We start from the raw sequence: 57,671 nt of genomic DNA on the forward strand, positions 1-57,671 counted from the left end.
TAAACTTCTCGGCCTTCATTCGCTTCGTATCCGAATGACTGGTAATGCCAATTAAATCAGCCAACTCGGAAAGGGGGTCGTATACACTTTTGCCGTAATACTCGAGCACGTGTGGCAAAATAATCGCATTCGCTAATCCGTGTGGCATGCTGTAAAATCCGCCGAGCGTGTGTGCAATAGCATGGACATTTCCAACATACGCTCGAGTAAATGCTTTGCCTGCTAAATAAGAAGTCCATTGCATATTCGTTCGCGCAGTCAAATTATCTCCATTGCGATACGCTTCATATAAATTTGAGAATACGAGTTGCACTACTTCACGGCTATCTTTCCACGTTTCATACGTATTACTGTTGCCAATATACGCTTCCACTGCGTGCGTTAACGCATCCATTCCAGTAGCAGCGGTAATCGCTGGCGGCAATTTCATTGTCAATAATGGATCGAGTACAGCGTAGTGGGGGATCAGTGACGTATCATTGATCGCATACTTCTCAAGTGTCTCACTATTCGTCACGACTGCAGCAAGCGTTGCTTCACTTCCTGTTCCCGCTGTCGTAGGTACCGTGAACAACGTCGGGATTCGCTTGCGCACGTGAAATAAACCTTTCAACTCGGGAATTTGTTTCCCCGGTCTCGCAATTCTCGCACCTACTGCTTTTGCACAATCAATCGGAGATCCACCACCGAACGCAATGAGCGCCTCGCATTCATTCGCTACGTACAAACCGCGCGCTTCTTCAATATTGACTATCGTGGGATTCGCGACAGTTTGGTCATATACCAAATAGTTGATTCCGAGTGAATCGAGCCCGACTAGCATGACGTCTAGTAAGCCAAGCTTGGCAATTTCGCGATCCGTAATAATGAGCACGCTGTGAATTCCAAGACTTTTCACTTTCCCTGCAAGGCCTTCCAAACTTCCAGGGCCGACTAGCAGCTCAGGCTCTCGCCAAGGTAAAAAATTCATTCCCACTTTGAGTCCTTTTTGAAATAACCGCGCATACAATCGATACATAATGAAAACCCCTTTCCAATGCTAGCGATACATTATGAAAACGTTATCATGAAATGGACGAATTTGCTGTATTAAGATACAATAAAGTTGGAATATTCTATCTTATTCAAAATACTATTGTGCTAGATGTGTAGTGAGTACATTTTCACTAATTTGTAACGATTCCGCTTCCTATGTGGAGTCGTTAACGAAAATAACGTGACTATAAAGTCCGTAATGACGGGTCTAAGTGAGAGAATAATCATAAAAAATAAATAAATGCTTGACAAAAAGGGCTTTCAACCATAGTAAGAAAATAAAAAATAAACTTTTAAAAACTGTTGACTGAATGATCATTCATTATTACACTAGATATAGAATATTATTGAAAGCGGTTTCTTAAAGGGGATCTCAAGTAGAAGAAATGGAAGGGGAATAAGAGATGAATATACTACTCATCGCAAACTGGATTTTATTTGTAGCAGTTGTCGTATACGGCTTTGGTCTATTCCTATATCTATTAAAAACTCGCTACGAATTCATCCGACTGGGGAGAAAAGAAGAATTCGACAATGACGTCAAAGCGCGACTAAAGAAAATTTGGGTGTATGTATTTGGACAAAAGAAACTATTGAAAGATAAAAAGAGTGGGGCCATCCACGTCATGTTCTTTTATGGCTTCCTACTCGTTCAATTTGGGGCAATTGACCTGATTTGGAAAGGCTTAAAGCCAGGTTCACACTTGCCACTTGGCCCGTTGTATCCGGCATTTACATTCTTCCAAGAGATTGTCGTATTCGTTATCTTAGTAGCGGTCGTATGGGCGTTCTACCGTCGTTACATGGAGAAACTAGTTCGTCTAAAGCGCGGTTGGAAATCCGGTCTAGTTCTTATATTTATTGGACTACTTATGCTGTCCACACTGGTCGCTAACGGGGCGAATATGATTTGGCATAATGAAGGCACTACATGGACAGAGCCTATGGCATCGCTCATCGCAACTGTATTCAGCGCTGTTCCAACAGGCGTAGCCGTTACCATATTCTTTGTTGGCTGGTGGGTACACTTACTGACATTGCTGACGTTCCTAGTGTATGTACCACAATCCAAGCACGCGCACTTGATCGCGGGTCCGGCAAATGTTTATTTCCACCGTTTAGATCACGCGGGACGTTTGAAGCCAATCGATTTTGAAGCACTTGAAGAAATCGAAGACGAAGACGATATGCCGCCACTTGGTGTAGGCAAGATCACGGACTTCACACAAGCGCAAATGATCGACTTCTATGCATGTGTAGAATGTGGACGTTGTACAAATATGTGTCCGGCAACAGGTACAGGTAAAATGCTGTCACCGATGGACTTGATTACGAAGCTACGTGATCACTTAACAAACACAGGTGCTGTCATGACGAAGCAACAGCCATGGGTACCTCAACTAATGTTTAAAAACTCACAAGGAAATCAATTGGCACTCGCTGCTACGGCAGAAGGAATGACAATGGACGAACTATACAATCCTTCATTGATCGGTGACGTCATCACAGAAGAAGAAATCTGGGCATGTACGACGTGCCGTAACTGTGAAGACCAGTGCCCGGTAATGAATGAACACGTAGATAAAATTATTGATCTTCGACGTTATCTTGTTATGACGGAAGGGAAGATGAACCAAGATGCACAGCGCGCGATGACCAACATCGAACGTCAAGGTAATCCATGGGGCCTTAACCGTAAAGAGAAAGAAAACTGGAGAGACGCACGTCCAGACTTGCACATCCCGACAGTGAAGGAAGCGAAAAAAGCTGGAGAAGACTTCGAATACTTACTGTGGGTTGGTTCTATGGGTGCGTTTGATAACCGCTCACAGAAAATTGCTCTATCGTTCGCACATTTATTGAATGAAGCAGGGGTAAGCTTCGCGATTCTTGGTAACAAAGAGAAGAACTCGGGAGACACACCACGTCGTCTCGGGAATGAATTCTTATTCCAAGAGCTCGCAACAGCAAATATCGCAGAATTTGAAAAAACGAACGTCTCTAAAATTGTTACGATCGATCCGCACGCATACAATATCTTCAAAAATGAATACCCAGATTTCGGACTGCAAGTCATCGTTAAACACCATACCGAGTTGCTACACGAACTGGTTACGGCAGGCAAGCTAGTACCGAAATATGAAATTGATGAAGTTATCACATTCCACGACTCTTGTTATCTAGGTCGCTATAACGACGTCTACGATCAGCCGAGAGAAATTCTTAAAGCAATTCCAGGCGTTCAGTTGGTAGAAATGGAACGTAACCGTGAAGACGGCATGTGCTGTGGAGCGGGTGGCGGTATGATGTGGATGGAAGAAGATACGGGTCAGCGCGTCAACGTAGCACGTACTGAACAAGCACTTGAAGTCAGTCCGGGAATCATTTCATCAGGTTGTCCGTATTGCTTGACGATGTTGTCTGACGGAACGAAAGCTGTTGAAGTCGAAGAACAAGTTGGCACATACGATATTGCTGAACTATTGGAACGCTCGATCTTTGGAGAATACCAAACAGTCTCTGAATCTGAAGAAGTAGAGGAAATAGTAGAGTCGGAAGAAGGGATTCTGGAGCCTGAGTTAGCTGTAACGGTTGAAACAGAGGATGAAACACCGGAAACCGACGATAGAAAACAAGATTAAAATTATTGCGAATATCGTGTAAATACCGTACAATTAAGATATCTAAAACGCTAACAATTCAATAAACTATTAATAAGAGGGTCTAAACGCCCTCTTATTTAGTAGTAAGGTATCGAGCGAGCGTTCAGTCAGTAAACTACTAGGGGGAAAAGGGAAATGAGAACAGTGATCTTACAAGGTGCTAGAACACCATTTGGAAAATTAAGCGGTGCATTGCAATCGAAAACAGCAAGTGATCTTGGTGGTATTGCCATCAAGGAAGCGCTTGCACGCGCTGGCATACACGGCGATCAAGTAGACGAAGTCATCATGGGGACTGTTTTACAAGCAGGGCAAGGCCAAATTCCTTCCCGTCAAGCGGCTGTCAAAGGCGGCATTCCATACGGCGTCAAGACTGAAACGATCAACAAAGTATGCGCTTCTGGAATGCGCAGTATCACACTCGCTGATCAGTTGATCCGACTTGGGGATGAGACAACGATCGTCGCTGGTGGTATGGAATCGATGACCAACGCACCGTATTACGCAAATGTCCGTTCAGGCTTGAAAATGGGCGATAGCACATTAGTAGACGGCATGATTTATGATGGACTGACGTGTTCATTCTCCGAAGGCAATGTCCACATGGGCACATACGGAAACAGTACAGCAAACGACTTTTCAGTAAGCCGTGAAACGCAGGACAAATGGTCATTACGCAGTCATGAACGTGCACTTGAAGCGATGGAAAAAGGATTATTCGCAGAAGAAATCGTTGGAGTCAGCATTCCACAACGTAAAGGCGAGCCAGTCGTTGTGACAGAAGATGAAGGCCCGCGTAGAGGCAGTTCACTTGAAGCGTTGGCAAAACTCCGCCCAGCTTTCGGTAAAGACGGAAGTGTCACAGCTGGAAACGCACCCGGCATAAACGACGGTGCATGTGCGGTTGTGTTAATGAATGAAGATGAAGCGAAGAAGCAAGGCAAAGAACCGCTTGCTGTTATTTTAGGTCACGCGGAAGTTGCCATTGAACCGGAACGTTTCCCTGAAACACCAGGTCATGTCATCAAGGCGTTACTTGAGAAAACAGGTAAAACGGCAGACGACATTGATCTTTACGAAATTAATGAAGCATTCGCAGTCGTTGCCCTTGCCAGCTCACAAATCGCTGGACTAGACGAAGAAAAAGTGAATGTCAATGGTGGAGCGGTCGCACTAGGTCACCCAATTGGTGCAAGCGGAGCTCGTGTCGTTCTGACATTGGCGAATGAACTAAAACGTCGCGGTGGTGGAATTGGTATTGCAGCAATTTGTTCAGGTGGCGGCCAAGGTGATGCCATCATGATCGAAGTACCAAAAACTAACTGATCGGGGGCATTCCAGATGACAATTGAAAAAGTATTCGTAATTGGTGCAGGGCAAATGGGCGGAGGAATTGCCCAGGTCTGCGCACAGGCAGGCTATCAAGTAACTCTTCACGATCTCAATGAAGAAGCATACGACCGAGGTTTTAAGGTCATCACGAAAAACTTATCGCGCAACGTGGAAAAAGGTCGTATGACCGAGGAAGAAAAAGAAGCAGTCCTCGGTCGTTTCACGAAATCACTGGATATGCAAAATGCCAAAGATGCCGACATCGTCATCGAAGCGGCAGTTGAAAATATGGCAATCAAAACAAAAATCTTCGCAGAGCTAGATGAAATCACACCAGAACATACGATATTGGCAACGAACACATCTTCGTTGCCAATCACGGAAATCGGTGCAGCTACTAAACGTCCAGGAAAAGTGATTGGCATGCACTTCATGAATCCGGTACCGGTCATGCAGCTTGTCGAAGTTATCCGAGGCCTTGCTACAGATGATGATGTCTACGAAGCAGTCGAAGAGATGACGAAAAAGCTCAATAAAACACCAGTGGAAGTGAACGATGCACCAGGTTTCGTCGCAAACCGTGTGCTCATGCCGATGATCAACGAGGCAATCTTCACATTATACGAAGGTGTCGCAACGAAAGAAGCGATTGACGATGTTATGAAAATGGGAATGAATCATCCGATGGGGCCTCTGCAACTGGCAGATTTCATCGGACTCGACACATGTCTCTACATTATGGAAACATTGTATGAAGGATTCGGCGACTCGAAATACCGTCCATGCCCGTTGCTACGTAAATACGTTAAAGCAGGTTGGCACGGCAAGAAAACTGGACGCGGTTTCTATTCATACGAATAAAGGAATTAAGTTGAAAGCAAGAGGTGAAAAGGATGGATTTTACATTAACAGAAGAACAACAAATGATGCGCCAAATGGTTCGTGATTTCGCAAAGAACGAGATCGAACCTTGGATTCCCCGGATGGAAGATGGAGAATTTCCGCGTGAACTACTAGAGAAAATGGGCGAGCTTGGATTGATGGGAATTACAGCGCCTGAACAGTATGGAGGTTCAGAGATGGACTTCCTGTCATATATCATCGCGATTCACGAACTATCAAAAGTCAGCGCTGTCATGGGGGTCGTGTTGTCTGTCCATACTTCTGTTGGAATGAATCCGATCCTTTACTTCGGCACGGAAGAACAAAAGAAACGCTACTTGCCGAAAATGGCATCCGGCGAATATCTCGGTGCATTCTGTCTGACAGAAGCATCGTCCGGATCAGACGCGGGTTCTTTGAAAACAAAAGCGAAGCGAGTCGATGATCACTACGTAATTAATGGCTCCAAAATGTTCATCACAAACGGTGGGGAAGCGGACGTCTACATCGTCTTTGCTAACACGGCTACTGAAAAAGGAACATACGGCATCACCGCATTCATCGTCGACCGAGACACACCGGGATTATCTATAGGTAAAGACGAAAAGAAAATGGGCCTCCACGGCTCTCGAACCGTCGCGCTCAGCTTCGACAATATGAAAGTACCAGTGGAAAATAGACTAGGTGAAGAAGAAGGCGGCTTTAAAATCGCCATGGCCAACCTCGACGTCGGTCGAATAGGTATCGCCGCTCAAGCGCTAGGCATAGCAGAAGCCTCACTAGAAGCCGCGGTTGCCTACGCAAAAGAACGCGAACAATTCGGCAAACCAATCGCAGCCAACCAAGGCATTGGATTCAAACTAGCCGACATGGCCACCGCAACAGAAGCGGCTAGACTCCTAGTCTACCGCGCAGCTTGGCTACGTTCCGAAGGCAAACCATGCGGCAAAGAAGCCTCCATGGCCAAACTATTCGCATCCCAAGCATCCGTAGACAACTCCATAGAAGCCGTCCAAGTATTCGGCGGCTACGGCTACACAAAAGACTATCCAGTAGAACGCTACTTCCGCGACGCAAAAGTATGCCAAATCTACGAAGGCACAAGCGAAATCCAAAAAGTAGTCATCGCCAAACACCTAACAAACTAAAGTTAGAAGCGCTTAGGGGAGCGCATGGCGCGGTTAGCACAAACTACGGCTGTGATTGATTCACAACAACTTACTAATTTAATGATGTCAGTTTGCTTCAACAAGCTATAAGTAGGGATTGGGGCGGAAGACAGGGCGACTCCGGGAGGATCAGCCCGATCAGGTGAGACAACTAGAGGAGCAAGAGCCGTAGCGAAGTACGGCTTTTGCGAGTAAGAGCGAAGCGTTATGAGCACATCTTTGCACTAGCGACTAGTTGGCTCACCGCGGGCCCTCCGGAAAGCGTCCCTGTCTGGAGCCCCAATCCCCAAACCACAAGCCTAACTTAAGCTTTAGCAATTACATTCATTAATCAACCAAACAAACAAAAGGGTGGGAGAACAATGGACTTTAAATTATCAGAAGAACACGAAATGATCAGAAAAATGGTGCGCGACTTTGCACAAAAAGAAGTAGCACCAACCGCAGCACAACGAGACGAAGACGAAACCTTCGACATGGACATCTTCCACAAGATGGCCGAACTCGGACTCACAGGCATTCCGTGGCCAGAAGAATACGGCGGCATCGGCAGCGATTACCTAGCCTACGTCATCGCAGTAGAAGAACTATCGCGTGTCTGCGCATCTACAGGCGTCGTCCTGTCTGCACACACATCTCTAGCAGGATGGCCACTATTCAAATACGGCAACGAAGAACAAAAACAAAAATACTTACGCCCACTTGCAGAAGGTTCGAAGATGGGAGCATACTGCCTAACAGAAGCAGGCTCAGGATCAGACGCAGGCGGCATGAAAACTACGGCAAAGCTTGACGGTGACGACTACGTGCTTAATGGCTCGAAAATCTTCATCACAAATGGCGGAATTGCTGACACATATATCGTATTCGCTGTAACGGATCCAGAATCCAAACATAAAGGAACAAGCGCATTCATTGTAGAAAGCACATTCGAAGGATTTTCTGTAGGTAAAAAAGAGAAGAAATTGGGAATTCGTTCATCCCCGACAACAGAAGTCGTATTGGATAACTGTCGCGTGCCGAAAGAAAACCTTCTAGGAGAAGAAGGTGATGGGTTCATTATCGCAATGAAAACACTTGATGGCGGACGTAACGGAATTGCTGCTCAAGCAGTAGGAATTGCACAAGGCGCATTGGATGCTGCAGTCGACTACTCAAAAGAACGTGTACAATTCGGCAAGCCCATCGTGGCCAACCAAGGCATCAGCTTCAAATTAGCGGATATGGCGACAGCGACAGAAGCATCTCGTCTGTTAACATACCAAGCAGCATGGCTCGAATCGAACGACCTGCCGTATGGTAAAGCATCTGCTATGGCAAAATTAATGGCTGGTGACACAGCGATGAAAGTAACAACAGAAGCGGTTCAAGTATTCGGCGGCTACGGTTATACAAAAGATTATCCGGTAGAGCGCTATATGCGTGACGCAAAAATCACGCAAATTTATGAAGGTACACAAGAAATTCAACGTCTCGTCATCTCGCGTATGCTGACGAAATAACAGGAGGTCTATGCAATGCCAAAACATGAAGTGAAATCTACCGTCAAAGACGAAGAACTCGTTCAGAAGCGACGTGAACAAATTAGCCGGGGCGCTGTGAAATTGTTTATCGATAAAGGATTCCACAGGACGACTACACGTGAAATCGCCAAAGAAGCGGGCTTCAGTATTGGCACATTGTACGAGTATATTCGGACAAAAGAAGATGTCCTTTATCTCGTCTGTGACAATATTTATAATGAAGTCAAGTTTCGTTTATCTGAACTCGATAACAATGACAATACGGTAGAAGGGCTACGTGTGGCGATTGCACGGTATTACGAAGTCATCGATCAAATGTCAGATGAATTCCTCGTCATGTACCAGGAGTCGAAGTCGTTACCAAACGAAGCGCTTCGTTATGTACTCACTAAAGAACTGGAAATGGTCGAGCAATTTGAGATCATCATTCGTAAATGCATGGAAGCTGGGAATCTACGCATCGGACCGGATGAAGTATCATTGACCGCACACCACATCCTCATTTCTGGCCAAATGTGGTCATTCAGAAGATGGGCGTTGCGCAAACAATATACGTTACAACTCTATACGAAAATACAAACTGATCTAATTATCAAAGGCGTAGAGAAGTAAATAACTTGCGGACTCCGCCATGAAGTTCTTCGTGGCGGTGGTCAGCATGTACGGAAGGTGGAAGGTAAATGGTAACTGACAAAATGTATACACCGAAACACCATATTCGTTTCGTGACGGCATCCAGTTTATTCGACGGGCATGATGCATCGATCAATATCATGCGCAGAATATTACAGTCAACCGGAGCGGAAGTTATTCATCTCGGACATAATCGATCTGTTGAGGAAGTTGTAAACGCTGCCATTCAAGAAGATGTGCAAGGAATCGCTATGTCATCCTACCAAGGCGGTCACGTGGAGTATTTTAAATACATGCATGACTTGCTGAAGGAAAGAGGCGCTTCCCATATTAAAATATTCGGCGGTGGTGGAGGAGTCATCATCCCGAAAGAAATCAAAGAGTTGCATGAATACGGCATCGAATGGATCTTTTCACCGGAAGACGGTCGGAAACTAGGTCTACAAGGCATGATCAATAAAATCATGGAACTATCGGATTTCTCCACGACTCCCGAAAGCGAAGAGGCTAATCTGGAACAGCTGACAGCCGAAACACCAGGGATTTTAGCCAATTTAATCACCTACTTAGAAGAAAACCACTTGAAAAAAGACGAAGCGACGGAGCAATTACTCGACCATGCACGTTCTATGTCCAAGCAAACGCCAGTACTCGGTATCACAGGTACAGGTGGAGCAGGTAAAAGTTCCTTGACGGATGAATTAATTCGCCGTTTCTTGCGTGAATTCCCTGACAAAAGAGTAGCGATTCTTTCTGTAGATCCAACAAAGCAAAAAACAGGCGGTGCGTTACTTGGCGACCGGATTCGCATGAATGCGATTTTTAATAACCGTGTTTACATGCGTAGTCTCGCAACACGTGGATCACGTTCCGAGCTGACAACCGCTATCCATGATGTACTCGATGTCACAAAAGCAGCTGGCTATGACTTGATTATTGTAGAGACGAGTGGGATCGGGCAAGGGGATGCGCGCATTACAGATGTTTCCGATGTTTCGATGTACGTTATGACAAGTGAATTCGGTGCACCGACACAGCTTGAGAAAATCGACATGATCGACTTTGCTGACTTAATTGTTATCAATAAATTCGAGCGCAAAGGTTCCGAAGATGCATTGATTCAAGTACGCAAGCAGTATCAGCGTAGCCATTTACTATTTGATCAGGATTTAGAAACAATGCCTGTATACGGAACGATTGCAAGCCAGTTTAACGATAAGGGCACCAACACACTTTTCGCAGCGCTTGTTGAAAAAATTAACAACGCAACGGATTCGGATTGGATGACAAGCTACACAGACTTCGTGACGAATCAAAAGCAAACCGTAATTATTCCGCCCGACCGAAGCCATTACTTGCGTGAAATCGCTTCCACCGTTCGTAACTACCATGCGAAATCCAAGCAGCAAGCAGAACTGGCACGCCGCGTGTTCCAATTGGAAGGTGCGATTGAAGCGGTGAAAGAAGCCGATTCTAATGAAGCATTACTAGATTCATTGAATAGCTTGAAAGAAGGCGTCGAGGAGCAATTAACAAGCGAATCTAAGCGTGCTTTGAAAAACTGGGAACCTTTGAAAGAGTCTTACGAGCAGGATGAATATGTGGTGAAAATCCGCGACAAAGAAATCCGTACGACGCTTAATACCGTTAGTCTATCTGGCTTGAAGGTTCCGAAAGTGGTCTTGCCGCAATATAAAGATTATGGAGAAATCCTACGCTTTGTATACAGCGAAAATGCTCCAGGATTCTTCCCGTATACTGGAGGTGTCTTCCCATTCAAACGTGAAGGAGAAGATCCGCGCCGTCAGTTCGCTGGAGAAGGAACACCTGAACGTACGAATCGTCGTTTCCACTACGTATCAAAAGATGACGATGCAAAACGTTTATCTACAGCGTTTGACTCTGTCACGTTATACGGAGAAGATCCTGACGAGCGTCCTGATATTTACGGAAAAGTTGGCGAGTCTGGTGTAAGCATCTGTACACTAGAAGACATGAAAAAGCTCTATGACGGCTTCGATCTTTGCGCACCCACGACATCTGTTTCAATGACAATCAATGGACCGGCACCCATTATCCTAGCGATGTTCATGAACGCAGCGGTCGATCAGCAAGTACGTAAAAAAGAAGAAGAGCTAGGACGGACACTTACTGTCGAAGAGTTCACTGAAGTACGTGAAATGACATTCCAAACAGTTCGTGGAACGGTTCAAGCGGATATATTGAAGGAAGACCAAGGCCAAAATACATGTATCTTCTCTACAGAATTTGCATTGCGTTTAATGGGCGATATCCAGCAGTATTTCATTGATAAAAAAGTTCGTAATTATTATTCTGTATCCATTTCGGGCTACCATATCGCAGAAGCAGGATCCAACCCGATTTCGCAGCTAGCGTTCACACTCGCAAACGGCTTCACGTATGTGGAATATTACTTGAGCCGTGGCATGCATATCGACGACTTTGCACCAAATCTATCGTTCTTCTTTTCAAATGGACTTGATCCCGAATATACGGTAATTGGTCGCGTGGCACGTCGCATTTGGGCGGTTACGATGCGTGACAAATACGGAGCCAATGAACGCAGTCAAAAGTTGAAATACCATATCCAAACATCCGGCCGTAGTTTGCATGCGCAAGAAATTGATTTCAACGACATTCGCACAACATTGCAGGCATTGATGGCATTGCAAGATAACTGTAACTCGTTGCACACGAATGCTTATGACGAAGCCATCACGACACCGACAGAAGAGTCTGTTCGTCGTGCGATGGCGATCCAAATGATCATCATGAAAGAACATGGCTTATCGAAGAACGAAAATCCACTTCAAGGGGCTTACATCATCGAAGAAATGACAAGTCTCGTAGAAGAAGCAGTATTACAAGAATTTGATCGACTGAACGACCGTGGCGGCGTACTGGGCTCTATGGAAACGCAGTACCAGCGCGGCAAGATCCAGGAAGAATCGATGTATTATGAAATGAAGAAGCACTCAGGCGAGCTACCGATCATCGGTGTCAATACGTATTTGAACCCGAATCCGCCGTCTGAGGAAGATATCGACAATATGGAATTGGCACGTGCGACACAAGAAGAAAAAGAGTCACAGATTACCAATTTGCGCGCGTTCCAAGCTAAACATGCTGACGAAGCGGGGCAAGCGCTTGCTGATCTTCAGGAAGTGGCGATTACAGGGGGCAATGTCTTCGCTGAGTTGATGAAGACTGTGCGAGTAGCGAGTCTTGGACAAATTACCAATGCGCTTTACGAAGTAGGCGGGCAGTACCGCCGTAATATGTAATGCATCTCAAAGGGGATGTCACAGAAGCCATCACTTCTTGTGGCATCCTCTTTTTTCATGGGGTTAAAGTCAAAGACAAAGACAAAGTCAAAGTCAAAGTCAAAGTCAAAGTCAAAGTGTAGATGCATGGGCTAGTGCGTGGGATTGCAACTCCAGCTGGGGACGCGTTCTGGAGGGCCCGCGGTGAGCCCCCTAGTCGCTATGCTCCTTTAGTGGTCTCACCTGATCGGGCTGATCCTCCCGGAGTCGCCCCAGCTTCCGTTGCAATCCTTACGTAGAGAGTGGTTGGACGTAGAATATTCACTGGCTATGAAGTGTGAATTATTGTTGCCTTTGAACTTAATTAAGTTCAAGTGCTGAATAGATAATGAAACTGGTTATAGTGGGTAACAATATGTTTCACTCACTGCCGCTAGTCTGTAAATTCGTAATGTCTCTGACAATAGTTAAATGTAAGGCCAGAGTGAGTGCAAATGATAAGTGCTAAACCACATACAAGTGCAACTTCAGTGGACAACAATAAGTGGCACCCACTCTCATTGCAAGGGATTGCAGCGAGAGCCGTAGCGAAGGACGGCTTTTGCGAGTAAAAGCGTAGCGTTAGGAGCACATCTTTACACTAGGAGGGGCGACTCCTAGAGGATCAGTTCGACAGGTGAGACAACTATAGGGAGCGTAGCGACCTAGTTGGCTCACCGCGGACCCTCAGGAAAGCGTCCCCTCCGAAGCGCCAATCGCCACCCCGACAGCCATGCCAGCCACTCTATCTCAAGTATCCTATGAAACCTAATCCATTATGCAAAATTCTTTCCCTATCAAAGTGGATAATTTAATAAGTTAGTCAGTATAATGAGAACAACAAAGAAAAGGGACGTGCTGAATGTGAGATGGTACTATCATGCAATCATAATAGCTCTCTTAATTACACTCACACTCATCTTCTACAACAGCGGACTCGGCGTAATCCCCTTCACCATTGGGGCGGTCTACCTGGGGTATTTGACCATTACTGAGTATATAAATATAAAGAGAAGTAAAAGAATGTAGCATATTGGTAGAAATAACGTATATAATGTACACTATGCTTATATGCTACAAGATAAAAACGTCGATCGGCCAAATCATTCACTGACTTGGTCGGTTCCGCGTGTGATTGATAGAAGAAAGGACGTGCCATACATTGAATATCCATGACATGACAAAAGAAGAACTGTTGGAAGAATCATTAATCAACATTACGCACCAGGTACTGACAGAACGACGTGAATCCCTCACGTTGGCGGAATTAATGGAAGAGTTCCGTAAACTTACAGGTATAAGCGAGAAAGAATTGAAGGAAAAACTCCTTCAATTTTATACAGACCTAAACATCGATGGCAGATTCCTAGCGATCCAAGACAACCGTTGGGGCTTACGCGAATGGTATCCAGTTGATCAGATTGAAGAAGAAACAGCACCTGTCGTAAAAGTACGCAAGAAGAAAAAGAAGAAAAAAGATTATGACGAAGATGATATCGAAGAAGATGATGATGACGAAGAAGAAATCTTCGATGAAGAATACGTAGAACTCGGCGAAGAAGATGACGTAGACGACGAGGATGAGGAAGAAGAGGAAGTAGTCGAACTCGAGGAAGACTTAATCGATCCTGATGATGACCTGGAAGTTATTCCCGAAGTAGAACTCGATATCGAAGAAGATGACGAGGACGATGAAGAAGAGTACGAAGAAGACGAAGAGTACGAGGAAGAGAAATAATCGGACTTGACTTTTAGTGCCCAAAAATATAAGATTTGGATGGGCTCCTGAAAAGGACACATAAATTCGTGTATACGCGCTCCTTATTGTAGTTACGCTACAAACGGGGCGCTTTTTTGATTTTATATCGACCCTAATAGCTTGGAAAAAGAATAAATGGAGGCACTACACATGACAAAATATATTTTCATTACAGGCGGCGTCGTCTCTTCTTTAGGTAAAGGTATCAACGCAGCATCACTCGGACGTTTACTTAAGAACCGCGGTTTGAAAGTCACGAACCAAAAATTCGATCCATATATCAATATTGATCCACGCATGATGAGCCCATACCAGCACGGAGAAGTTTTCGTAACGGAAGATGGAGCGGAAACGGATCTTGACATCGGTCACTATGAGCGTTTTATAGACATCGAATGTAATCGATACTCCAACGTAACGATGGGGAAAGTCTATGATCTAGTATTGCGCAAAGAGCGCGCTGGCGAATATAATGGTGCAACAGTTCAGGTAATCCCACATATTACCAATGAAATTAAAGAATTGATCAAACGTGCAGGTCAAACATTGAACGCAGATGTCGTCATTACAGAAATTGGTGGCAGTGTAGGGGATATCGAATCATTGCCGTATCTTGAAGCCATTCGCCAATTAAAAACGGATCTTGCGAAGGATGACGTGATGTACATTCACAACACACTCATTCCGTATTTGCATGCAGCTGGTGAAATGAAAACGAAGCCGACACAGCACAGTGTAAAGGAATTGCGTAGTCTTGGAATTCAGCCGAACATGATCGTCGTACGAAGCGAGTACCCAGTTCCGCAAGAAATGAAAGACAAGATCGCGTTATTCTGTAACATTAAGTCAGAAGAAGTAATCGAAGCACTGGATGCGGAAACTCTATACGAAGTACCACTTCGTTTGCATGAACAAAACATGGATCAGCTAGTTGTGGATTACTTGGGTCTTGAAACACCACAGCCTGAACTTTCGGAAGTGGAAGAACTAGTGAAGTTGGTTAAGTCACTAAAAGAAACAGTAAAAATCGGTTTAGTTGGTAAGTATGTAGAATTACAAGATGCATACATCTCGGCAGTTGAAGCTATGCGTCATGCTGGATACGCGTTCGATGCAGACATCGATATTCAGTGGATCAACTCGGCAGATGTGACGTCTGAAAACGTAGCAGAACTTCTTGGAGACGTAGATGGTATTCTTGTACCGGGTGGCTTCGGAGATCGTGCAATTGATGGTAAAATTGAAGCAATCACGTATGCGCGTGAACAGAAAATCCCGTTCTTCGGTATCAGTTTAGGATTGCAGTTAGCGGCTACAGAAATCGCACGTAATGTCATCGGTCTAAAAACAGCTCATTCACTGGAGTTCGACACAGAGACTGAGCACCAGATTACTACTTTCCACCCAGATTGCCGTACAGCACGTGAAGCAGACAGTACATTACGTCTCGGTGCTTATCCGTGTAAAGTAGCTGAAAATACGAAGGCTTCCGCTGCATATGGCGAGGAGCTAGTGTACGAGCGTCATCGCCACCGTTATGAAATGAACTTGGCATATCGTGCACAGTTGGAAGAGGCAGGATTTATCGTATCTGGAATTAGCCCGGACGGTCGCTTGATTGAAATTATGGAGATGAAAGACCATCCATATTTCGTGGCTTGCCAATTCCACCCAGAATTCGCTTCCCGTCCAAATCGTCCATCACCACTAATCCGCGATTTCATCCGCGCGGCGCTTGAGCATAAAAACTAAAAAACAATGCCCACAGAAGACTTGTCTTCTGTGGGCATTTTTGACTTTATATATGAATGGAGATAAGAAAGTAGAGTTGCTGAGTGCAGGGGGATTGAAGCTCCAGCTGGGGACGCGTTCCGGAGGGCCCGCGGTGAGCCAACTAGTCACTGCGTTCTTTTAGTTGTCTCACCTGATCGGGCTGATCCTCCCGGAGTCGCCCCAGCTTCCGCCTCAATCCTACATACCAAGCGGATGTACTTACATCACTTACTGTAGATCGTGTATAAATTTTTGCTGTTTTTGAACATTTTTTAAGTCCAAGTGCAGCTCTTATCCAGTTTCTAGTTAATCACTGATTATTAACGAAACTTCAATGCGTAATGGAAAGTATCACCCACTCACATCGTAAGGGATTGGCGCGTAGGAGGGGCGACCCCTCCAGAACGCGACCCCTCCGAAGCGCCAATCCCACCCCAACAGCAACTCTAGCCTATGCCAAGTTACAGCTCGTCGTCTTCATCCGCCAACATGTCATCAATCGACAGCTTCACTGCCTCGTACACAAACAACGCAGCGAGCGCGTGGGGCTGTACGATTCTTTCGCCTGTAGGACCCGGAATCAATCCCTTTTTCAAACCTGTCGAAATATACGTATACGCAAGAGAAGCGAGTTCATTGTCGTCTTCTTCCTTATCCGCAGCCAACACAGCAAACGGGATGAATTGATCCGCGAGCTCGCGTGCCAGCTTAAGCGCAGCGGGATGATCTGCCTTTCGCACAAGCAACCACACGCGGTCCGCCGTCGTCAGCTCCAACTCTTTAGTGTAACGAATAGCACCCTCCAACGGTTCGACACCATCCAGTGCGGTCGCAGTAACAGCTTCCATTTCATCAAAAGCTGTCAAGACAATTCGTCCTTCGCCTACTAACGCTTGCGCCAATAAACGAGCCGTTTCTTCCATTGATTCATCTTGTCCTTCTGCAATTCTTTCCAGAAGACCTCTAATCTGTGTAGTTAATATTTTCACGAAAACCCCTCCAAAAGCTCAGTATAGGTGAGAAATGAAAGAAGTGCAAAATAGTTGACGAAAAATAGAGGAGTTATTGGAGTTTTCTTGAACAATATGACATAGACAAATAAAATAGAGAGATAGAATCATACATAATTTTTCTATACACATGCTTTTCTTATACAAGAAAAATAAAAGGTAGATTACACTGTAAATACAAAATCAAACAAGAAAAATTAGGTGATGGGAGAGATGTGGATGAAACATTTATTAATTGTAGATGACCAACCAGGGATTCGATTATTGCTTGAGGAAATCTTCAAACCAACCGGAATAATGACAGCGCTTGCATCAAATGGAAAAGAAGCGCTAGAAATAGTTCAGAAACTTAATCCAGACTGTATTTTACTTGATATGAAGATGCCAGGCATGAATGGCGTCGAGGTATTAAGAGAAATCCGAACCCTATCGCCTGACGCAATTGTCATGATGATGACAGCGTACAGTGAAATAGAATTACTGCAAGATGCCGATAAACTTGGTATTGATCAGCACTTTACCAAACCGTTCGATATTTTCGAAGTGCGCGATAGCATCTTAAAAAGGTTGGAGCGACTAGACGTCTGATAGTAGTAATCATTGCATGAATTTGATATGCTAATGGATGGAAATAACTATAATTAATACACATAAAAATTAGTGAAAAACTCAAGGAGGAATTTAACATGCCACTGGTCTCGATGAAGGAAATGATGATCCAAGGTAAAGAGCGAGGATATGCGATCGGTCAATATAACTTGAATAACCTGGAATATACACAGGCCATCTTACAAGCTGCCGAAGAAGAGAAGTCACCTGTTATTTTAGGCGTTTCAGAAGGCGCTGCACGCTATATGGGCGGATTCAAAACAGTCGTTATGATGGTCAAAGGATTAATGGAGGACTACGGTACTACTGTGCCGGTAGCCATTCATTTGGATCACGGTTCCAGCTTTGAGAAGTGTAAGGAAGCAATTGAAGCAGGCTTCACTTCTGTCATGATCGATGCATCTTCTAAGCCACTTGAAGAAAACATTGAAATCACGAAAAAAGTGGTGGATTTCGCGAAGCAACATAATGTATCAGTAGAAGCTGAACTTGGCGTAGTTGGTGGTCAGGAAGATGACGTCATCGCAGACGGTGTTATTTATGCAGATCCGGCTGAATGCAGAGAGCTTGTAGAAAAGACAGGTATCGACTGCCTGGCACCTGCACTTGGTTCTGTACACGGACCGTATAAAGGCGAACCGAATCTTGGATTTGAAGAAATGGAAGAAATCTCGAAACAAGGGGATATTCCACTCGTGTTGCACGGTGGTACAGGTATTCCGACGAAGGATATTCAACGTGCCATTTCACTTGGTACGTCTAAAATTAACGTCAACACAGAAAATCAGATTCAAGGTACAAAAGCTGTACGCGAAATCCTTAACGAAGATTCTGAAGTCTATGATCCACGTAAATTCCTTGGACCAATGCGCGAAGCGATCAAAGCAACGGTAATCGGCAAAATGCGTGAGTTCGGCAGTTCAAACCAAGCGTAATTACAGAATTCTGATTGAGCAAAGGAGGAGCGGAACCTGTCTCCTTCTTTGCTTTTTAGCTAAATGAATCAACCACAACTAGGAGGATAACATACATGAAATTTTTTATAGATACAGCCAATTTTGAGGAAATTAAAGAAGCGCATAGCTGGGGGATCATCTCTGGTGTCACAACGAACCCATCACTTGTCGCAAAAGAAAATATTTCATTCCATGACCGCTTGAAAGAAATTACGGCTCTCGTACCTGGTTCTGTCAGTGCGGAAGTCATCGCTTTGGATGCAGAAGGTATGATCGAAGAAGGACGTAAACTTGCAGCCCTTGCAGAAAACATCACGGTGAAATTACCGATGACACCTGAAGGCTTGAAAGCTTGTTCTGTATTCGCAGCAGAAGGAATCAAAACGAACGTCACTCTCATTTTTAGTGCCAATCAAGCCTTGCTAGCAGCGCGTGCAGGCGCGACATACGTTTCACCATTCATCGGACGTTTGGATGACATTGGCCAAAATGGTGTCGAGTTAATTGAAACGATTTCAGATATCTTCACGATCCATGACTTGGATACACAAATTATCGCAGCTTCCATCAGACACCCACAACATATTACGGCTGCAGCACTTGCAGGAGCGCATATTGCGACAACTCCATTCAACGTACTTCAGAGTCTATTTGCACACCCGTTGACAACTAAAGGAATCGATCAGTTTTTGAAAGACTGGGAAACCAGAACGAATAAGTGATAGAACAAAAGGAGCTTGAAATGGACGTTTATAAAATCAAAGGCGGAAAACGACTGCAAGGAACGATCAGAGTGAGTGGAGCGAAGAACAGTGCAGTAGCTCTAATTCCTGCCGCTATTCTAGCAGATTCACCTGTTACAATTGCAGGTCTTCCCGAAATTTCAGATGTCTATACATTGCAGGCGCTCGTCGAAGAAATCGGCGGCAAAGTGGAAATGAAAGATGGCACGATGACCATCGATCCAACTGAAATCATTTCTATGCCATTGCCTAACGGTAACGTCAAAAAACTTCGTGCATCCTACTATATGATGGGGGCGATGCTTGGCAAGTTCAAGCACGCCGTTATCGGATTACCTGGAGGTTGTCACTTGGGTCCACGCCCGATTGATCAACATATTAAGGGCTTTGAAGCACTAGGTGCCAAAGTCGAAAATGAACACGGCGCTATTTATTTGCGTGCAGATGAACTGTATGGCGCGAAAATTTATTTAGACGTCGTCAGCGTCGGTGCCACGATCAATATCATGCTTGCCGCTGTTAAAGCAAAAGGCAAAACGATTATTGAAAACGCAGCGAAAGAACCCGAAATTATTGATGTAGCGACTTTGCTTTCCAATATGGGCGCGAATATTAAAGGTGCAGGAACGAACGTTATTCGTATCGAAGGCGTAGAAACATTGCACGGTACGAAACACACTATCATTCCGGACCGTATTGAAACAGGTACCCATATGATCATGGCGGCTGCAATTGGTGATGGCGTCACAATTGATAATGTCATTCCTTTGCATGTTGAAGCGGTCACGGCGAAACTTCGTGAAATGGGCGTGAAAGTAGAAGTCGGTGAAGAACAAATTTTCATTCCGAAAACTGAAAAACTTCACGCGGTCGATGTGAAAACTCTCGTTTATCCAGGATTTCCGACAGACTTGCAGCAGCCGTTTGGTGTTTTATCGACACAGGCGGAAGGCTCATCTATTCTGACAGACACGATCTATCCAGCACGCTTTAAACAAATCGATGAGCTTCGTCGGATGAATGCGGACGGTAGAGTAGAAGGTCGTTCTGCCATCATAACAGGGCCAACAGAATTGCAAGCGGCAACGGTTGAAGCAACAGATTTACGTGCCGGAGCTGCGTTATTGATCGCGGGATTACTAGCTAGCGGAGAAACAGAAATCCATGAAATTGAACATATTGAACGCGGCTATGGCGATATCATTAACAAATTGCAAAATCTTGGTGCCAATATCAATAAAGTAAAAGTGCTCACTCCGTCTTCAATTTCTGAGTGACGCTAATTGCCAAAACGTGTATAATAGACTCAAACGACACATCCATTACGTAGAAAGTAGCCATTGGATGCGGACGTAGGCAAATGAAAGGTAATACGCAATACGCGCCTTACCGCAAACAGGAGGAACAAAACATTATGGAACGTAGTTTATCAATGGAATTAGTGCGTGTAACAGAGGCAGCAGCCGTAGCGGCAGCTCGCTGGATGGGACGCGGTTTGAAGAACGAAGCAGACGACGCGGCAACAGAAGCAATGCGTACAGTATTCGACACAATTCCTATGGAAGGTATAGTCGTGATCGGTGAAGGTGAAATGGACGAAGCGCCTATGCTGTATATCGGTGAAGAACTTGGAACAGGTCACGGACCCGCTGTAGATATCGCTGTCGATCCAGTCGAAGGTACGAATATCGTAGCGGCAGGTGGATGGAATGCACTAGCTGTTTTGGCTGTTGCAGATAAAGGCAACTTGCTAAACGCACCGGATATGTATATGGACAAAATCGCAGTAGGACCTGAAGCGGTTGGGAAAATTGATATCGACGCAAGCGTTACAGATAACTTGAAGGCTGTAGCAAAAGCGAAAAATAAATCAGTATCTGACCTGGTAGCATCTGTTTTAAACCGTGAACGCCACGCAGCCATCATCGAAGAAATTCGTGAAGCGGGTGCTCGTATCAAATTGATCGAAGATGGCGACGTAGCAGCTGCTATCAATACAGCTTTCGATGACACAGGTGTGGATATTTTATTCGGTAGAGGCGGTGCTCCTGAAGGCGTAATCGCAGCAGTCGGATTGAAATGTCTCGGTGGAGAAATCCAAGGACGTCTTGTTCCTTCAAATGACGAAGAAAGAGAACGTTGCATCAAAATGGGCATCGACGTAGATAAAGTTCTAATGATGGACGATTTAGTAAAAGGAGACGACTGTATTTTCGCAGCAACAGGCGTAACAGACGGCGAATTGATGGACGGCGTGCAGTTTAAAGGTACGTATTGCCGAACTCAGTCGATCGTTATGCGCTCGAAATCAGGAACAATTCGTTTCGTAGAAGGTCGCCACAGCATGAAGAAAAAACCTCTTCTCGTAATGCAAGACTAACTCCCTCAATACCCGGTGTCACAACCGGGTCTCTATTTCCTAAAAACTATCTAGATCCATAATGTCCGGCTACTGAAGGAAAGGAAGTACATCATGTACTCTCCTTTCTATTTACTATGCCAAATTTCCCATACAATAAATGAAGAGTGGTGTACGCATAGATGACAATGATTACCCTTGCGGACCTAGAGAATATGACGCTTAAAGAGCTATACTCTCTTGCGAAGCAGTTTAAAATTACCAACTATAGCAAACTGACAAAGAAAGAATTGATCTTCGCTATATTGAAATCCCGCGCCGAACAAGAAGGCTTCTTCTTCATGGAAGGCGTCCTCGAAATTATACAATCTGAAGGATACGGATTCCTACGTCCTATTAATTACTCGTCCAGTTCAGAAGATATCTACATCTCAGCATCTCAAATCCGTCGCTTCGATTTACGTAACGGCGATAAAGTAACGGGGAAGGTTCGACCACCAAAAGAAAACGAACGCTTCTATGGTTTACTACAAGTAGAAGCAGTCAACGGGCAAAATCCAGAAGTCGCACGCGAACGTGTTCATTTCCCGGCGTTGACACCTTTATACCCAGAACGTCAAATTCATTTAGAAACGTCAAAAAACAATGTGTCCACACGTATCATGGACCTCGTCTCTCCAGTCGGATTTGGTCAACGTGGATTAATCGTCGCTCCTCCGAAAGCAGGAAAAACGACATTGCTGAAAGAAATCGCCAATTCCATCACAACAAACCATCCCGAAGCGGAACTCATTGTATTGCTGATCGACGAACGTCCAGAAGAAGTAACGGACATCGAACGTTCTGTTAAAGCGGACGTAGTCAGTTCCACATTCGATGAAGTACCACAAAATCACGTCAAAGTAGCGGAACTTGTACTTGAACGCGCAATGCGTCTAGTCGAAAGTAAACGCGACGTTATCATATTAATGGACTCCATCACACGATTGGCACGTGCATTCAACTTAGTCATCCCACCGAGTGGACGAACACTATCTGGAGGAATTGACCCGGCAGCCTTCCATCGACCAAAAAGATTCTTCGGCGCTGCACGTAACATCGAAGAAGGTGGAAGCTTAACCATCCTTGCCACAGCCCTAGTAGAAACCGGCTCACGCATGGACGAAGTCATCTACGAAGAATTCAAAGGAACCGGCAACATGGAACTACACCTAGACCGCAACCTAGCCGAACGCAGAATCTTCCCAGCGCTGGACATCCGTCGCTCCGGCACACGAAAAGAAGAACTACTCATTCCAAAAGACAACTTGGAAAAACTATGGGCCATCAGAAAAACATTCTCAGACTCCCACGACTTCACCGAACGCTTCATGAAAAAACTGAGCCAATCCGAAAACAACGAAGAATTCTTCAACAAGCTCAATGAAGAAATGAAGGCGAAAAAAGGCAAGGGTCTAATCTGATCTATTAAGTTTAACGATGTGGATTTTGTTTTACTTTTACGCTCTTAAACGAAAGTAAATGAGTGATGTTCGTACTTATGAGGTGAAGATTGTAGCGGAAATCCAACCCATAACTAATGAGCTTATGCCCAGTAAATACCCAAATCAAACAGTTGCACAACGTATCGGATTTTGCTATACTAATCAAGTACAGTTTTGCTGTACACCGCATATACGGCTGACAAACACGGGCCGTGTACGGCATCGATCGTTTTATTGGCAACTGGTCAATAAAACATCCATAATTTCAAACTCTGTTCCAGATGGTTCAGGGCGAAAGGAGAGATATCGATGAAAGCAGGAATTCATCCAAATTACAAACTTGCAACAGTAGCTTGCTCATGTGGCAATACATTTGAAACAGGTTCTGTAAAAGAGGACATTCGCGTAGAAGTATGCTCAGAATGTCACCCATTCTATACTGGCCGTCAGAAATTTGCTTCAGCAGACGGACGAGTTGACCGTTTCAACAAGAAATACGGCATCAAGACAGAAGGACAAGAGTAATAAAAGCCAGATACCCGTCAGGTGCAGTCGTGCCAGACGGGTATTTTTATTAATTTACTGCGGAGTTTAGCGAGTACATAGGGCTAAAGTGTAAAGATTCAGCGGCGTTTGCTCTATTGGGGTCGCTGAGCGCTCAAACTGGGTTGCTAAGCGCTCATAGTTTTGCGTTAAGCGCTCAAACTAGGTTGCCAAGCGCTCATAGTTTTACGTTAAGTGCTCAAACTAGGCTCTTAAGCGCTCATAGTTGTGCGTTAAGTGCTCAATCTGGGCTGCAAAGCGCTCATAGTTGCATGTTAAGCGCTCTATCAGTACCGCTAAGCGCTCATAGTAACACGTGAACCGCTCAATCTAGGCCATCAACCGCTCATAGCTGCACACCAAGCACTCAATCTAAACGGCAAACCGCTCAAAGTAGCATACGAAACCACTCTTATCGCACTACGCACATACATATAGCACGACATCGAAAGGAGATTGACCATGTACGTTTCAATGCAAGGCGGCTGGATGGAAGTCATCTGCGGCAGCATGTTTTCAGGTAAATCGGAGGAGCTCATTCGCCGGATTCGCCGGGCGGAATTTGCCAAACAAAAAATTGCGGTATTTAAACCGGCTATTGACGATCGGTATAGCGAGGAAGCGGTTGTCAGCCACGATGGTACGTCAACTATCGCAAACCCTATTTCCAAAGCGAGTGAAATACCAAACCTCGTATCAGATGATTTCGATGTGGTCGCCATTGATGAAGCTCAATTTTTCGACAAAGATATTATAGATGTCGCGATTGCACTCGCAGATCGCGGATTTCGCGTGATCATTGCAGGACTCGATCAAGACTTCAGAGGCGAACCGTTCGGGCCGATGCCGGAACTAATGGCGGTGGCGGAACTGGTGACAAAACTCCAAGCGGTCTGCACCGTTTGTGGATCGCCTTCAAGCCGAACGCAACGATTGATAGATGGACAACCCGCATGTCAAGATGATCCCATCATTCTGGTTGGCGCATCCGAAGCATATGAACCACGTTGCCGTCAGCACCACGAAGTACCCGTCAGTCGTGCGCAACATGTAAAATAAACATATTTGCGTCTATCCGTAAGCAAGAAAGGATAGACGTTTCTGCTATATATTAGTATGTAACCAATAATTTCAGAAGAGGTGAACCGACTATGTTCGATAGACTACAAGCAGTAGAAGACCGTTATGATCGACTCAATGAACTACTTAGTGACCCGGAAATCGTCAATGATCTGGATAAATTACGAAGCTATTCGAAAGAGCAATCGGATTTACAAGACACGGTCGAAGTATACCGTGAATACAAAGGTGTCTACACTCAATATAAAAATGCGAAAGAAATGCAAGATGAGCCACTCGACGAAGATATGAAAGAATTAGTCAAAATGGAAATCGATGAACTGGAAGATCGTATTGAGGTTTTGGAAGAACAGTTAAAAGTATTGTTGATTCCAAAAGATCCGAATGACAATAAAAGTGTCATTATGGAAATACGAGGCGCAGCGGGCGGAGACGAAGCAGCTTTATTTGCGGGTAGTCTATATCGTATGTATACACGCTACGCGGAAATGAATCATTGGAAAGTAGAAGTCATTGATTCATCACCAACCGAGCTTGGTGGTTTTAAAGAAATTATTTTCATGATCGATGGCAAAGGTGCTTACTCCAAGTTGAAGTACGAAAACGGAGCGCACCGCGTGCAACGTGTACCGGAAACGGAATCAGGGGGACGAACGCATACCTCTACTGCTACAGTTGCGTGCTTGCCTGAAACAGAAGAAGTAGAAATTGAGATTCATGATAAGGATATTCGTACCGATACATTCGCTTCATCGGGACCGGGTGGACAATCCGTCAACACGACCATGTCAGCCGTACGCCTTACGCATTTGCCGACAGGTACGACGGTATCGATTCAAGACGAAAAATCTCAAATCAAAAATAAAGAAAAAGCGATGAAAGTCTTGCGTGCACGTGTCTACGATAAGTTTATGCAAGAGGTGCAAGCTGAATACGATGAAAAACGGAAAACCGCTGTTGGATCAGGAGACCGTTCCGAACGGATTCGCACATACAACTTCCCGCAAAATCGCGTGACAGACCATCGAATTGGTTTGACCATCCAAAAACTGGATCAGATTATAGAAGGGAAATTGGATGAAGTCATCGATGCATTGATTATAGAAGAACAAGCACATCGTCTAGAAAGTTTGGATCGCAATGAATGAGACCATCTATGAGTCCGTGCAACGTGCACAACAATTGCTTCAGGAACGTGGAATGGACACGCATGCCGCTGAACTGGCCATGCGTTCTGTCGTAGGAACGAATCAGGCTAATTATTTAGCTAGTTTTCGTGAACAAATTTCGCATGAAACGTATTCGCGATTCTGGGCAATTATCACAGAATTACTGACCGGTAAACCGATTCAATATATCCTCGGAGAAGAGTCTTTTTACGGCTATTCATTCGAGGTCAATGAACATGTCTTGATTCCACGTCCTGAAACAGAAGAACTCGTCCACTATGCATTGCAGCGAGCGAGTGCATTATTCGGGGACCAAGTCATTCAAATGGCGGATGTTGGAACGGGTAGCGGAGCGATTGCCATCGCATTCAAAAAAGAACGACCGACTGCAAAAGTAACTGCCACTGATTTTAGTGAAACGGCGCTTGAAGTCGCAAAACGCAATGCACAGCGCAATGAAGCGGATATAGTCTTTATGCAAGGGGATATGGAAGAACCGTTGACTCAGCAGAAATGGGACATGATCCTATCCAATCCACCGTACATCGCGGAACATGAAAAATCCGATATGTCGCCAACTGTCTATGATTTCGAACCGCAAACGGCTTTATTCGCAGAAGAAGAAGGACTCTACTTTTATCGCAGACTAGCAGAGAACTTATCGCCTCTAATGAATCGTCCAGCGCTTATCGGTTTCGAAATCGGCTATCAGCAAGGGACAATCGTGCAAGGATACTTACGAAAATCCTTTCCAAAAGCCACTGTTGAAATCGTTCAAGATATCAATAAAAAAGATCGAATGATATTTTGTGAGATTCGATGAATAAAATCTCCTCCTGCGGGTCAAGATAGAGTGCAGGAGGGGATGACATGTTACAAGATTATCCGATTAACCAACAACCAACTCAAACTTCGAAACTAGTGGCGTTTATAGAATTTGTACTTATATTACTTACGATTCAAGCGGTGCTGCTCGTGTTCGGTCAGCAGGCAACGACAGGTGAAGCGACGCAGTTTCGCATTCTCGCAAACTCTAATACGGTAGCGGATCAACAAGTGAAACGAGATGTTCAAGAAAAAATCGCACCATTACTCGAGCAGGCAATCAGCGAATCTACCAACACGCAGCAAATCACTGAAAATCTTCAAGGGTTAGAACCCACGATTCTAGAAATTGCAAAAGCGCAAGTAAACGGTGCGCACGTAACACTTGAGCACGGTGCGGCAGTGATTCCACCAAAACGAGTAGGGTTCTTCATTCAGCCACAAGACGTTTACGATGCGTATGTCGTGAAAATTGGCGCTGGTCGAGGCGATAACTGGTGGTGTTCATTGTTTCCTAACGTTTGTTTTCCTGAAGAAGCTACAGTGACTGAAACAGAAGAAGAAGAACCTGTTACATTCTTCATTTGGGAGTGGATAAAGTCGTTGTTTAAATGAACATATTCACAATTTTTGTGGATAAGGTTGATAAAATGTGTATAAAAAGGGGTTGAGCAAGTGGATACTACGCAAGAAATTGTGGATAACCTAGTGGATAACGACAGAATCTATGAACAAGCTGTAGATATCTTAAATTCTGGAGGGATTGTTGCCTTCCCGACTGAGACAGTTTATGGTTTAGGAGCCATTGCGACAGATGAGCAAGCAGTACAGCGGATCTTCGAAGCAAAAGGAAGACCTTCAGATAATCCGCTGATTGTACATATTGGGAACCAGTCAGACATCGAGAAATACGCAACAGATATTCCTAAAATTGCAGACGTATTAATAAAGGAATTTTGGCCAGGACCGTTGACGTTAATTATGAAGAAAAAGCCTGGAGTGATTGCAGATGTCGTTACGGCGGGACTTAGTACAGTAGCCATTCGTATGCCTGACCACCCGATAGCGTTGGCATTACTACGTAAACTGGATCAGTCGTTAGCGGCACCGAGTGCAAATCGTAGCGGAAAGCCAAGCCCGACGGAAGCGGATCATGTCTATCACGACTTAATCGGTAGAGTACCGCTGATTTTAGATGGCGGAGAGACAGGGGTAGGCGTGGAGTCTACCATTTTGGATATCACGGTTACGCCACCTGTCATTTTGCGTCCGGGCGGCATTACGAAAGAGCAGCTGGAAGAGTTGATTGGCACCGTGGATATGGCGACGCTACCTACAGATCAAACGGCAACACCGCGCGCGCCGGGGATGAAATATGCCCATTACGCACCTGAAGCACCGCTATTCATTATCGAGCCGAATACGGATTCTATTGCGCATGCGCTAAACACTATTCATCAACAAAATAAACGAGTCGCGATGATCGGACCTGATGAGTTATACACAGAAAACGCGGATTGGTACTTTTCCACAGGTTCCATTAACAATCGTGAAGAGATGGCGTCGAGTCTCTATAAAGCGATTCGCCAATGCGACAATACAGAAGCTGATATAATTCTTGCAATTGAGACCGATCATTCGGGTATCGGTGCAGCGGTTATGAATCGCCTCGATAAAGCATCAGACGGCAAGCGTTTCACCGAATAACATTTCGATAATGATGAATAGCCCCCTTTAGCACCCGCATAAGATTAGTAGATGCGAGACTTGCGAGGGGGCTACTTTTTTGATAGAAATCATAGCGGCTATCGTGACAACGGCTGATATACTAATCGTCTATACATTACTTCAACTGCGGCGAGGTCGATTGATGATCATGCTGTGGACGACTATACTAAATGTGTTGCTGCCACTTATCGGTTTCTACGCAGGGGAATGGGTGATGATCTTTTTCGCGGGATGGGGTCATGCGCTCTCGAGTGTACTGCTTTCACTCATAGGTCTTCACATTCTCCTCTCCGACAGTGAAGATCTGTCAGTCGTCAATAAAATCTCCCCATTTTTCTTAGCACTAATCGTCAGTATAGATGCGTTCGGAGTGAGTGTGACATTCGGTATGATGCAGCTGAATAAATGGCTGTTTGTTTTGGCATCCGGCTTCTTTTCTGTTTTATTTTCGGCTATTGCTTTCTTGTACACAGGCCGCTTACGTGTAATTAATAGTACATTTATTCGACGGTTAGCAGGTATTGTATTCATATGTATGGGAGTATTGTCCTTATTTTTCTAAAAAACTGTTTCTTTTTTCTCATAAATCCGTTATATTGTAAAGTAGGTGAAGAAAATGAATATTTATTTTATTTGTACAGGCAACACATGTAGAAGTCCATTGGCAGAAGCATTAGTCAATCATGCTAACGTGCCAGGTATTACGGCGAAATCAGCAGGTATTCATGCGATAGACGGCTTGCCGATTTCAACGAACTCAGCACAATTGCTGACGGAAGAAAAAATACCTTTCACTCCATATTCTAATGAAGTCAAGTCTGCTGAGATGGAGTGGGCTGATGTTGTTTTAACGATGACCGCAAACCATCGAGATATCCTGCACAGTCGTTATCCTGCAATGAAAGAAAAAATATTTACATTAAAAGAATACGCGGGTACAATGGCGGGTCTTGATGTGCATGATCCATATGGTGGAGATTTGGAAACATACCGCACTACATTTCATGAACTGACAGACCTCATTAACTCCGTCATCCGAAAGCAAGCGGAGGGGAACTTATGAAAGAACCGAAAAAAGTAGGGCTCCGGGCGAAACTCGTCTTATTTATCGTGATTCTCGCAGTTATCACGTATACAACGAGTGCTGTATTCATTAACTGGGTACAGCCAACATTCTTTCCAAATGTACGGCCATTTGTTTTTCAACTGCTTACATACGCGATGGGCATCATGTGGTCAGGTATTTTAGCTGCCATGTTCAGCACCATTTTGACTAAGCCGTTGCAACGTTTGGAAACGGCTGCTATGAAAGTGGCGGATGGAAAGATTGGTACAGACATTCAACTGCCCAACTCCTCGGATGAAATTCATTCCGTTTCCAAAGTATTCCAGCAAGTAGTCGTTAATTTACGTAGTATTATTGAACAAATCGAATCCAACTTCCAAGCTACTGCTCAATCTGTCGATGAATTGACGAATGAGACAAGCGCTGCGTCTGGCCAATCCGACGCCATTGCGCGCACTATTGGCGAAATTTCCGATGGCGCAGAAAACACTTCGGAGTCGATACGAGAAACAGTCAACGCGATTGAAGATATTCGTCAACTCGCGGTGGAAGTCAATAATCGCGCGGGTCAGTCTTCTGAACAATCCAAAGTGATGTTACGGGAATTAGACGTAACCACAGAAGTCTTCCAATCGGTTTTAGCGGGTATTCATCAAATGAGCAATCAAAGCGAGCATTCATTGGAAACGATACAAGTACTCGATGAAAACGCACATAAAATTGGTGAAATCGTGGAACTTGTCGGCAACATAGCTGGTCAAACTAACCTACTAGCGCTTAACGCATCTATAGAAGCAGCGCGGGCAGGGGAGCATGGTAAGGGCTTCGCTGTCGTCGCGGAAGAAGTCCGTAATTTAGCGGATGAAAGTGCAAAAGCCGTCCAGATGATTTCGGGACTTGTTCAAACGATTCAATCAGACGTCAAACAAGTCGTAGCTGAAATGAAGCAACAAGTAAAAACGGCATCCACTGAGGCCGAACGCGCGACAAAAACGAATGGAAACGTTGAAACGATGACCGCCACTATCCAGACAATGGCACTTTATGTAGATGAAATTAGCCAAATCGTCAGCAACCAAATGCAGACGATCGAGCGCACGGCTAAGCAGTCGATGGAGGTAGCAACGATTGCAGAGCATACTTCGGCGGGAGCGGAAGAAGTTCGTGCGGCCACAGAAGAACAAGTGGCGTCTATAGATCAAACGAAAAACAAGGCGTTGGAGCTGAAGGAGCAATCGGAAGAGTTGTACACAGTCATCCGGAAGTTCGACCGCACGCCAATGTAATAAGCAATGACGATTCTGAGGTATTATGCACTCTGGATCGTTTTTTTATTTATTGTGGGAAATGGAAAACGATTGGTTAGTAGTAAGTGAGCTACATGGGGTAATGTTTTGACAATTTCATTTCTTTGGCTGATTTGTACAGGGTTACTGGTTTGATTGGCTATGAGAGTGGAATGCTCATTGACCCCACTCTGGCGCCTACCACAGCAGTCGCCTCCGTTGAATTGAGTGTAAGGCAATTCATATACTTCTTTTTTAAAAGCAGAAAATTAGTATCATCAAGTTGCTGATCTTCTTATTAGAACCACAATTTAAATAATTTCCACTTAGTAGCGCAGGCACAACTGCGGGGTAGGCCGTGGCCATGAGACAACTGGCAGCACCACCGCCAGCTGGCTCCTGGCTGGAGGCAATCCCCCACGTGCCTGCGCGGGTCCAGAAAGCAGACACTTATTCACTTCAGTACCCAACAACCAGTCGAGCAACGACCGCAACTGCATAGTTACTCGGTCAACCGCGTTTCTCAGTAAGGTAACTTCACCACACGCCTAAGCAACTACAAAAGATGAAACTTTCCGAATAGAATGCTTAATCTACATCAACCAATGCCCAGAACATGACTTCCTAGACCTCAAACACGTACAATGATTTAATTTTATTCATATAACATTCGTCTTTATGACAAAACTTCAACGTTTCAAAATGGAAATTTCAAAAATAGTACAGTAAAACCGATGATTTTTTTATAGAACAATGATAGAATAAGCGATAAGTAAAAATAGAAATGAGGGTGCGCAGTGAAAGTTGCAATTTCTTCAGACCACGGAGGCAACAACCTCCGAAAAGAGATTACCAATCTATTAACCGAACTCGACATTGAATATATCGACTACGGACCGGATGCCGACACTTCCGTCGACTATCCTGACTATGCAGAACCAGTAGCGAACGACGTCGTGGCGGGGAAAGTAGACCGCGGAATCTTGATTTGCGGCACAGGAATTGGCATGTCCATTTCCGCCAATAAAATCAAAGGCATCCGTTGCGCGCTCGTTCATGATGTATTCAGCGCGAAAGCAACACGCGGCCATAACGATTCCAACATTTTAGCAATGGGGGAACGCGTGATTGGACCAGGGCTAGCACGAGAAATCGTTAGCGCTTGGCTTGAAACAGAATTTGAAGGCGGCCGTCACGAGCGTCGTATAAATAAAATGATGGAACTTGAAAAGAACTAAAGGAAGCAGGTGGAACAAGTGGATGCCATTCAATTATGGAAACTGCAGCTAGAACAAGCATTGACCGAATTTGCCGAACAAGCACCACCTGCCGAAGAGACGATTTTCGTCGTCGGCTGTTCTACTTCTGAAGTAGCTGGTGCCCGTATCGGTACAAACGGTGCACTTGAAATAGGAGAAGCACTATTCGCACCGCTTCAAGCGTTTGCGGATCAATACCATGTACATTTAGCTTTCCAAGGCTGCGAGCACATCAACCGTGCGATCACATTGGAACGCAAGACGGCACAGCAATTTCATTTGGAACCTGTATCCGTCGTACCGGTTTTTGAGGCGGGTGGATCAATGTCTACCTATGCGTACAAGCAATTCAATGATCCCGTCGTAGTGGAATCGGTGCAGGCACATGCGGGTATCGACATCGGACAAACTTTAATTGGCATGCAAATGAAGCCGGTAGTAGTACCGATCCGTACATCCATTAATAAAATCGGTGAAGCTGTAATCACACTTGCGACAACTCGTCCAAAATTAATTGGCGGAAGTCGTGCGAAATACGAATAAACCGTGTACAATACAAGAAAATATAAAACTATCAGAAAAAAGGGGATACAATCCAATGGACTTAAGCAATGTACAACGCGAAGATGCAGCAGTATATGAAGCAATCATGGCGGAAAAGAACCGTCAAAACTCGAACATCGAATTAATCGCATCTGAAAACTTCGTAACAGAAGCAGTAATGGAAGCACAAGGATCTTACTTGACGAATAAATATGCTGAAGGATATCCAGGCAAGCGTTACTATGGTGGATGTGAGCATGTAGACGTAGTCGAAAACATCGCACGCGATCGCGTAAAAGAAATCTTCGGCGCAGCATATGCAAACGTACAGCCACACTCTGGTGCACAAGCAAACATGGCTGTTTATTTCACAGCACTTGAGCCAGGCGACACAGTTCTTGGGATGAACCTTTCTCACGGCGGTCACTTAACACACGGTTCACCAGTTAACTTCTCCGGAAAGCTTTATAATTTCGTAGATTACGGTGTGACAAAAGAAGAAGAAGTCATCGACTATGAAGACGTTCGCCAAAAAGCGCTTGAGCACAAGCCGAAAATGATCGTTGCGGGTGCAAGTGCATATCCACGTGCGATCGACTTCGCGAAATTCCGTGAAATTGCGGATGAAGTCGGCGCATACTTGATGGTAGATATGGCACACATCGCAGGTCTAGTCGCAGTAGGCGAGCATCAAAACCCAGTTCCACACGCACACTTCGTGACATCCACAACACATAAAACATTGCGTGGACCACGTGGCGGTATCATTCTATTGAATGAAGAAACAGCTGAAGAATTCGGCAAGAAAATCGACAAAACGGTATTCCCAGGCGTTCAAGGTGGTCCTTTGATGCACGTAATCGCTGCAAAAGCGGTAGCGTTCAAAGAAGTATTGGATCCTTCATTTAAAGAATATGCGCAACAAGTGAAGAAAAACGCTGTAGCGTTGGCTGAAAAACTACAATCAGAAGGTATCGACGTTGTATCTGGCGGCACAGACAACCACATCGTACTTGTGAAGCTGAAATCACTTGAACTAACAGGTAAAGTAGCAGAGCACGTACTGGACGAAATTGGTATCACAGTCAATAAAAACACAGTACCATTCGACACAGAAGGACCATTCATCACGTCTGGTATCCGCATCGGTACACCGGCTGTTACAACTCGTGGTTTCGTAGAAAAAGACATGGTAGAAGTGGGACGTATCATCGCAACATTATTGAAAAACCACGAAGACCCAACAGCAAAAGAAGAAGCACGCAAAGCCGTTACAGCTCTAACAGATCAGCATCCTCTATATAAGTAAGAAAACTAGCGCCTGACCTTGTGTCGGGCGTTTTTTTATGTGTGAGTGGGCGGGGGTGGTGAGGAGCGGTTATGTTGGTTCATTGAGCGCGGCGGGTCGGCATTGAGCGGGTAACCGGGATGATTGAGCGCACGCGGAACGGTGATAGAGCGGATAACTCGGACGATTGAGCGCTTGAGGCTCCTGATAGAGCGTTCGTGGAGTTATATAGAGCGGTTAAGCTAGCACATAGAGCACTCGGGGACGTACATAGAGCGAGATGGCGCGTGCGATAGAGTGTTTTAGACAACACACTAAGCTCTCGCGGATCAGCTTAGAGCATGACAGCGCGGGCAATAGAGCGGTCCAACGTAAAGATAGAGCAGATAACCCCGCCCATAGAGCGCTCCTCAAAGAAGTATGAGTATTCACAGAAGTTAATGTCTTTCACGCAATTTTTTCATTATGACAAATCACACATGTTCACTGCGCCTCACGCACGATTTCTGTTATAATGTACAAGATATTCCGAAAAGGAGCGATACCAATGGGAAAAGTACATGTATTTGATCATCCATTAATTCAGCACAAACTGACGTTTATACGAAAGGTCGATACAGGAACGAAAGAATTTCGCGAGCTTGTGAACGAATTAGCTACACTTATGGCGTTCGAAATCACACGTGATCTTCCAACGCAAGAAATTACGATCCAGACACCAGTCTGCGAAGCAAAATCACATATTTTGGCAGGGAAAAAATTAGGGATTGTTCCAATCTTACGTGCGGGAATTGGCATGGTAGATGGGATTATCGATTTAATTCCAGCTGCGAAAGTGGGACATGTGGGATTATTCCGCGACCCAGAAACATTAAAGCCCGTTGAATACTTTGTGAAGTTACCTTCTGATGTGGCTGAGCGCGAATTCATCGTAGTGGATCCGATGCTTGCGACAGGTGGAACAGCAGTCGAAGCTATCAATTCCATGAAGAAGCGTGGCGCAGTTAATATCAAATTTATGTGCCTAGTCGCTGCTCCTGAAGGCGTCGAAGTTCTGACGGAAGCACATCCGGACGTGGACGTGTATATCGCGGCGCTAGACGAAAAGTTGGATGAACACGGCTATATCGTCCCTGGACTAGGTGACGCGGGTGACCGTTTATTCGGCACGAAATAATGGAGGGATCATTCATTGACTAAGAAATGGAAAGTGATGACGATTTTCGGCACGAGACCGGAAGCTATTAAAATGGCGCCTCTCGTTCTCGAGCTAGAAAAGCATCCAGATGAAATCGAGTCAATCGTCACGGTCACTGCCCAGCATCGTCAAATGCTTGACCAGGTGCTGGAAACGTTTAACATCACACCAGACTATGATTTGAATATCATGAAAGACCGCCAGACGCTGATCGATGTGGCAACACGCGGCCTTGAAGGTTTGGACAAAATAATGAAAGAAGCGCAACCGGATATTGTGCTCGTCCACGGTGATACATCGACGACGTTCATCGGTAGTCTAGCTGCGTTCTATAATCAAATTTCAGTTGGACACGTTGAGGCAGGGCTGCGTACATGGAATAAATATTCGCCGTACCCTGAAGAAATGAATCGCCAACTGACTGGCGTTATTGCCGACCTTCATTTCTCACCAACTGAAAGATCAGCGCAAAATCTGATTGATGAAGGCAAAAACAAAGATCGCATCTACGTCACAGGCAACACGGCAATCGACGCACTGCAAACGACGGTAGATCCGGAATATCATCATCCGATATTTGATACGCTTGGTGACGACCGTTTAGTTCTATTGACTGCACACCGACGTGAAAACCTCGGCGAACCAATGCGCAATATGTTCCGTGCAATTAATCGCTTGCTCGACAAACACGATGATATCCAAGTGATCTATCCGGTACACATGAATCCGGCTGTACGCGAAGTGGCGGATGAATTACTAGGCGACAACGACCGCATTCATCTGATCGAGCCGCTCGAAGTACTGGATTTCCATAACTTCGCAGCGCGTTCGCACATCATCCTCACAGACTCGGGCGGTATCCAAGAAGAAGCGCCATCCCTTGGAAAACCTGTCATCGTTCTGCGGGATACAACCGAACGCCCGGAAGGTATCGATGCAGGAACATTGCGCTTAGCGGGAACAGAAGAAGAAAACATCTTCCAACTATCCGACGCGCTCCTATCCGACAATGCCGAGTACGAAAAAATGTCCAAAGCCCACAACCCTTACGGCGACGGCCACGCATCGGCACGAATAGTAGAGTCCCTACTCAAATATTTACATTCACTATAAGAACCAAAACAGCAGAGAACTTACATCTGCTGTTTTTTCTGTTTGCAAATAAAGTTGTTAAGAGAAGAAAGGGGAGGGGGGGGGCGGGATTGAAGCTCCAGCTGGGAAAGCGTCCCCTCCGAAGCGCCAATCCCCACCCCAACAGCCCGTCAGCCTTCATAGTATTAAACCAACGAAGCCCAGAACATTTCAATCTGAAAACACCAACAGTATCCCATCCAAATTAAACGATAAAACCACCAGTTAAATCCAGAAAACAAATATGTCGAATGTTTGACAAAGAGAACACATTGTGAATTTAATCACTTGAATCAATTGACATAAAAAACCCTCTATTGTATGCTAACAAAGGGTAAGATTGATAAGGAACTCATACATAAATTGAGTACAGAAATCATGTTTCGTAGGTTTCAAGTCTTCACTCGGAAGCGCTAATCCCTAACTCTTTGTCGACGTCGCACATAGCAACGTCACCTGGTGGACGGAACAGGCGATTCACTTACAATTTCCAGATTCCTTTGCAAGGAATCTATGTCGTTGAAAAAGATCAAAACGACAAAGACTCAACACTCGACATAAGTCGGGAATTACTGAACACTTCAGACGCTGTAATCCAAAATACGAATTGGGAGAATCGACAATGCAAAGTATGCAGGAAATTTTCAAACAGCAGAAGAAGAGTTTCTTTTTTTTGCTTGCATTGTTCGTGCTCGGTTGGTTCTTCTTGGACTACCGGACAATCTTCGCTGGGCTCATCTTAGGTTCACTTTTCGGTATGTATAACTTTTGGATTCTCGTTCGACGGATGGAACGGTTTGATCGGTCCATCGATGAAGGAAAGCGAGCGAAGTCATTAGGTATGGGCTTACGTTTTGCATCAGGTGTAGGGGCTACGGCCATTGCACTCGTTATGCCGGAGGAGTTTGATCTGATCAGCACGGTAATCGGGTTAATGATACCCTATGCATTGCTGTTTACTGGTCATCTGCTGTTCCATTGGAAGCAATGACACTTTACTAGCAAGGGGAGGTGAACAAAAACGTGAATCATGAAAATCCACAGTTTATTTTATTCGGAATCGGGTTTAACCCATCGAATATACTGATGTTATTTGTAACGTGTCTGATCGTCTTCCTGATTGCAGTTGCATCTACGCGGCGGCTTCAAATGAAACCTACGGGTATGCAAAACTTCATGGAGTGGGTCATGGACTTTGTTAAAGGCATCATCAAAAATAACATGGACTGGAAAACGGGAGGCCGCTTCCACGTACTAGGCATCACTTTAATCATGTTTGTCTTCGTTGCAAATATGATTGGACTTCCATTCGCAATCGTCTGGGATCACCAACTTTGGTGGAAATCACCGACTGCCGATCCAGTTGTCACGTTAACCCTCGCTGCTACAGTTGTTGCGTTAACGCATTACTATGGTGTGAAACAGCTCGGAATGGGCAAGTATTTGAAAACATACTTCCAGCCAATTCCATTCCTAGCACCACTGAAGATCATTGAGGAATTCGCAAACACGTTGACACTCGGTCTTCGTCTTTACGGTAACATTTTCGCAGGTGAAATCTTGATTGGTTTACTTGCAACATTGGGTGCTTCAAGCATCTTCGGTCTTGCCGGAGCTGTTATACCAGCACTTGCATGGCTCGGTTTCTCGGTATTCATCGGGGCGATCCAAGCATTTATCTTCGTTATGTTAACGATGGTCTATATGGCTCACAAAGTCAGCACAGATCACTAAACATATATTTACCCTGTAATCAGGGAACAAAACTACAAAGAATATTAGGAGGAAATACAAAATGGGTTTATTAGCAGCAGCTATTGCAGTTGGTCTAGGTGCACTTGGTGCAGGTATCGGTAACGGTTTAATCGTTTCTAAGACAGTTGAAGGGATCGCACGTCAACCAGAAGCACGTGGCGTTCTACAAACAACAATGTTCATTGGTGTTGCATTGGTTGAGGCACTTCCAATCATCGCAACTGTTATTGCGTTTATCGTAATGAACAAATAATATTTGCGTTATATGGCGAAGCATGCAGTATAGGTCTTCGCCATTGCTTTATGTCAATATATAAACAATCTACAGAGTCTGAATGAATAAAGTGTTCCAATTAGAGTAAGAAACAAAAGAGTCATGAGCTCTTGAAGGGAGTGAAACAATCGTGTTGGATACCTTCGTCCTCTTATCAGCAAACGCTGACGCAGGATTTTTAGCTAGTTTAAACCAACGTCTAAATTTAGGCGACATTATCGTCACTGTAGTATTTTTCACGATTCTCATGGTACTTCTAAAGAAGTTTGCATGGGGTCCGTTAATGGGCGTGATGGATCAACGAGCGAAATTAATCGCTACGGAGATCGAACAAGCCGAAGCAAGTCGTCAAGAATCTGCAAAGCTTCTTGAAGAGCAACGTGCTCTATTAAAAGAAGCACGCGAAAGCGCACAATCTATCGTAGAGAATGCGAAGAAACAAGGTGATACTCAACGTGAAGAGCTGATTATGGCTGCACGCGCTGAAGCTAACCGTATGAAAGAATCTGCAACTCTCGAAATCGCTACTGAAAAAGAGAAAGCAGTTGCAGCAGTTCGCGAAGAATTCGTATCTCTTTCTATCTTGGCTGCGTCTAAGGTTCTTGGGAAAGAAATTTCTGAGGAAGATAACCGCGCATTGATCGAAGAAACGATTGTGAAGGCAGGCGAAGGGCGATGAGCCAATCGGTAATCGCAAAACGTTATGCCGTTGCATTGTTTGAAGCAGCACAGGAAAAGCAACAAACGCTTTCCGTGCAAACAGATCTAAAAGAAATGAAAAAAGTATTCGCTGGAGACAAGCAGTTTGGTGAACTATTAATTTCGCCAAAGTTCTCTACAGAGAAGAAGAAAGAATTGATTGGGCAATTTTTCAACGGAGCAAACCAACTTGTATTGAACACACTATATGTGTTGCTCGATGCAGGCCGTATTGAAGAAATAGGCAATCTAATCGAAGACTTCCAGGAACTCGCTAACGAGGCTTCTGGAGTTGCCGAAGCGAAAGTCTACTCAACACGTTTGCTTTCTGAAGAAGAAAGTACAGCTATCTCTACTGCCTTTGCGCACAAAGTAGGGAAACAATCATTGCATATCGAAAACATTATTGATCCAAGCTTGATCGGTGGCATTCGCCTCCAGATCGGCAACCAAATTTACGACAGTAGTGTCAGTGCAAAGCTGGCACGTCTGGAACGTCAATTAATCAATTAATTTGAATTAAGAGGGGTGACATACATGGGCATCAAAGCTGAGGAAATTAGCGGTCTGATCAAACAACAGATCGAAAATTATCAGTCTGAAATGGAAGTAAGTGAAACAGGTACTGTAATCCGTGTAGGTGACGGTATCGCACTTGCTCATGGCCTCGACAATGTCATGGCGGGGGAACTTCTTGAGTTCTCTACCGGCGTAATGGGTCTGGCACAAAACTTGGAAGCGAACAACGTAGGTATCGTTATCCTTGGGCCATACACAGACATTAAAGAAGGCGATGAAGTTCGTCGTACAGGCCGTATTATGGAAGTACCAGTCGGAGAAGAATTGATCGGACGTGTAGTCAATTCACTTGGACAACCAGTTGATGGACTAGGTCCAATCAACACAACAAAAACTCGTCCTATCGAAAGCCCTGCACAAGGGGTTATGGCGCGTAAATCAGTTCACGAACCATTGCAAACAGGAATCAAAGCGATTGACGCTCTTGTTCCGATCGGCCGTGGACAACGTGAATTAATCATCGGTGACCGTCAAACAGGTAAAACGACTGTTGCAATTGACGCAATCCTAAACCAAGCTGACCAAGACATGATCTGTATCTATGTTGCGATCGGTCAAAAAGAATCTACTGTTCGTGGAGTAGTTGAAACTCTACGTAAAAACGGTGCACTCGATTACACAATCGTAGTAACTGCTTCTGCATCAAGCCCGTCGCCAATGCTATTCTTGGCACCATACACAGGTATTACGATGGCAGAAGAATTCATGTTTGACGGCAAGCACGTGCTAATCGTTTATGATGATTTATCTAAACAAGCAGCAGCCTACCGTGAACTGTCCTTGCTACTTCGTCGTCCTCCGGGTCGTGAAGCATATCCAGGGGATGTCTTCTACCTACACAGCCGCCTACTTGAGCGTGCTGCAAAGTTGAATGACGAACTAGGAGCAGGATCTATTACAGCATTGCCGTTCGTTGAGACACAAGCTGGAGATATCTCTGCTTATATCCCAACAAACGTAATTTCTATTACAGACGGACAAATCTTCTTGCAGTCTGACCTATTCTTCTCAGGTGTACGTCCAGCGATCAACGCCGGTCTTTCCGTATCCCGTGTTGGTGGATCAGCGCAAATTAAAGCAATGAAGAAAGTTGCCGGTACACTTCGTTTGGACTTGGCAGCATTCCGTGAACTAGAAGCATTCTCACAATTCGGTTCGGATCTGGACCCTTCTACAAGAGCGAAACTGGACCGCGGTCACCGCACAGTTGAAATCTTGAAGCAGGACTTGAACAAGCCGTTGAAAGTTGAATACCAAGTAATCAGTCTATATGCACTGACACGCGGTTACCTCGACGATATTCCAGTAAGAGACGTATTGCGTTTTGAAAGTGAAATCACTAGCTGGTTAGAATCTAACCATACGGAAGTGTATGATCACATCCGTACAACAAAAGATCTTCCAGCTGATGACGTAATGAGCGCAGCGTTCAACGAATTCAAGAAAAACTTTGTGACTTCTGAAGCTTAATTTTTCCTTGAACTGATCTTAAAATAAAGGTGGTGAATAGCCAGTGGCGTCCTTACGCGAGATAGAAAGCCGTATTGCTTCAACAAAAAAGACGAGTCAAATCACGAGAGCGATGCAAATGGTATCTGCTTCCAAACTGAACCGTGCTGAAATGAATGCGAAGAAATTCGTACCATACATGGATAAAGTAGAAGAAGTGGTTGGTGCCATTGCAGCCGTAACGAAAGATTCCGGACATCCTCTATTAACTGCACGTCCCGTAAAGAAGTCTGCGTACATCGTAGTCACTTCAGACCGTGGACTAGTTGGTGGATATAACGCGCACATTTTCCGTGCAGTTACCCGTGCAATCGAACAACGCCATAAATCGAAAGATGAAGTGGTCATTATCGCGATCGGTCGTAAAGGCTATGAATTCTTCGACCGTCTGGGTTACCAGATTGAAGAAAGCCTAATCGGACTTTCGGATCACCCTCGTTTTGAAGAAGTAAAAGATATCGCGAATCGGGCTGTTGGCATGTTCACAGAAGGCGTATATGATGAAGTGTTCTTATATTACAACCACTTCATCTCCGCCATCTCCAACGAAGCAACTGAACGTAAATTGCTTCCACTCACAGATATTTCATCTGTATCAGCTTCATCATCTTATGAGTTCGAGCCTTCAGCAGAAGCGATTCTCGAAACACTTCTCCCACAATACACGGAGAGCCTCATTTATGGAGCGGTACTCGATGGAAAAGCGAGCGAACATGCTTCCAGTATGACAGCGATGAAGACGGCGACAGACAATGCGTCTGACCTAATTGATTCGTTAACATTACAATTTAACCGCGCTCGTCAAGCAGCGATCACTCAGGAAATCACTGAAATCGTAGCCGGCGTAGCAGCACTCGAATAATAGATTTGAAACAGTAAGACAGGAGGGAAAAGCATGAGTAATGGACATATTCTTCAAGTTATGGGTCCAGTTGTCGACGTAAAGTTTGAAAACGGACAACTTCCAGCGATCTATAACGCATTGAAGGTTAATATCGATCGTTCCAACGGAGTGGTTGAAGTATTGACTTTAGAAGTAGCACTTCACCTTGGTGATGATGCAGTTCGTACGATTGCGATGTCCTCGACAGATGGTCTGAAACGCGGTACGTCAGTTATTAATACAGGCGCACCAATTTCTGTTCCAGTCGGCGACGTTACACTCGGACGTGTATTTAACGTACTAGGTGAGGAAATTGACCTGCGTGAGCCAGTTCCTGCTGATTCACAACGTGACCCAATTCACCGTTCTGCACCAACATTCGAATTCCTTTCTACAGAGGTAGAAATTCTTGAAACTGGAATTAAAGTAGTTGACTTGCTTGCACCATACATCAAGGGTGGTAAAATCGGACTCTTCGGTGGTGCTGGAGTTGGTAAAACAGTTCTAATTCAGGAATTAATCAACAACATCGCACAAGAACACGGAGGTATTTCCGTATTTGCTGGTGTTGGAGAGCGTACTCGTGAAGGAAACGACTTGTACTTTGAAATGACAGATTCAGGCGTTATCAAGAAAACGGCAATGGTATTCGGTCAGATGAACGAGCCACCAGGCGCACGTATGCGTGTAGCACTTTCTGGCTTGACTATGGCTGAGTATTTCCGTGATGAGCAAGGACAAGACGTTCTATTGTTCATCGATAACATTTTCCGCTTTACACAAGCAGGTTCTGAAGTTTCTGCACTACTTGGACGTATGCCTTCTGCGGTTGGTTACCAGCCGACATTGGCTACAGAAATGGGTCAGTTACAAGAGCGAATCACTTCTACAAATAAAGGATCAGTTACATCGATCCAAGCAATCTACGTACCAGCGGATGACTATACGGATCCAGCTCCGGCAACAACTTTCGCTCACTTAGATGCAACAACGAACTTGGAGCGTAAACTTTCAGAGATGGGTATCTACCCAGCTGTTGACCCACTAGCTTCTTCTTCACGTGCATTGAGTGCAGAAATCGTTGGACCGGAACACTACCGTGTAGCTCGTGAAGTACAAACCACTCTTCAACGATACCGTGAATTGCAAGATATCATCGCAATCCTAGGTATGGACGAGTTGGATGAAGATGACAAGCAGGTTGTTGACCGCGCTCGTCGTATCCAGTTCTTCTTGTCGCAAAACTTCCACGTTGCTGAGCAGTTTACAGGACAAAAAGGTTCTTACGTTCCAGTTCCTGAAACAATCAAAGGCTTTGCTGAAATTCTTGAAGGTAAGTACGATCACTTGCCAGAAGATGCATTCCGTTTAGTTGGACGTATCGAAGAAGTTATCGCAAAAGCAAAAGCTATGGGTGTAGAAGTCTAAGAAAAGGGACCAGGAGGGAAAAAAATGAGTAAAATCAAAGTGAATATCGTCACTCCCGACGGCCCTGTTGTTGAAATGGATGCGAACATGGTGATTGCAGTTACCGAAGCTGGTGAGATCGGGGTTCTACCCGGTCACATCGCGATGGTCGCGCCGCTTCAAATTGGTGCACTTCGCCTAAAGACAGATGGCAAAACAGAAACAGTCGCAGTCCACGGAGGCTTCATCGAGGTCCGTCCTGAAGTTGTCACTGTATTGGCACAGAGTGCGGAACTGGCTGAGTCCATTGATATCGCACGTGCAAAGAAAGCTGCTGAAAAAGCTGAACAAGATCTTCAGAAAAAAACTGATGACCTTTCCAAAAACTTAGCAGAGCTTGATTTAAAACGTGCAATTAACCGCATGCAAGTGTATGAACAACGAATTTAATCTATAATTGAAATGGGCGGACAGACAACCTCTGTCTGCCCATTTTCTCTATATTTAAGAAAAAAGGAGTGGAAACTATGGACAGCATGTTAGGAAGCAATCCACTACTCGCAATCGTATCGCACATCTTCTTCATCGGCATCAGCTTCTACGCACTACAAGCGATCTTGCCAGAGAACATCATACGAAAAAACCGCGTATTCCAAACACAACTTTTGTTTATTTTGCTAAGTATTGCTATCGGATCCACCGTATCAAAATTCTTTTTAGACATATCCTATTGGTCAGGAAGATGGGCAACTTGGTTTTGATTTCCTTCAGCTGAAGCTCTACCAGTACGACCAGTGGAAATCAGAACTCTAGCTGAAAGAAATTAAAACAAGATGGTCATGATGTGGTGAGGTTTTGTCACTTGAACTTGTAAAAGTTTAAGGAATTCACTGATTGTCAACAACATATAGTTAAGGTCGTAACGGAAGAAGGGGACGACTCGAGAAAGCGTCCAACGGCTGAAGTGGAAATCAGAAACACGTGGTAATGTAGACTTTCCATGTAGCAACTTTGTAATATTCCTGTAATGAAAATATCTCTTATTGCGTGTAAAATGTAGTATTACCGGGTAATAACGGTAATGTGGCTATAAATGAACGGTCAAATGCAATCACTTTGTGTCAGATCATCACATATACTACACCACGCAAGAAATAACGCAAAACTGCGCCGGAAGGTACTTGTTTAGCAAAGTTTTACAAGGTACAATAGTATATGTTTTATATTTTAAATTTGAATTTGACTTTAACAAATGATCCGCAACACCAATGAAAATGTTTATAGACGATTATTGATAATAGGCTGTGGGTGAAGGATAAATTGGACTCGGAGGGGCTACTGGTGGAAAAAATTATTATTAACGGCGGACGGACTTTACAAGGGAACGTACGTGTAGAAGGTGCGAAGAACGCGGTATTACCGATCTTGGCTGCTGCTTTATTAGCATCTGAAGGAGTGAATGTCATACGTGACGTTCCAAATCTCTCAGATGTACGGACGATTAATGAAGTGCTTAAAAGTTTAAACGCAAAAATCACGCATGATCCAGAAAAAGGGGAAGTCATCGTAGATTCACGTGGAAGACTAGCTGATGAAGCACAATTTGAATTTGTACGTAAAATGCGCGCATCCATTTTAGTAATGGGACCGTTACTAGCGCGTAACGGATTCGCGCGTATCGCATTGCCAGGCGGTTGTGCAATTGGCTCAAGACCTATTGACCAACATTTGAAAGGCTTCGAGGCAATGGGAGCAGAGATTTCATTTGGACATGGTCATGTCGAAGCGAAAGTAGACGGCCGATTAAAAGGCGCGAAAATCTACTTGGATTTCCCGAGTGTAGGCGCAACAGAAAATATTATGACGGCTGCTGCTCTCGCTGAAGGTACAACCATCATCGAGAACGCTGCCAAAGAACCTGAAATCGTCGACTTGGCGAATTTCATCAATGAAATGGGCGGTAAAGTAGTAGGTGCAGGTACGGATAATATTCGTATCGAAGGTGTAAAGACAATGTATGCATCGATTCACCATATTATTCCGGATCGTATCGAAGCCGGAACATTCATGGTAGCTGCAGCCATCACGGGTGGAGACGTTACAATCGACAATGCAGTACCTGAACACTCTGCAGCACTAATTTCCAAATTGACGGAAATGGGAGTAGAAATCACTCCGTTGGATGAAGGGATTCGCGTTACAGCGCAGCACCCACTAAAGGCAGTCGATTTGAAGACCATGCCGCATCCAGGTTTCCCAACAGATATGCAATCACAAATGATGGCATTGATGTTAACAGCTACCGGTATCGGAGTGTTAACGGAAACCGTATTTGAAAATCGTTTTATGCACGTTGAAGAATTCCGCCGTATGAACGCGGATGTGAAGATCGAAGGACGTTCTGTTATTGTTTCAGGACCTTCAAAAATCCAAGGTGCGGAAGTCGCAGCCACAGACTTGCGTGCCGCTGCATCACTCATCCTAGCCGGACTCGTAGCAGAAGGTGTTACACGTGTGACTGAATTGATTCACTTAGATCGCGGTTATGTGGACTTCGATAAAAAGCTCAAAGCTCTAGGCGCAGACATAACACGTGTTTCAACTGAACAAGAAGTTACAGAATCTCAATTAGCATAATGATCGAAACCATGGACGGTTCGCTGTTCATGGTTTTTTCATTTATTACAATGAATACGCAATCTCCACATAACATATAGTCTAGTATGTACAAAAAACTACTCCTTTTATTCATCATTCTCACATTATTTTTTATTCCTATCCTTGTAAGACAAGCGCCAGAATTCAAACTGGTAGACCAACGAGAGGAGAAGTACTGCGATGCGATGATCACGGTCGTAGGTGTGGACGAGCCGATTCCGTTAGAAGAGTATGTCGTCGGAGTGGTAGCGGGTGAGATGCCTGCTGATTTTCATCCCGAAGCATTGAAAGCTCAAGTAATTGCTGCCCGCACATATGCCGCAAGAAACACAGACAAAGGAATTAAGCCGATTGCGAAAGACGTTTCTGCTCAAGTGTACCGCACAGAATCCGAACGTAAAGAGCGTTGGGGCAAGTCGTTCAAAGACAATGAAAAGAAAGTACGCAAAGCAGCGGAAGAGACGAAAGGCCAAATTATTGTGTACGGGGAAGAAATCATATCGGCCATGTTTTTCTCTACATCTAATGGCAAAACAGAAGCTGCGCAAAACTTTAGCGGCAATCCGGTCGAGTATTTACAGAGCGTTGAAAGTCCAGGAGAAGAAGATGTTGCACCTACTGTGGAGCGCAAGCAAGAACTAACATTGACTGAATGGAATCGTAAACTCGGTTTCAACTGGGATGCCAATCAATTTCGTGAACTGAAGCTCGTCCGCAATCAAACCGGACGTGTCCAGAAAATTATGTCCGGACAATATGAAACGAGTGGGCGACAAATTCGTGAAAAACTTCATTTGGCCTCTACCGATTTCAATATTGCGTATGATGTCAACAATCAAATCGTCCATATTACGACCGTTGGCTATGGCCATGGAGTCGGGATGAGCCAATACGGTGCGGAGGCTTTCGCTCAAAAAGGATGGACCGCAGATCAAATTGTGTCACACTATTATACAGGCACAAAAATCCAAGAAATAAATTTACCTGAAGATCGATGTTTAAAATCCTCTTAACTTGCAAAGAATGCAAGTGAGGTGATGAACATGCGAGAAGAAAAACCAAAGGCCCCTTCTCAGGAGAACAAGAAAACGAAGAACGGCTGGTTCTGGCCTGCCATTTATACGAGCGTAGCGCTTTTATTCATCGGCATGGTATGGGGATACACCGCATTGACGACGGAAGATTCTGTCCCGTCTGAAGTGGCAAAAGTAGAACAGCCAAAAGAAACTGGCACGGTAGAAACAAACGCAACAAAAGAAACACTGAAGTATCCATTCGATGAAGCAAAAGTAGATCAAGTTGCCATCTTACAAGAATTTTATGATGCAGAAGCAGACGAAGCAGTGCGTGAGAAAGCACTACTCGTATTCAACCAGACATACGTCACCAGCAAAGGACTATCTCTATCGATGGATGGAGAACCATTCGAAGCTGTTGCGGCAATGAGTGGAACAGTCGAAGAGGTCATCGTGGATTCATTCAAAGGCACGGAAATTAGAGTGAAACACGCTGATGGTAAGACAACAGTCTACGGTTCATTGACAGGCGTAGTCGTGAAAGAAGGCGACACGGTCCAACAAGGACAAGTGCTAGCCACAACGACTCAGAATGAATGGAACCCCGAAGCAGGCGTCCACTTGCAATTCGAAATCCAGCAAGATGGAGTGTCCGTAAACCCACACGATTTCCTAGCATTTTAATACGTAGCACCCAAGCCATTCCAGCCCCCGGAATGGCTTTTTTCATATGTTGACACTTGTTCGCATACACTACATTAGTCAAAGGAGTGAATAGAGAAAGGAAGAGGGCGTGCACGAGCAAATTAGAAAACGCTGCGTACGACTGGGCAAGCTACTGATCGAGACCAACTTGACAGTGCGCGCGCTAGCCACTGCGACCGGCTACTCCAAAAGCACGGTCCACAAAGACTTAACCGAGAGATTACCAAATGTAGACCCATGCTTGTCAAGGAAAGTCGCAGAAATACTGGCCTATCACAAATCCATCCGCCACCTCCGCGGAGGAGAAGCCACCCGCCAAAAATGGAAAAATGAAACCGAAGCACAAAAAGCAGATGCCTAGCCACACTGAAAATGAAGCAGTAAGGTACTGTACCCATACAAGCAGCCTGAACATGTGAAAAGCTATCCAGAGGAATGTATCTGGATAGCTTTTGTTTGATTGAGTGTGATGGGGGTTGGGAGATGGGTTGATGGGTTGGGCTGGACTGGAGTGGACCGGACCGGACCGCTCAATGTTGGGTGATATCCGCTCTATGTGGGTCCGCGAGCGCTCTATGTGTTAGGTCAATCGCTCAATCGCTCGCGCCATCATGCCCTAAGCGTGTCCGCGAGTGCTAAGTGTGTTGTTTAAACCGCTCAATCGCTCGCGCCATCCGCTCAATGCCCATCCGCAACCGCTCAATGCCCATCCGCAACCGCTCAATGTGCTAGCTTAACCGCTCTATGTCCCACGCTATCCGCTCAATACAACTCCGCGAGCGCTCTATGTGTCAGTTCAAGCGCTCAATCGCTCGCGCTACCATGCCCTAAGCGTGTCCGCGAGTGCTTAGTATGTTGTCTAAAGCGCTCTATCGTCCGCGCCATCCGCTCAATGCCTGTCCGTGAGCGCTCAATGCCCATCCGCAACCGCTCAATGTGTTGGCTTAACCGCTCTATGTCCCACGCTATCCGTTCTATACAACTCCGCGAGCGCTCTATGTGTCAGCTTAAGCGCACTATCGCCCGCGCCATCCGCTCAATGTCTGTCCGCAACCGCTCAATACAACTCCGCGAGCGCTCTATGTGTCAGCTCAACCGCTCAAACGCTCGCGCTATCATGCCCTAAGCGTGTCCGCGAGTGCTTAGTGTGTTGTCTAAAGCGCTCTATAGCTCGCGCAATCTCGCTCAATGTGCTGGCTTAACCGCTCTATGTCCTACGCTATCCGCTCAAAGTTTTGGCTTAACCGCTCAATCGCCCGCGCCATCCGCTCAATCGCCCGCGCCATCCGCTCAATGCCCATCCGCAACCGCTCAATATGCTAACTTAACCGCTCAATGCCCCACGCTATCCGCTCAATACAACCCCGCAACCGCTCAATGTGTCAGCTCATCCGCTCAATCGCCCGAACAACCCCTCAACCCCTCAACAAACCCCAAAACATGTATAATAGACACCAATCATCACCAACAGGAGGAATGAATCATGACGAAAAAGTATATCCTAGCGCTCGATCAAGGTACCACGAGCTCACGTGCGATCCTATTTGATAAAAAAGGCGAAATCTTCCACACAGCGCAACAGGAATTTACGCAGTACTTTCCGAAGCCTGGCTGGGTGGAGCATAATGCGGATGAAATTTGGAGCTCGGTTCTTTCCGTTATCGCTACTGTCATTTCTGAAAAAAATATAGCCGCCACGCAAATTGAAGCGATCGGCATCACCAATCAACGCGAAACGACGGTCGTCTGGGATAAGCATACGGGCAACCCGGTTTACCATGCGATCGTTTGGCAATCCCGCCAGACAGCTGACATTTGTGAAGAATTAAAAGCCGCTGGACATAATGATGTATTCCGTAATAAAACGGGCTTACTAATCGATTCATATTTCTCAGGAACGAAAGTGAAATGGATTTTGGACAACGTAGAAGGCGCACGTGAAAAAGCCGACAACGGTGATTTGCTATTTGGCACGATCGATACGTGGATTATTTGGAAACTGTCAGGCGGTGAAGCGCATGTTACGGACTACTCCAATGCATCGCGCACGCTCATGTACAATATTCACGACCTGCAGTGGGATGAAGAGTTGCTCCATATATTAGATGTTCCAAAAACGATGTTGCCGACCGTCTGCCAGTCCTCCGAAATTTACACACACACCGACACCAAGCACTTTTTCGGCCACAATGCACCGATCGCGGGTATCGCAGGTGACCAGCAGGCGGCTTTATTCGGCCAGGCTTGCTTCGAAAGCGGTATGGTGAAAAACACGTACGGCACCGGTTGCTTCATGCTGATGAATACTGGGGAGAAAGCAGTGACGTCTGAAAACGGTCTATTGACGACCATCGCGTGGGGAATCGATGGGAAAGTGGAATACGCACTCGAAGGCAGTATTTTCGTCGCGGGTTCTGCCATTCAATGGTTGCGTGACGGACTGCGTATGTTCCGTAAAGCGTCTGAAAGTGAAAGTTATGCTAAGCGAGTCAAATCGACTGATGGTGTCTACGTTGTACCGGCATTCGTCGGGCTCGGCACACCGTACTGGGACAGCGATGTCAAAGGCGCGGTATTTGGCTTGACGCGGGGTACGACGAAAGAACATTTCGTGCGTGCTACCATTGAATCACTCGCTTACCAGACGAAAGACGTTCTCGACGCAATGGAAGCGGACTCCGGGATTTCATTGAAAACGTTACGGGTTGATGGGGGAGTGGTGGACAATAACTTCCTCATGCAATTCCAGGCAGACTTACTCAACGTGCCAGTCGAGCGTTCGACGATCAATGAAACGACAGCTCTCGGCGCGGCGTATCTTGCGGGTCTGGCGGTAGGGTTTTGGAAGGATCGCAATGAAATCGCGGAGTATTGGCGTCTCGACCGACCTTTTGAGCCCAATATGGAAGAAACTGTACGCGAAGATCTCTACAAAGGGTGGCAAAAAGCCATTCACGCAACGATTGCTTTTAAATAATTCACTAGCCGCCGCTAACTTGCTGGCGGCTTTTAGTTTTGCTGACTACTATCGAAAAATGCCAAATAAAGTAGAAATATGATATAATGAACAGCTAAGAGTGTAATCAGACAGTACATATGAGGAAGGAGTCGAGGTCACGATGTTTTCGAAAGATATTGGAATAGACTTGGGTACCGCCAATGTATTGATACATGTGAAAGACAACGGTCTCGTCATCAATGAGCCGGCTGTCATTGCGATCGATAAGCGTACGGACGAACCTGTGGCTTTTGGTGAAGAGGCGTATCAAATGATGGGTCGAGCACCAGAACATATCCAGATCGTACATCCAATGAAAGCTGGGAACATCGCGGAGTTCGAAATGACCCGTGTGTTGATCAGACACTTCCTCGAAAAAGCGCTAGGAAAAAGCCTGCGTATCAAACCTCATATTACGGTATGCTGTAAAGCGGATACGACGCGAGTGGAAAAAAACGTGATCCGACAAGTACTGATGGGTGCGGGAGCCAAACAAGTCGTTATGGAGGAAGAATCGAAAGTGGCGGCGATTGGTGCGGGTATTGATATATCCAAGCCTTCAGGCAATATGATAGTCGATCTGGGTGCAGGTACGACAGATGCATCCGTGCTTTCGATGGGGGAAATCGTATCGTTTAAGAAAACGAATATCGGCGGCCTTCATTTCGATCAATGTATCATTCAACATATACGTAAAAAACATAATGTCTATATAGGTGAAAAAACAGCGGAACAAGTGAAAAAAGGCATTGGTCTAGTGCTGATGAGTGGAGAAAAACCGAACGCAATGAAAGTGCACGGTAGTGACCTTGCGACGGGCATTCCGAAAACGATTGAAGTGACAGCGGAAGAGATTCATCAGGCATTGCAACTACCGATTGGTAAAATTGTAGAGACGACAAGAGATGCACTGGAAGACACACCGCCCGAGCTCGCTGCGGATATTGCACAGCACGGCATCATTTTAATCGGTGGCGGCGCATGGCTACCGGGCATTGATACCTTATTAAACGAACATCTCAACGTTCCGGTTTTCATTGCAGAAAATCCACTCACTTGTATTGCAGAAGGCACCGGATCGCTCATGGATTCGATCGGTAAAACGTGGACACGCATAATTTGACCTGCCATGCAAGCTACAAGTAGTGTATACTAAAAACAACGAATATTCGACATGATGCAAAGGAGTGAAATGAAATGTTTCGTGGTTTTTACACAGTAGGATCAGGCATGATTGCACAGCAACGCCGTACGGAAATGCTATCAAATAATATCGCGAATGCCAACACGCCAGGCTATAAGGCGGAGCAGTCGACGATTCGTGCATTTCCTAACATGTTGATGTCCCGCTTGGATTCAATGCGTGTACCGACGGAAAAGGGCTTGAACTTTAGAAATCTTTCCGAAGTCGGCGAACTATCGACAGGCGTTTATATGCAGGAAACCTTGCCTTTATTCGCACAGGGACAGTTGCGTGAAACAGAACAGAAGACCGATATCGCGTTACTTGATGGACCGATGGAAGTCAATGAAGATACAGGCGTTGCAGGAACTGTGTTTTTTACGCTAGAAGGTGAGAATGGCGGTCAGTTCTACACACGAAACGGTAATTTCGCTGTCAACGCAGAAGGGTACCTGACCAATCCATCCGGCTTATACGTCCTTGACGATGCAGGCAATCGGATCGAACTGACAAGTGATGATATTCGCGTGACGGATTCAGGAGCAATCTTCGCAGGGGAAACGGAAGTCGCGACGCTAGGTATTGCCTACTCTGACGCACCGGATACATTGTCTAAGCAAGATAACGGACTCTTCACGACGATCGACGGCAATGCGTTACCTACAGGGGGCACATACTCGATGCAACAAGGCTATCTCGAAGATTCCAACGTCGATGCCGCGCGCTCGATGACGGATATGCTGACAGCTTACCGTGCATTTGAAGCCAACCAAAAAATCCTGCAAGCTTATGATCGCAGTATGGAAAAAGCGGTCAATGAAGTAGGACGGGTCAATTAATGACTACATATAGAAGCATGCGAAAAGGAAGTGACCTTTGATGATCCGCACGATGACTACAGCGACCAACACGATGAACCAGTTGCAGCAACGTCTCGACTTGATCGGCAACAACTTATCGAACGTCGGTACTCATGGATATAAATCCTCGGCAGCTACATTCCAAGAACTATTATTCCAGCAAATTCAAAATGACAAAGCAGATCAAGCCGATCGCAGTTCAGATTTTGGCATCCGTATGGGGACTGGTGCGCATCTCGGCAGCTTGCAGATGAACTGGAAAGTGGGCTCTGTACAAATAACGGACCGCCAGCTAGACTTTGCGCTAACGGAACCGAAACAACATTTTAATTTGATCCAGCCAACGGACGGCGGAGAGGAAATCATTTATTCACGTAAAGGGAATTTCTACTTGTCGCCAACTGCAAATGGCAACAATGCGCTAGTCAATGAAGAAGGACTCGCAGTGGCGGATAGCGCAGGCCGTCCAATCGTCTTTTCTGGACAAGCAACCGACTATCAAATTCGTCCGAATGGTGTATTGCAAGTGACGACACCACAAGGCACACAGGAATTTAATCTCGGTGTCACCGTCCTAGAAAAGCCTGATTCAATGGTTCAACTTTCCGCAACCAACTTTGGTTTGCCGACCGACCTAGCAGCAATCGGACTAACAGCAAATGATTTATTGACAGAAATGACAGGTGCTGGACGAAATCAGATTGGATTGCAAAATCAAGCGCTCGAAACTTCCAACGTAGAGTATGAAAAAGAAATGGCGGATTTGATTTCGACGCAACGTGCCTATCAATTCAATGCGCGTTCCGTAACCATGGCGGACCAGATGATGGGCTTAATTAATGGCATTCGCTAACGCGTGCAATAGGAGTACTTACTATGACTGATAAAAATAAAAACTTCAAAAAAATAACAGAACCACTATCACCCGTACAACCATTTAAACCATTGAAGACTTCGGAACCAGCAGAAATGGAAGATCCCATCGAACTGACAGAAACAGATCCGGTCGTACCAACTGAAATGGACGAAGTGGCAGTTACGCTGGCAGAGCCACTCACAGCGGACAAAGAAGTTCTAGAAGACATTGAGTCGACAACGGAGACGGAAGCGCCTGAAACTGCTCCTGACGCTCCAGGTGAGGTAATAGAAGAAACACCACTAGTCGAAACAGAACCTGTCAAAAAACTACCTGCGCCAGAAGAATCCGCCACGACATTCTGGACAAAGATTAAATCGAAATGGCCACGCAGAGAGCGCCCTGAAAAAATCACAAAACCTGTTAGTGAAATGCGTTGGGTACAAGTGCGCATGATACCGATCTGGTTGCGCTTGCTGATTTTCATCGTATTGCTTGTCTTAGCAGCTATAGCAGGTACAATGGTTGGATTCAGTGTAATTGGCGACGGATCAGCAGGCGATGTCTTCAAAAAAGAGACATGGCAGCATATTTTTGATATCATGAACGGTAAATAAGTACAGAAACATCTGATTTCTTCAGATCCTCTGGAATAAAGGAGACATATTTCATGCTAAATGCTCAACAAATACAAGAAATTATCCCGCATCGCTATCCATTCTTGCTCGTCGATCGCATCGAAGAACTCGAAGAAGGCAAGCGTGCAGTCGGGTTGAAAAACGTTTCAATCAATGAAGACTTCTTCAACGGCCACTTCCCGGGCTATCCGGTCATGCCGGGTGTTTTAATCGTAGAAGCACTCGCACAAGTTGGCGCAGTCGCTTTACTCAAAAAAGAAGAAAACAAAGGCAGACTAGCATTTTTCGCAGGCATCGATAACTGTCGCTTCAAGCGCCAAGTCATACCAGGTGACACGCTACGTCTCGAAGTGGAAATTATTCGCTTACGTGGAACAATCGGTAAAGGAAAAGCCATCGCAACCGTTGACGGCGAAGTGGCATGTGAAGCAGATATTACGTTCGCACTCGGCCCTGTCCAAGAACAATAACATCACGATACAGTACTGAATAATTGATATAATAATCATTGGAATGCCATTAAGGGCATACAGTGGGAGGGTACATTACAGCATGTTAAAGAAGCTTTCTCCAAATATAAAGAGCAGCATCACTCGTTCCATTTCTCAATCATTCGAACAATACATGAGTGAAATCGGCTGGTCAGCAGAAGAATATAACATCGAACAGTTTTATGCGAACTGGCGGGAATACATAACGACTAAAGCGCTTTGGTACGACAAGATTCCGGACGACGTCAAGATAGATCCCGAGTTCCACAAAGAATTAGCAGAGCGCGTGGAGGAAGTATTAATCCGTATACTCAATGATCCACCGACCGAAGAACAGATCGCGCAAATTGAAATTTTACAACAACATCTCGACACACAGTATGATTATGGCTGTAAAGCGGAAGCTGTATACGTTCAAAACGTATTAGAAACGACATCAGGCTATCCAAATAATTAATACGAATAGTTCTCTCCTTTTCGCACAAGCTATCGTTGAACATACCAATATGTATGGTTCACAGCTTGTAAAAAAGGAGGGAATTTTTTTATGATCAGAAAAGCTCTACCCGTAGTTTTCGCATCTGCACTCGTTCTGACCGCATGTAACACGAACGACGGCGCACTGCCAAACAACAACGAAACGCCCATGCAAGACGTAGAACGTGACAATACACCGAACGACAACCAGCGTATGGGTCCAAACCTCGACGGTCTTGACGACAACGACGACCGCGGCATCATGGATGGCGACGGCGATGGCGATGGTATCATGAACGGTGACGGGGAAGGCATCATAGAGGACACGCGTGAAGGGATCGAAGAAACACGCGAAGAACTCATCGATGACAACAACGAAAATCGTGGCGCACGTGACGACAACAATATGGACGGCAACATGAACGGTAGCGACTCTGCTCCTGACGGCGTTTTACGCGATGGCGATCGTAAAACACGATGATTCCCACCAATATAAAAACGGCCCTGCATATTGAATGCTTGGGCCGTTTTTGTGTGTGGTTTTTTTAGTGTGTGCGCTCTGTAGGTCCTTGGATCCGCTCAAACTTCATCCGCGAGCGCTCTATGTGGCCTCCCAAGCGCTCTATCGCACGCGCCATCCGCTCAATGTCCTTCCACGAGCGCTCTATGTATCTGCTTATCCGCTCAATGTTAGCGTGTATGCGCTCTATGCGGCGTGTTACCCGCTCAAACTCCCTTCCGCGAGCCGCTCAATCCATCCTCCCAAGCGCTCTATCGCACGCGCTATCCGCTCAATACACTTCCGCGAGTGCTCTATGTGTCTGCTGATCCGCTCAATGTTAGCGTGTATGCGCTCTATGCAGCATGTTACCCGCTCAAACTCCGCGAGCCGCTCAATCCATCCTCCCAAGCGCTCTATCGCACGCGCTATCCGCTCAATACACTCCCACGAGCGCTCTATGTGTCCGCTTATCCGCTCAATGTTAGCGTGTATGTGCTCTATGCAGCGTGTTATCCGCTCAAACTCCGCGAGCCGCTCAATCCATCCTCCCAAGCGCTCTATCTCACTCGCCATCCGCTCAATGCACTTCCACAACCGCTCAATGTACCCGCACAACCGCTCAATACCCAAGCACAACCGCTCTACGTACCCACATATCCGCTCAACCGCCACCCCCAACCGCTCTATCACCTCCCCCAAAACACAAAAAAAAGCCACCCAAAAGGGCAGCCCATCCATCACAACTTCGTCATCTCATCATTCTCCATATCGCGCTTCAACTTCGGGCGATCCCACATAGCCGTTTGGAATTGCTCAAGCAGCGCATCGCCTTCCAATCCTTCATCCATTAACTCTTCCAGCAAATGCTCTGGATACTTCGATCGGACACGCTTCAAACGTCCCTTCATTAACACGGAAATCCGGTCCCCAATCTGCCGCCAGTTTTCCACCGCCACATCAAACGAAGCAGGCTCGTTACCAGGATACGAAATCACAACGCGCACGGTCAGCAACGTCTCCTCAACTTTCCATTTTTCCATAATGTCCTTATGCTGGGCATCAATGAACAGCTCAAGAACCCACAAACGATGACTGTTCTCCTGGTTAATGATAATGCCGTCAAACAGTGGAAATGCAAGCACGCCGCTCTCCTGAATTACTTCCACCGAAATCATCTTAAACGTCTTCAATTCCATCACCTCGGTACAATTTTCCCAAGTATAGCATAAAAATCGTAAAATACTCGAGAATTCAAAAATGCCATATACTCCACCAAGCGGAAATCGCATACTACCGCGAATGTCCCAAAAATGCTTCGAATGAAAAATGAAAAACGACGCCGAAAATCGTATCAAAATTCAATTTTGCCACTTTGCCAACAAGATCCCATGTAGATTACGATAAGGGCAGCACAAAGAAAGGAGGAACCAACTCGTGAACCAAGTGGCTTTAGTAGGGAACATCACCAAAGACCTCGTATTAAAAGAACACTCATCAGGACGTGTCAACACCACGTTCGTCCTCGCTGTCAATCGCAGCTTCAAAAACGCAAACGGGGAAGTAGCAACCGACTTCGTGCTGTGCTCCGTCTGGGGACGATCCGCCGAAAACCTAGTCCGTCACTGTGGCAAGGGATCGCTCGTAGGCGTCAGTGGAAGCATTCAGACCCGGAACTACGAACGCCAAGATCAATCGAAAGTGTATGTCACAGAAGTCATGTGCAGCGACATCCGCTTCCTGTCGAAGTCACCTAAACCTCAACACACAGAAATGAGAACGCATTCATCTACTGAGCCCGAACGTTTTGAAGAA

General features: G+C 45.3%; 55 protein-coding genes (2 of these 55 cut by a window edge). 52 read left to right on the forward strand and 3 right to left on the reverse strand.

Annotated elements, in window-relative coordinates; all coding sequences use genetic code 11:
• Window positions 1-1,018: the 5' portion of an iron-containing alcohol dehydrogenase gene (locus CSV80_RS07460; protein WP_099670306.1), read on the reverse strand. It extends 182 nt beyond the left edge of the window; the window shows 1,018 of its 1,200 coding nt (coding positions 1-1,018); the start codon lies at window positions 1,016-1,018; the stop codon falls past the left edge of the window.
• A gap of 421 nt (window positions 1,019-1,439) precedes the next feature.
• Between CSV80_RS07460 and CSV80_RS07465 the strand changes: the two genes are divergently transcribed.
• The 9 genes from CSV80_RS07465 to CSV80_RS07505 all read left to right on the forward strand — a co-directional run bounded on the left by CSV80_RS07465 (window position 1,440) and on the right by CSV80_RS07505 (window position 16,071).
• Entirely contained in the window at window positions 1,440-3,677 is a 2,238-nt protein-coding gene (locus tag CSV80_RS07465) for a (Fe-S)-binding protein (RefSeq protein ID WP_099670307.1), read from the forward strand.
• Window positions 3,678-3,833: 156 nt separating this feature from the next.
• Window positions 3,834-5,024: an acetyl-CoA C-acetyltransferase gene (locus tag CSV80_RS07470; RefSeq protein WP_099670308.1), complete on the forward strand. Its 1,191-nt coding sequence runs from the start codon at window positions 3,834-3,836 to the stop codon at window positions 5,022-5,024.
• A gap of 15 nt (window positions 5,025-5,039) precedes the next feature.
• The gene (locus tag CSV80_RS07475; protein WP_099670309.1) at window positions 5,040-5,891 is read left to right on the forward strand and encodes a 3-hydroxybutyryl-CoA dehydrogenase; all 852 of its coding nucleotides are present in this window, start codon (window positions 5,040-5,042) and stop codon (window positions 5,889-5,891) included.
• 32 nt (window positions 5,892-5,923) lie between these two features.
• A complete protein-coding gene (locus CSV80_RS07480) occupies window positions 5,924-7,060 on the forward strand; it encodes an acyl-CoA dehydrogenase (RefSeq protein ID WP_099670310.1) in 1,137 nt (378 codons plus the stop codon).
• 383 nt (window positions 7,061-7,443) lie between these two features.
• On the forward strand, window positions 7,444-8,583 hold the full coding sequence (locus CSV80_RS07485) for an acyl-CoA dehydrogenase (RefSeq protein ID WP_099670311.1): 1,140 nt from the start codon (window positions 7,444-7,446) through the stop codon (window positions 8,581-8,583).
• A gap of 15 nt (window positions 8,584-8,598) precedes the next feature.
• The gene (locus CSV80_RS07490) at window positions 8,599-9,216 is read left to right on the forward strand and encodes a TetR/AcrR family transcriptional regulator (RefSeq protein WP_099670312.1); all 618 of its coding nucleotides are present in this window, start codon (window positions 8,599-8,601) and stop codon (window positions 9,214-9,216) included.
• A 68-nt stretch (window positions 9,217-9,284) separates the two neighbouring features.
• A complete protein-coding gene (gene icmF / locus CSV80_RS07495) occupies window positions 9,285-12,542 on the forward strand; it encodes a fused isobutyryl-CoA mutase/GTPase IcmF (protein ID WP_099670313.1) in 3,258 nt (1,085 codons plus the stop codon).
• 1,195 nt (window positions 12,543-13,737) lie between these two features.
• Window positions 13,738-14,298: a DNA-directed RNA polymerase subunit delta gene (gene rpoE, locus CSV80_RS07500; RefSeq protein ID WP_037561682.1), complete on the forward strand. Its 561-nt coding sequence runs from the start codon at window positions 13,738-13,740 to the stop codon at window positions 14,296-14,298.
• A gap of 171 nt (window positions 14,299-14,469) precedes the next feature.
• Window positions 14,470-16,071 (forward strand): CTP synthase, encoded by a 1,602-nt coding sequence (locus CSV80_RS07505; protein WP_099670314.1) that lies wholly within the window; start codon window positions 14,470-14,472, stop codon window positions 16,069-16,071.
• A 482-nt stretch (window positions 16,072-16,553) separates the two neighbouring features.
• Here the strand turns inward: CSV80_RS07505 and CSV80_RS07510 are convergent, their stop codons facing one another.
• Window positions 16,554-17,081, reverse strand: a complete 528-nt coding sequence (locus tag CSV80_RS07510; RefSeq protein WP_099670315.1) for a DUF2529 family protein — start codon at window positions 17,079-17,081, stop codon at window positions 16,554-16,556.
• Window positions 17,082-17,321: 240 nt separating this feature from the next.
• On the opposite strand from CSV80_RS07510, the gene CSV80_RS07515 reads away from it, so the two are divergent.
• From CSV80_RS07515 to CSV80_RS07720, 42 genes are all read left to right on the forward strand, one after another.
• Entirely contained in the window at window positions 17,322-17,690 is a 369-nt protein-coding gene (locus tag CSV80_RS07515) for a response regulator (RefSeq protein WP_099670316.1), read from the forward strand.
• Between the two features lie 98 nt (window positions 17,691-17,788).
• Window positions 17,789-18,646 carry a class II fructose-bisphosphate aldolase gene (locus tag CSV80_RS07520; RefSeq protein WP_029053468.1) on the forward strand — a complete coding sequence of 286 codons (858 nt, stop codon included), beginning with the start codon at window positions 17,789-17,791 and terminating at the stop codon, window positions 18,644-18,646.
• 95 nt (window positions 18,647-18,741) lie between these two features.
• Window positions 18,742-19,389 carry a fructose-6-phosphate aldolase gene (gene fsa, locus CSV80_RS07525; RefSeq protein ID WP_029053467.1) on the forward strand — a complete coding sequence of 216 codons (648 nt, stop codon included), beginning with the start codon at window positions 18,742-18,744 and terminating at the stop codon, window positions 19,387-19,389.
• Window positions 19,390-19,409: 20 nt separating this feature from the next.
• Window positions 19,410-20,687: a UDP-N-acetylglucosamine 1-carboxyvinyltransferase gene (locus CSV80_RS07530; RefSeq protein WP_099670317.1), complete on the forward strand. Its 1,278-nt coding sequence runs from the start codon at window positions 19,410-19,412 to the stop codon at window positions 20,685-20,687.
• Between the two features lie 137 nt (window positions 20,688-20,824).
• Window positions 20,825-21,790, forward strand: coding sequence for a class II fructose-bisphosphatase (glpX, locus tag CSV80_RS07535; RefSeq protein ID WP_099670318.1), 966 nt, complete (start codon window positions 20,825-20,827; stop codon window positions 21,788-21,790).
• Between the two features lie 161 nt (window positions 21,791-21,951).
• A complete protein-coding gene (rho, locus tag CSV80_RS07540; RefSeq protein ID WP_099670319.1) occupies window positions 21,952-23,232 on the forward strand; it encodes a transcription termination factor Rho in 1,281 nt (426 codons plus the stop codon).
• Between the two features lie 330 nt (window positions 23,233-23,562).
• Window positions 23,563-23,778: a 50S ribosomal protein L31 gene (gene rpmE, locus CSV80_RS07545; protein ID WP_029053463.1), complete on the forward strand. Its 216-nt coding sequence runs from the start codon at window positions 23,563-23,565 to the stop codon at window positions 23,776-23,778.
• 480 nt (window positions 23,779-24,258) lie between these two features.
• Entirely contained in the window at window positions 24,259-24,855 is a 597-nt protein-coding gene (locus CSV80_RS07550; RefSeq protein ID WP_099670320.1) for a thymidine kinase, read from the forward strand.
• Window positions 24,856-24,947: 92 nt separating this feature from the next.
• Window positions 24,948-26,024, forward strand: coding sequence for a peptide chain release factor 1 (gene prfA, locus CSV80_RS07555; protein ID WP_099670321.1), 1,077 nt, complete (start codon window positions 24,948-24,950; stop codon window positions 26,022-26,024).
• On the forward strand, window positions 26,017-26,868 hold the full coding sequence (gene prmC / locus CSV80_RS07560) for a peptide chain release factor N(5)-glutamine methyltransferase (RefSeq protein WP_099670322.1): 852 nt from the start codon (window positions 26,017-26,019) through the stop codon (window positions 26,866-26,868). Before prfA ends, prmC begins: the two co-directional genes overlap by 8 nt.
• Window positions 26,869-26,915: 47 nt before the next feature.
• Complete coding sequence (locus CSV80_RS07565; protein WP_099670323.1) at window positions 26,916-27,485, forward strand: stage II sporulation protein R; 570 nt, start codon at window positions 26,916-26,918, stop codon at window positions 27,483-27,485.
• Between the two features lie 60 nt (window positions 27,486-27,545).
• Window positions 27,546-28,577, forward strand: a complete 1,032-nt coding sequence (locus CSV80_RS07570; RefSeq protein WP_099670324.1) for an L-threonylcarbamoyladenylate synthase — start codon at window positions 27,546-27,548, stop codon at window positions 28,575-28,577.
• 79 nt (window positions 28,578-28,656) lie between these two features.
• On the forward strand, window positions 28,657-29,160 hold the full coding sequence (locus CSV80_RS07575) for a manganese efflux pump (protein ID WP_099670325.1): 504 nt from the start codon (window positions 28,657-28,659) through the stop codon (window positions 29,158-29,160).
• A gap of 54 nt (window positions 29,161-29,214) precedes the next feature.
• Complete coding sequence (locus CSV80_RS07580; RefSeq protein ID WP_099670326.1) at window positions 29,215-29,661, forward strand: low molecular weight protein arginine phosphatase; 447 nt, start codon at window positions 29,215-29,217, stop codon at window positions 29,659-29,661.
• Window positions 29,658-30,950 carry a methyl-accepting chemotaxis protein gene (locus CSV80_RS07585; RefSeq protein ID WP_099670327.1) on the forward strand — a complete coding sequence of 431 codons (1,293 nt, stop codon included), beginning with the start codon at window positions 29,658-29,660 and terminating at the stop codon, window positions 30,948-30,950. Before CSV80_RS07580 ends, CSV80_RS07585 begins: the two co-directional genes overlap by 4 nt.
• A gap of 797 nt (window positions 30,951-31,747) precedes the next feature.
• Window positions 31,748-32,188, forward strand: a complete 441-nt coding sequence (gene rpiB, locus CSV80_RS07590) for a ribose 5-phosphate isomerase B (RefSeq protein ID WP_029053454.1) — start codon at window positions 31,748-31,750, stop codon at window positions 32,186-32,188.
• 18 nt (window positions 32,189-32,206) lie between these two features.
• Window positions 32,207-32,752 carry a TIGR01440 family protein gene (locus tag CSV80_RS07595; RefSeq protein WP_199083944.1) on the forward strand — a complete coding sequence of 182 codons (546 nt, stop codon included), beginning with the start codon at window positions 32,207-32,209 and terminating at the stop codon, window positions 32,750-32,752.
• A 55-nt stretch (window positions 32,753-32,807) separates the two neighbouring features.
• On the forward strand, window positions 32,808-34,061 hold the full coding sequence (glyA, locus tag CSV80_RS07600) for a serine hydroxymethyltransferase (RefSeq protein WP_029053452.1): 1,254 nt from the start codon (window positions 32,808-32,810) through the stop codon (window positions 34,059-34,061).
• A 526-nt stretch (window positions 34,062-34,587) separates the two neighbouring features.
• On the forward strand, window positions 34,588-35,217 hold the full coding sequence (upp, locus tag CSV80_RS07605) for a uracil phosphoribosyltransferase (RefSeq protein WP_029053451.1): 630 nt from the start codon (window positions 34,588-34,590) through the stop codon (window positions 35,215-35,217).
• 15 nt (window positions 35,218-35,232) lie between these two features.
• Window positions 35,233-36,351, forward strand: a complete 1,119-nt coding sequence (gene wecB / locus CSV80_RS07610; protein ID WP_099670329.1) for a non-hydrolyzing UDP-N-acetylglucosamine 2-epimerase — start codon at window positions 35,233-35,235, stop codon at window positions 36,349-36,351.
• Window positions 36,352-36,991: 640 nt separating this feature from the next.
• On the forward strand, window positions 36,992-37,360 hold the full coding sequence (locus CSV80_RS07615; RefSeq protein ID WP_099631255.1) for an ATP synthase subunit I: 369 nt from the start codon (window positions 36,992-36,994) through the stop codon (window positions 37,358-37,360).
• 32 nt (window positions 37,361-37,392) lie between these two features.
• Complete coding sequence (atpB, locus tag CSV80_RS07620; protein ID WP_099670330.1) at window positions 37,393-38,103, forward strand: F0F1 ATP synthase subunit A; 711 nt, start codon at window positions 37,393-37,395, stop codon at window positions 38,101-38,103.
• Window positions 38,104-38,164: 61 nt separating this feature from the next.
• Window positions 38,165-38,377: a F0F1 ATP synthase subunit C gene (atpE, locus tag CSV80_RS07625; protein WP_029053447.1), complete on the forward strand. Its 213-nt coding sequence runs from the start codon at window positions 38,165-38,167 to the stop codon at window positions 38,375-38,377.
• 148 nt (window positions 38,378-38,525) lie between these two features.
• Window positions 38,526-39,077, forward strand: coding sequence for a F0F1 ATP synthase subunit B (gene atpF / locus CSV80_RS07630; RefSeq protein WP_029053446.1), 552 nt, complete (start codon window positions 38,526-38,528; stop codon window positions 39,075-39,077).
• Window positions 39,074-39,610: a F0F1 ATP synthase subunit delta gene (locus tag CSV80_RS07635; protein WP_029053445.1), complete on the forward strand. Its 537-nt coding sequence runs from the start codon at window positions 39,074-39,076 to the stop codon at window positions 39,608-39,610. Before atpF ends, CSV80_RS07635 begins: the two co-directional genes overlap by 4 nt.
• A 24-nt stretch (window positions 39,611-39,634) precedes the next feature.
• Window positions 39,635-41,146, forward strand: coding sequence for a F0F1 ATP synthase subunit alpha (atpA, locus tag CSV80_RS07640; RefSeq protein WP_099670331.1), 1,512 nt, complete (start codon window positions 39,635-39,637; stop codon window positions 41,144-41,146).
• 43 nt (window positions 41,147-41,189) lie between these two features.
• Window positions 41,190-42,047, forward strand: a complete 858-nt coding sequence (gene atpG / locus CSV80_RS07645; RefSeq protein ID WP_029053443.1) for an ATP synthase F1 subunit gamma — start codon at window positions 41,190-41,192, stop codon at window positions 42,045-42,047.
• A 33-nt stretch (window positions 42,048-42,080) separates the two neighbouring features.
• A complete protein-coding gene (gene atpD, locus CSV80_RS07650; RefSeq protein ID WP_029053442.1) occupies window positions 42,081-43,496 on the forward strand; it encodes a F0F1 ATP synthase subunit beta in 1,416 nt (471 codons plus the stop codon).
• Window positions 43,497-43,520: 24 nt separating this feature from the next.
• Window positions 43,521-43,925, forward strand: a complete 405-nt coding sequence (locus tag CSV80_RS07655; protein WP_029053441.1) for a F0F1 ATP synthase subunit epsilon — start codon at window positions 43,521-43,523, stop codon at window positions 43,923-43,925.
• Window positions 43,926-44,002: 77 nt separating this feature from the next.
• Window positions 44,003-44,236, forward strand: coding sequence for a DUF1146 family protein (locus CSV80_RS07660; protein ID WP_029053440.1), 234 nt, complete (start codon window positions 44,003-44,005; stop codon window positions 44,234-44,236).
• A 580-nt stretch (window positions 44,237-44,816) separates the two neighbouring features.
• Window positions 44,817-46,112 carry a UDP-N-acetylglucosamine 1-carboxyvinyltransferase gene (murA, locus tag CSV80_RS07665; protein ID WP_099670332.1) on the forward strand — a complete coding sequence of 432 codons (1,296 nt, stop codon included), beginning with the start codon at window positions 44,817-44,819 and terminating at the stop codon, window positions 46,110-46,112.
• A 206-nt stretch (window positions 46,113-46,318) separates the two neighbouring features.
• Window positions 46,319-47,146 (forward strand): stage II sporulation protein D, encoded by an 828-nt coding sequence (gene spoIID, locus CSV80_RS07670; protein ID WP_233201543.1) that lies wholly within the window; start codon window positions 46,319-46,321, stop codon window positions 47,144-47,146.
• A 30-nt stretch (window positions 47,147-47,176) separates the two neighbouring features.
• Window positions 47,177-47,833 (forward strand): M23 family metallopeptidase, encoded by a 657-nt coding sequence (locus tag CSV80_RS07675; protein ID WP_199083945.1) that lies wholly within the window; start codon window positions 47,177-47,179, stop codon window positions 47,831-47,833.
• Window positions 47,834-47,942: 109 nt separating this feature from the next.
• Window positions 47,943-48,215: a sporulation transcriptional regulator SpoIIID gene (locus tag CSV80_RS07680; RefSeq protein WP_029053436.1), complete on the forward strand. Its 273-nt coding sequence runs from the start codon at window positions 47,943-47,945 to the stop codon at window positions 48,213-48,215.
• 1,122 nt (window positions 48,216-49,337) lie between these two features.
• Window positions 49,338-50,831 carry a glycerol kinase GlpK gene (glpK, locus tag CSV80_RS07685; RefSeq protein WP_099670334.1) on the forward strand — a complete coding sequence of 498 codons (1,494 nt, stop codon included), beginning with the start codon at window positions 49,338-49,340 and terminating at the stop codon, window positions 50,829-50,831.
• Between the two features lie 142 nt (window positions 50,832-50,973).
• Window positions 50,974-51,975, forward strand: a complete 1,002-nt coding sequence (mreB, locus tag CSV80_RS07690) for a rod shape-determining protein (protein ID WP_099670335.1) — start codon at window positions 50,974-50,976, stop codon at window positions 51,973-51,975.
• Between the two features lie 74 nt (window positions 51,976-52,049).
• Entirely contained in the window at window positions 52,050-52,874 is an 825-nt protein-coding gene (locus CSV80_RS07695; protein WP_099670336.1) for a flagellar hook-basal body protein, read from the forward strand.
• Between the two features lie 40 nt (window positions 52,875-52,914).
• Window positions 52,915-53,748 carry a flagellar hook-basal body protein gene (locus CSV80_RS07700; RefSeq protein WP_099670337.1) on the forward strand — a complete coding sequence of 278 codons (834 nt, stop codon included), beginning with the start codon at window positions 52,915-52,917 and terminating at the stop codon, window positions 53,746-53,748.
• 23 nt (window positions 53,749-53,771) lie between these two features.
• Window positions 53,772-54,368 (forward strand): DNA-directed RNA polymerase subunit beta, encoded by a 597-nt coding sequence (locus tag CSV80_RS17785; protein WP_233201544.1) that lies wholly within the window; start codon window positions 53,772-53,774, stop codon window positions 54,366-54,368.
• Between the two features lie 53 nt (window positions 54,369-54,421).
• A complete protein-coding gene (gene fabZ, locus CSV80_RS07710) occupies window positions 54,422-54,859 on the forward strand; it encodes a 3-hydroxyacyl-ACP dehydratase FabZ (RefSeq protein ID WP_099670338.1) in 438 nt (145 codons plus the stop codon).
• Between the two features lie 82 nt (window positions 54,860-54,941).
• On the forward strand, window positions 54,942-55,337 hold the full coding sequence (locus tag CSV80_RS07715) for a hypothetical protein (RefSeq protein WP_233201545.1): 396 nt from the start codon (window positions 54,942-54,944) through the stop codon (window positions 55,335-55,337).
• 90 nt (window positions 55,338-55,427) lie between these two features.
• A complete protein-coding gene (locus CSV80_RS07720; RefSeq protein ID WP_099670340.1) occupies window positions 55,428-55,838 on the forward strand; it encodes a hypothetical protein in 411 nt (136 codons plus the stop codon).
• A gap of 758 nt (window positions 55,839-56,596) precedes the next feature.
• Here the strand turns inward: CSV80_RS07720 and CSV80_RS07730 are convergent.
• Window positions 56,597-57,049 (reverse strand): YwpF family protein, encoded by a 453-nt coding sequence (locus CSV80_RS07730; RefSeq protein ID WP_099670355.1) that lies wholly within the window; start codon window positions 57,047-57,049, stop codon window positions 56,597-56,599.
• A gap of 244 nt (window positions 57,050-57,293) precedes the next feature.
• Here CSV80_RS07730 and CSV80_RS07735 point away from each other — a divergent pair, with 244 nt between their 5' ends.
• Window positions 57,294-57,671, forward strand: partial view of a single-stranded DNA-binding protein gene (locus CSV80_RS07735; protein ID WP_099670342.1) — the 5' portion only. It continues 36 nt past the right edge of the window; only the first 378 of its 414 coding nucleotides appear in the window; its start codon is at window positions 57,294-57,296; the stop codon falls past the right edge of the window.

Origin of the sequence: Sporosarcina sp. P12(2017), from assembly GCF_002743035.1 — a bacterium.
Classification (GTDB): domain Bacteria; phylum Bacillota; class Bacilli; order Bacillales_A; family Planococcaceae; genus Sporosarcina; species Sporosarcina ureae.

What these genes read in the sequence shown, in the direction of transcription:
- rpoE (WP_037561682.1), top strand. Translation starts at nt 13,738, where the DNA reads ATGACAAAAGAAGAACTGTTGGAAGAATCATTAATCAACATTACGCAC.
- atpD (WP_029053442.1), top strand. Translation starts at nt 42,081, where the DNA reads ATGAGTAATGGACATATTCTTCAAGTTATGGGTCCAGTTGTCGACGTA.
- CSV80_RS07530 (WP_099670317.1), top strand. Translation starts at nt 19,410, where the DNA reads ATGGACGTTTATAAAATCAAAGGCGGAAAACGACTGCAAGGAACGATC.
- CSV80_RS07660 (WP_029053440.1), top strand. Translation starts at nt 44,003, where the DNA reads ATGGACAGCATGTTAGGAAGCAATCCACTACTCGCAATCGTATCGCAC.
- CSV80_RS07700 (WP_099670337.1), top strand. Translation starts at nt 52,915, where the DNA reads ATGATCCGCACGATGACTACAGCGACCAACACGATGAACCAGTTGCAG.
- glpK (WP_099670334.1), top strand. Translation starts at nt 49,338, where the DNA reads ATGACGAAAAAGTATATCCTAGCGCTCGATCAAGGTACCACGAGCTCA.
- icmF (WP_099670313.1), top strand. Translation starts at nt 9,285, where the DNA reads ATGGTAACTGACAAAATGTATACACCGAAACACCATATTCGTTTCGTG.
- prmC (WP_099670322.1), top strand. Translation starts at nt 26,017, where the DNA reads ATGAATGAGACCATCTATGAGTCCGTGCAACGTGCACAACAATTGCTT.
- CSV80_RS07695 (WP_099670336.1), top strand. Translation starts at nt 52,050, where the DNA reads ATGTTTCGTGGTTTTTACACAGTAGGATCAGGCATGATTGCACAGCAA.
- CSV80_RS07470 (WP_099670308.1), top strand. Translation starts at nt 3,834, where the DNA reads ATGAGAACAGTGATCTTACAAGGTGCTAGAACACCATTTGGAAAATTA.
- atpA (WP_099670331.1), top strand. Translation starts at nt 39,635, where the DNA reads ATGGGCATCAAAGCTGAGGAAATTAGCGGTCTGATCAAACAACAGATC.
- CSV80_RS07715 (WP_233201545.1), top strand. Translation starts at nt 54,942, where the DNA reads ATGTTAAAGAAGCTTTCTCCAAATATAAAGAGCAGCATCACTCGTTCC.
- CSV80_RS07480 (WP_099670310.1), top strand. Translation starts at nt 5,924, where the DNA reads ATGGATTTTACATTAACAGAAGAACAACAAATGATGCGCCAAATGGTT.
- CSV80_RS07655 (WP_029053441.1), top strand. Translation starts at nt 43,521, where the DNA reads ATGAGTAAAATCAAAGTGAATATCGTCACTCCCGACGGCCCTGTTGTT.
- glpX (WP_099670318.1), top strand. Translation starts at nt 20,825, where the DNA reads ATGGAACGTAGTTTATCAATGGAATTAGTGCGTGTAACAGAGGCAGCA.
- CSV80_RS07465 (WP_099670307.1), top strand. Translation starts at nt 1,440, where the DNA reads ATGAATATACTACTCATCGCAAACTGGATTTTATTTGTAGCAGTTGTC.
- CSV80_RS17785 (WP_233201544.1), top strand. Translation starts at nt 53,772, where the DNA reads ATGACTGATAAAAATAAAAACTTCAAAAAAATAACAGAACCACTATCA.
- CSV80_RS07475 (WP_099670309.1), top strand. Translation starts at nt 5,040, where the DNA reads ATGACAATTGAAAAAGTATTCGTAATTGGTGCAGGGCAAATGGGCGGA.
- CSV80_RS07505 (WP_099670314.1), top strand. Translation starts at nt 14,470, where the DNA reads ATGACAAAATATATTTTCATTACAGGCGGCGTCGTCTCTTCTTTAGGT.
- CSV80_RS07720 (WP_099670340.1), top strand. Translation starts at nt 55,428, where the DNA reads ATGATCAGAAAAGCTCTACCCGTAGTTTTCGCATCTGCACTCGTTCTG.
- CSV80_RS07550 (WP_099670320.1), top strand. Translation starts at nt 24,259, where the DNA reads ATGTACGTTTCAATGCAAGGCGGCTGGATGGAAGTCATCTGCGGCAGC.
- CSV80_RS07565 (WP_099670323.1), top strand. Translation starts at nt 26,916, where the DNA reads ATGTTACAAGATTATCCGATTAACCAACAACCAACTCAAACTTCGAAA.
- CSV80_RS07490 (WP_099670312.1), top strand. Translation starts at nt 8,599, where the DNA reads ATGCCAAAACATGAAGTGAAATCTACCGTCAAAGACGAAGAACTCGTT.
- CSV80_RS07580 (WP_099670326.1), top strand. Translation starts at nt 29,215, where the DNA reads ATGAATATTTATTTTATTTGTACAGGCAACACATGTAGAAGTCCATTG.
- mreB (WP_099670335.1), top strand. Translation starts at nt 50,974, where the DNA reads ATGTTTTCGAAAGATATTGGAATAGACTTGGGTACCGCCAATGTATTG.
- upp (WP_029053451.1), top strand. Translation starts at nt 34,588, where the DNA reads ATGGGAAAAGTACATGTATTTGATCATCCATTAATTCAGCACAAACTG.
- CSV80_RS07635 (WP_029053445.1), top strand. Translation starts at nt 39,074, where the DNA reads ATGAGCCAATCGGTAATCGCAAAACGTTATGCCGTTGCATTGTTTGAA.
- CSV80_RS07485 (WP_099670311.1), top strand. Translation starts at nt 7,444, where the DNA reads ATGGACTTTAAATTATCAGAAGAACACGAAATGATCAGAAAAATGGTG.
- CSV80_RS07585 (WP_099670327.1), top strand. Translation starts at nt 29,658, where the DNA reads ATGAAAGAACCGAAAAAAGTAGGGCTCCGGGCGAAACTCGTCTTATTT.
- CSV80_RS07515 (WP_099670316.1), top strand. Translation starts at nt 17,322, where the DNA reads ATGAAACATTTATTAATTGTAGATGACCAACCAGGGATTCGATTATTG.
- CSV80_RS07615 (WP_099631255.1), top strand. Translation starts at nt 36,992, where the DNA reads ATGCAAAGTATGCAGGAAATTTTCAAACAGCAGAAGAAGAGTTTCTTT.
- fabZ (WP_099670338.1), top strand. Translation starts at nt 54,422, where the DNA reads ATGCTAAATGCTCAACAAATACAAGAAATTATCCCGCATCGCTATCCA.
- fsa (WP_029053467.1), top strand. Translation starts at nt 18,742, where the DNA reads ATGAAATTTTTTATAGATACAGCCAATTTTGAGGAAATTAAAGAAGCG.
- atpE (WP_029053447.1), top strand. Translation starts at nt 38,165, where the DNA reads ATGGGTTTATTAGCAGCAGCTATTGCAGTTGGTCTAGGTGCACTTGGT.
- glyA (WP_029053452.1), top strand. Translation starts at nt 32,808, where the DNA reads ATGGACTTAAGCAATGTACAACGCGAAGATGCAGCAGTATATGAAGCA.
- prfA (WP_099670321.1), top strand. Translation starts at nt 24,948, where the DNA reads ATGTTCGATAGACTACAAGCAGTAGAAGACCGTTATGATCGACTCAAT.
- CSV80_RS07675 (WP_199083945.1), top strand. Translation starts at nt 47,177, where the DNA reads ATGCGAGAAGAAAAACCAAAGGCCCCTTCTCAGGAGAACAAGAAAACG.
- rpmE (WP_029053463.1), top strand. Translation starts at nt 23,563, where the DNA reads ATGAAAGCAGGAATTCATCCAAATTACAAACTTGCAACAGTAGCTTGC.
- spoIID (WP_233201543.1), top strand. Translation starts at nt 46,319, where the DNA reads ATGATCACGGTCGTAGGTGTGGACGAGCCGATTCCGTTAGAAGAGTAT.
- rho (WP_099670319.1), top strand. Translation starts at nt 21,952, where the DNA reads ATGACAATGATTACCCTTGCGGACCTAGAGAATATGACGCTTAAAGAG.
- CSV80_RS07520 (WP_029053468.1), top strand. Translation starts at nt 17,789, where the DNA reads ATGCCACTGGTCTCGATGAAGGAAATGATGATCCAAGGTAAAGAGCGA.